The organism is Rhodovulum sp. FJ3, from assembly GCF_032918305.1.
Lineage (GTDB): Bacteria > Pseudomonadota > Alphaproteobacteria > Rhodobacterales > Rhodobacteraceae > SAT37.
In genome coordinates this window covers 115137-171303 of record NZ_JAWJUU010000005.1, presented here as the reverse complement: position 1 = coordinate 171303, position 56167 = coordinate 115137, and the positions used below count along the sequence as shown (strand labels likewise).

Sequence of the window (56167 nt, the reverse complement as noted above, 5' to 3'; positions counted from 1 at the left end):
CTCGTTCACCGCCATGGCATAGACGCTCATCCAGTCATTCGCGACGTGGGGTGCGGGTTGGTTCAGGCCGCGCTCGCGCATCAGCTGTTCGTGGATCGACTTGGCGCGGCGTTTGACGCGCAGGCCGCCGGGCAGGATGCCTTCTTGGGTAAGGCCGCGATCGATGCATTCGTCCATCACCGCGCGGATATTGTCGAGCTTGCGGTCAAGGTCATGACCGTGAATCGTGGCTTCATTCGCGCGCTTCATCTCGGCGATGGATTTGCCCGACTTGCGACCCATTTCCAGCATCTCGAATGCGGTGCCGAACGGGTAGGGGAAGTGCAGCGATTGCTTTTCGTCATGCAGCGAGGTCGCGTTTTGCGCGGCCTCATGTTCCTCGGCGGTGACGATGAACCCGCCGCCAACCGAATAGTAGGTCTGGGCGTAATAGGTGTTCCCGTCCATGTCCAAACCGCGCAGGACCATGCCGTTCGCGTGACCCTCCAGCGGGGGGCCATAGTCGAAAATCAGATCGGTCGCTGGATCGAACAGCAGGGGTTCAAAACCGGGAACCTCAATCTGTTTGACCTCTTCGATCTTGGCGACCAGATCATCCACACTGTCGGGGTCAAGCGTATCAGGACGCAGACCGCAGAGGCCAAGGATCACGGCGCGATCAGTCGCATGGCCCTTGCCCGTAAAGGCAAGCGAGCCGTGCAGCGTGGCCTGTAGCCGCGCCAACGGACCACAGCCCGGATATTTGCCAAAGCCGCGCGACAGTTCGTCAACGAACCGCGCACCGGCCAGCATCGGCCCCATCGTGTGCGACGAGGACGGGCCGATACCGACCTTAAAAATGTCAAAGACCGATAGGAACATCCGTTCTCTCGCCGTTCAGGGTGGGGCGCAGGCCGATTAGCCTGCGCGTGCCATATCCGCCGCCAACTCGCGGCAACCGGTTTCCAGCGTTTGCGCGACAAAGCCTGCAAAGCTGTTCCAGACGTCCATGCGGAAGGCATCCGCGCCGTCACGCCACAGAACCACGGTTGCGGTGTCGAACATGGTCCGACGCACCGCGCCTTCGCCCATCGACGCCATGTCACGGGGACAGCCGATGGTCATCAAGGTCTCGGCCATGGGGCCGGTGATCTCGAACGTGACCTCGCGGGCGGAGATATTGGTGACGCTATGGGGCAGGGCGTCATAGGCCCCTGCCAAAGCGGCCTCAACACCGGCAACGTCGCCCTCGGGCATGGTCAGAACCCATTCGTCCGGACCAAGGCAGGCCGCGGTCAGATCGCCCGCCGTGGCGCGCGTGCCGATCTTGGTTGGCAGGGTCAGACCCAGCGCGCCATTCAGCGCCGCCAGATCCCCGCGTGCCCGCAGGGACAGGCGACCAACAGGGGCCATTTGCGCCACACGCACGGCGGCGGTGTCCCCGATCACGGTCGGGTTCAGAGGAGAAATCGAGATGCTCATGCGTCACCCTCTTTGATCTTGAGGCGGCTGTTTTCGGGATCAAGGAAAACGGTCCCGGTGATCTTGGCGGAAATGGTGCGGTCGGGCATGGGGATATAGACGGTGTCGCCCATTTTCTCCAAACCACCTTTGACCAGTGCCAGTGCAATCGGACGGCCCATCGTGCCCGTGTCATAGGACGAGGTCACGTGGCCCACCATCGTCATCGGCAGGGGCTGGTTCGGGTCGAACACGATCTGTGCGCCTTCTTCCAGCTTGCTGTTGTCGTCGGTCAGAAGGCCAACCAGATGCTTGCGGTTGCTGTGATCCATCAGGTCCGGACGGGCCAGACCGCGCTTGCCGACAAAGTCCGGCTTGGCCTTGCCAATCGCCCAACCCATGTCACAGTCATAGGGCGTAACCGTGCCGTCAGTGTCCTGACCGACGATGATATAGCCCTTTTCCGCGCGCAGAACGTGCATGGTTTCGGTGCCGTATGCGGTGATGCCGTATTGCTGACCGGCCTCCCACAGTTTTTCCCACAGAGCGCGGCCATGCGGGGCGGGCACGTTGACCTCAAACCCGATCTCGCCGGTAAAGCTGACACGGAACAGACGCGCGGGGAAGCCCGCGACGGTGCATTCCACACAGGACATATGCGGGAAGGCGGCCTCGGTCAGCTCAACCCCCTCAACAAACGGGGCCAGCAGTTTTGCCGCGTTCGGACCGTTCAGGGCGATGGTCGACCATTGCTCGGTCGTCGAGGTCAGCCAGACGTTCAGGTCGGGCCATTCGGTCTGCAGGTAGTCTTCCATCATGTTCAGAACCCGCGCCGCGCCACCGGTGGTGGTGGTGACGTGGAACCGGTCCTGCGACAGGCGACCGATCACACCATCGTCGCGGATGAACCCGTCATCGCCCAAGAGCAGGCCATAACGGCACCGACCGGGGGCCAGTTTCGTCCACGGGTTGGTGTACATGCGGTTCATGAATTCCACCGCATCGGGGCCGACGACCTCAATCTTGCCAAGGGTCGAGGCATCAAAAATCCCGACCGAATTGCGCGTTGCGGCGCATTCGCGGCTGACGGCCTGATCCATGGTTTCCCCGCCTTTGGGGAAATACCACGCGCGGCGCCATTGGCCAACGGGTTCGAACACCGCGCCGTTGGCCTCGGCCCACGGGTCGATTTGGGTCTTGCGCGTGACCTCAAAATGATCGCCACGGTGATAGCCCGCAAAGGCCCCGAAAGTGGTCGGGGTATAGGGCGGACGGAAGGTGGTCAGGCCCACCTCGGGCTGACGTTTGCCAAGGGCGTCCGAGGCAATGTTCAGACCGTTGATGTTGGACATCTTGCCCTGATCGGTGGCCATCCCGTTGGTGGTGTAGCGCTTGACGTGCTCGATCGAACGCATGCCTTCGCGCACGGCCAGACGCAGGTCCTTGGCGGTCACGTCGTTTTGGTAATCGACGAACGCCTTGGCCTTGCCCGGGCTGCGGTCGGTGGGCAGTTCGCGCATGGTGATGCCACTGCCGGTGCGATCCTCACCCACGGTAAACGTCGGCGCATCGGTGGCGGCGCTCAGCGCGCTTAGAACCTCACTTGCGCGGGTCGCGCCGTCGTTCAGGACGGCCTCAATCCCCCACAGACCACGACCGGCACCTGCGATCACGCAATCCTCGGGCGTCTCGTCGGGCAGGAACGTGGTCATATCCTCGTCCCAAGTCAGTTTGCCTTTGGTGTGCGAGAACAGGTGCAGGGACGGTGTCCAGCCGCCCGACATCAGAACGCAGTCGCACCCGATCCATTCACCGGCACCGACCGTGCCGCTGTTGACGGGGTTCACGCGCAGTTTCGACACGCGTAGACGACCGGCGGTGGCGGTGGCGGTGTGGCCGGTCTTGACCGTGATGCCACGCTCTCGCGCCATGGCCAGAAGATCGTCGCGGACGGTGTGGCGGGTGTCGACAATCGCCTGCACCTTGGCACCTGCGTCTTGCATATCAAAGGCCGAGAACCATGCGCTATCGTGGCTGGTGATGACCGCGGGACGCTTGCCCACCAGAACGCCATAGCGGTTCAGATAGGTCTGTGCGGACCCCGACAGCATCACGCCCGGACGGTCGTTGCCGTGGAAGACCAGCGGTTTTTCCAGCGCACCTTGGGCCAGAACGACCTGTTTCGCACGCACACGCCACATCCGTTCGCGCGGGGTGTCTTTGGGCAGATCGGTCAGGTGATCGGTCAGTTTTTCGACCATGCCGATCATGTTCTCGTGGTAATAGCCGATCGCGGTCGTGCGCGTCATCAGCTTGACCCCAGCGGCCTTGAGGTCCGCCAGTTCGCTCTGTAGCCAATCCCATGCGGGTGTGCCGTTGATGGTCGCCTGCGGTTCGCTCAGGATGCTGCCGCCCATTTCGGCGTTTTCGTCCACGATCACAACCGACAGGCCCTTGCCCGCAGCGGTGCGCGCGGCGGCCAGACCGGCGGGGCCCGCGCCCACGATCAGGATATCGCAATGAAGATAGCGCGACGCATAGGTGTCGGGATCGTTTTCCGTCGGCGACACGCCCAGACCGGCGGCGGCGCGGATGAACGGCTCATACACCTTATCCCAGAAGGATTTGGGCCACATGAACGTCTTGTAATAGAACCCCGCCGAGAACAGCATATAGGCCGCGTCGTTTACGGCACCCACGTCCCACTTCAGGCTGGGGAATTTGTTCTGCGAGACGGTTTCCAGACCCGGCCAGATTTCCTGAACGGTGGCGCGGGTGTTGGGTTCGAAACGACCTGCGCCGCGACGGGTGCCGATCAGGGCGTTAGGCTCTTCCGAACCGGCGGCGATGGCACCACGGGGACGGTGGTATTTGAACGAACGCCCCATCAGGTGAACGCCGTTGGCCAGCAGGGCCGAGGCGACCGTGTCGCCCGCCGCACCGGTGTAGGTCTTGCCATCAAAGGTAAAGTTCACGGCGCGCGAGGTATCGACGCGGCCTTTGCCGGTGACGCGATAGGTGCTCATGCGTCATCTCCCAAGAAGTCGGACAGGTCCGGACGCGGTTCGCCGGCCTTGTAGGTGGTGTAGAAACGGTCGCTAACCGTGTCGCGCAGGGCGTTGAAGAACCGGCCGCATCCGTGGATGTGGCGCCAGCGTTCGTAATGCGGGCCCTTGGGGTTTTCGCGGATGAACAGGAACTCTTCCCATTGTTCATCGGTTTCGCCGCTGGGGTTCTCGGGGCGGATAACATGGGCCTGACCGGCATAGGCGAATTCCGCCTCGGGCAGGGTTTCCTCGCAATAGGGGCAGTGGATCAAAAGCATCTGGGCGTCCTCAATCCGTATTAGTGGGCCACGGCGGCGGCGGCGGCTTCGTCGATCAGACGGCCGGTGCGGAACCGTTCCATGGTAAAGGGGGCGTTGATCGGGTGCGGCTCGTCTTTGGCCACGGTATGGGCAAAGGTATGCGCGGCGCCCGGCGTGGCTTTGAACCCGCCGGTGCCCCAACCACAGTTGACGTACAGACCCTGAACAGGCGTCTTCGAGATGATCGCCGAACGGTCGGGCGTCACGTCCACAATGCCGCCCCATTTGCGCAGCATGCGCATCCGGTTGAACATCGGGAAGACCTCGGTGATCGCGGCCACGGTGTGCTCGATCAACGGAAGGCCGCCGCGTTGGCTATAGCTGGTGTATTGGTCGGTGCCTGAGCCGATGACCAACTCGCCCTTGTCGGACTGGCTGATGTAGGCGTGAACGGCGTTCGACATGACCACGCAGGGGAAGATCGGTTTGACCGGTTCCGAGACCAGCGCCTGCAACGGATAGCTCTCCAGCGGCAGGCGCACACCGGCGGTCTGCATCACGACCGAGGTGTGACCGGCGGCTGAAACGGCAACCTTTTTCGCCTTGATGAAGCCCTTGGCGGTCTCAACGCCGGCGACCGAGCCATCGGGGTGACGGCGGATCGCGTTGACGGCGCAGTTCTGGATGATGTCGACCCCACGCGCGGCGGCGGCACGGGCATAGCCCCATGCAACGGCGTCGTGGCGAGCGGTGCCTGCACGTTCCTGCAGCGCGCCGCCCATCACGGGATAGCGGGCGTTCTTGTCGATGTTCAACGGCGGGCAGTACTCTTTGCACTCTTCGGGCGTCAGCCACCGGTTATCGACCCCGTTCAACCGGTTGGCGTGGATGTGGCGGGTAAAGCTTTGGACGTCGTGCACGTTGTGCGCCAGCATCAGAACGCCGCGGTTCGAATACATGACGTTATAGTTCAGCTCTTGGCTGAGGTCCTGCCACAGATCGACCGCGTGATCGTACAGTCGCGCGCTCTCGTCATAGAGATAGTTCGAGCGGATGATCGTGGTGTTGCGACCGGTGTTCCCACCGCCCAGCCAGCCCTTGTCGATCACGGCGACATTGGTGATGCCGTGCTCTTTGGCAAGGTAATAGGCCGCACCCAAACCATGGCCGCCCGCGCCCACGATGACGACGTCATATTCGTCCTTGGGTTGGCTATCGGGCCATTGCTCGGTCCAGTTTTTGTGCCCGCTAAGGGCGTTTTTCAACAGGCTGAAGGCGTTGAAATTCGTCATTGGGTCACCGCAGAATCAAATGAGGTCTAAATTATATTGACCTGTTCGCGCCTGCGGCATTGGTATAATAACGACACAATAGAGGTACTTTCACGTCATTTCATCATGCTAGATCGCCCTGCAAAACACCTGAATGTCGCCTTTGTCCTTGCGGACAATTTCACGATGTCGGCTTTTGCCAATTTCGTGGATGTTTTGCGTCTGGCCGCCGATGACGCGGATAAATCGCGGCGCATCCATTGTGACTGGACCGTATTGTCGGGCGATATGGCGTCGATCCGGTCCAGCAGCGGCATCCATCTGCAACCCGAAACGCGGCTGCGCAATGCGGGACGGTATGACTATATCGTGGTGGTGGGCGGCCTTATCGGGGACCAGAGCGTGATCAGCGCCGAAATGACCGATTACCTGTGTCGCGCGGGGGCGGCGGGGGTGCCGTTGATCGGTCTATGTACCGGTGTTTTCATCCTGCAAGAGGCGGGGTTGCTGGCCGGATATCGCTGTTGTGTCAGTTGGTTCCACCATCAGGATTTTGTCGACCGGTTCGACACGGAACGCCCCGTTTCGGATCAGCTGTTCGTGGTGGATCGGGATCGTCTGACCTGTTCGGGCGGGCAGGGCGCGGCGCATTTGGCGGCGTTTCTGGTGGCGCGTCACATCGGGCAGGCGGCCGCGACCAAAAGCCTGAATATCATGATGATTGATGAGGCGATGGGGGGCGAACGTCCGCAACCCGCCCAAGTTCCGTCGCGCCGTGCCCGTGACCCGTTGGTCAAACGCGCGGTGCACGCAATGGTGCAGAACATCGAGGTGCCCAAAACCCTGAACGATCTGGCGGCGGGATTGGGTGTCGGGCGGCGCACGCTAGAGCGGCGGTTCGTTGAGGATCTGGGCCAAACGCCGCAAAAGGTCTATGTCGATCTGCGTCTGGAAAAGGCCTGCACGCGGTTGCGCCAAGGCACGGATTCAATTGCCGAAATCGCGCTGTCCTGCGGGTTTTGCGATGCCTCGCACCTGTCGCGGGTGATGAAGGCCAATCGCGGCACGTCGCCCGCCGAATACCGCAAAGCGACCCGTTAAATCCGCCCCCACACGAAAGAGAATGTGGAGCCCGCAGCGCGCGGGGGCGGAGGGAGGATCGGCCCCTAGATGTCGATTTCGACTTGGCCGATCGGTTTTGAACAACAGGCCAGAATATAGCCTGCTTCGATGTCGTCCTCAGAGATGCCGCCGTTGTGCACCATGTGGACATTCCCGTTCAGTTTCTTGACCTTACAGGTGCCGCAAACGCCAAAGGTACAGCCCGACGCGATGTTCAGACCCGACGATTTCGCAACCGCCAGAACCGTGTCGGTCTCGGTGCAATCGGCGGTCAGATCGGACTTGGCAAAGGTGATGCTGGCCGATGCGGTTTCGTCCAGAATGACGTCATCGGGGGCTTCGACCTGTTCCTCGGCCTTGACCGGCGCGACAAAGCTCTCTTGGTTGTAGTTGTCCATGTTGTAGCCAAGTGCGATCAGCATTTCGCGCACGGCGTCCATGAACGGCTCGGGACCACAGCAGAACACATCGCGTTCCAGATAGTCGCTGGCGATCAGGCCGATCATGATCTGGTTCAACTGTCCGCGATAGCCGGTCCAGACCTGAAACGGATCGTCCTCTTCGACGATGAACGTCAGCTTGATCGACGGCACCCGCGCAGCCATTGCGGCAAGGGACCGGCGGCCAATGATGTCCATCGGGCGTTTGGCGCAGTTGATGACGGACACGTCCGTATCCGTGCCACGGTCATAGAGATAGGTCAGCATCGACAGGGTGGGCGTGACGCCCGAGCCTGCCGAGATCATCAGGTACTTTTTGTTGCGCGCCTTGGTGTCCAGTGTGAACAGACCTGCGGGACCCGTCGCCTTGATCCGCATGCCGGGTTTCAGGTGATCCAGCATCCAGCGCGTGCCGACACTGTCGGGCTGGGCCTTGACCGTCACCGAAATCGACAGGGGGCGCGAGGGGGAGGACGAGATCGTATAGGTCCGCCACACCGTGCCCCCCGGCACCGGCAGTTCCAGCGTCAGGAACTGACCGGGCAGGTATTTGAACAGGGCACCACTAGGCGCGACAAAGCTGAACGTCGCGGTGTTTGGTGCCTCAGGCACCACCGCACAGCATTCCAGTTCCTCGATGTCGGTCCAGATTTCGCTATCGGCCGATGCGGTAAAAGGGGTGGTCTGGGTCGCCATGATTATTCCGCCGCGATGGTGGTGACGCCGGTGATCCCACGGACCAGCGTGTCGGCATACCAGTCCGAGAACTGGATCAAGCCGCCCTCGTGGGTTTCCGAATAGGGTCCGGGTTCATAGGCAGGGGACAGGATGCCGCGTTGGTTGTTTTCCACGACCTCTTTGTCCTCGTCGTTGGTGTCGATCCAGACCTCGGTCAGGCGCGTCAGGTCGTAATCACGGCCCTCTTCGGCGTCCTTGTGCACGATCCATTTCGTGCAAACCTCGGTTTCGGTCGGGCTGATCGGGGTGATGCGGAACAACAGGATGTGGTCCGACAGGAAGTGGTTCCACGTCGCCGGATAGCGGAATTTCAACAGGGAACCCGCATCGCGGAACGGCAGGTTCGAGTTCGGGATCGTCACCGCGACCTTACCGTCCAGCGTGTAGCTCTCGCCGCTGCCAAGCAGGGGCGTGCGCACAAACCGCCAATCGCCCAGTTCCGAGATCAGGTAGGCCGAGGGCGCACCAGCGGCTTCGCATTTGTCAAAGTGCTTTTTCGACAGTTCGGCCATCTCGCCGCTCTCGTCGTTGCCGATGGCGCGGGGATCTTCGGGGAAGGTACGGCACAGCGACGGGTGGTTGCCCGCACAGTGATAGCACTCGCGGTTGTTTTCCCAGACCAGCTTCCAGTTGCCGTTCTCGACGATGGTGCTCTCATAGGCGATCTTGGAGTTTTCCAGATCATGCGGCGCCAGATAGCGCGCGGTCTGGGCGGCGAATTCTTCGATCGGCGGGGCCTGATCGGCGACACAGATATAGACCATGCCCGACAGGTTTTCACAGTGCACCGGTTTCAGACCATGTTTCGACGCATCGAAATCGGGGCCCATATCGCGCGCCCAAAGCAGGCTACCGTCCAGTTCATAGGTCCACTGGTGATAGGGGCAGACCAGTTTCGGGTTGCTGCCCTTTTTGCTTTTGCACAGGACCGACCCACGGTGGCGGCACGAGTTGTGGAAAGCACGGATTTTGCCATCGCTGCCGCGCACGATCACGACCGAATAGACGCCCAGATCATAGACCACGAAATCGCCGGTTTTCGGGATTTCACAGGACGGAATCGCAAAGACCCAGTCGCGGTACCAGATCTGGTCCATATCGACCTGAAAGACACCGGGGTCGCAGTAGAAATCTTGGGCCAAGCTATAGCCGGGGGTGCGGCGCATCAACAGGGACAGGACTTCGGGTTCGCGCAACATGGAAGGCTCCTATAAGGCGATCCGGCAGGCGGGAGGAGAGCCAGATCAAAACGGTTGGTGTGAATCGCAGACACCGAGCTGGCGGACCAAAACGGGCTGACTTGCGGACCAGTTGGCCCAGTTGCGCCGAACCCGTCTGAACGGATTGCGACATTACTGGGGGGCAAGGCGACCTGTTGCGACTTTTACGCGTGTTTTAGGGCCGCTGTGCCCGTCCCGATCTGGGCGCAAAACCGCGCCATTTCCCCGTCTGTGGGGCGGTTGTCGGTATAGATTTCGACATAGCTGGGCACGCGGGAAATACGCAGGCTGATGTCCTCGTCGCTTTGCATGGAAATATAGCCGATCTGCACCAGATAGATCGTCCGCGCCCGCACATCCGCGTCATCCGGTGTGTGCCCCCACCGCTCCAACAATGCGCGCAGCGCCCCCAGTCGCGCGGCATCTGCGGCCTGCACTCGCGCCATGGTGTTCGCGTCCTGTTGCGCCCAGTTGCGCACCGCGTATTCCAGACGCGCGTCCAACCCGTCCGGTCCGATAAACGTCGCCAGAACGTTCAGCATCGCCTCGGACTTGGTGGCGGCATAGGCATCTGTCGCGGCGATCAGGGGGGCGGTCGTCGTGGCCTCCCACCGGTCCAAAAGGGCCGACAGCAATTGCTTTCGGTCCTTGAAGAACCAATAAAAACTGGTCCGCGACAGGTTCAGCGCCGTGGCCAGAGGCATGATTTTCACGCCGTCCACGCCCTTGTCGATCAGCATCTCATAGGCCGCGTTCAGCCACAGGTCCGGCGATCCGCGCCACCCTCGATCCTGATCCGTGTCCTCAGTCATCGCCAATCCGTGAAATGTTCATGTGTGATCTAATAATTGACACAACTGTACATTTTGCAAATCCTACTGGCAACAGATTTGATTCTCTAAAGGTGCGCCATGTCCAACGATCCCCTGTTGCAGCCCTATCAGTTGAAACACCTGACCCTGAAAAACCGCGTGATGATCACCAGTCACGAACCCGCCTATCCCGAGGACGGCATGCCCAAGGACCGCTATCGCGCCTATCACGTCGAACGCGCGCGGGCCGGTGTGGCGATGACGATGACCGCCGGGTCTGCGTCTGTGGCCCGCGATAGCCCGCCGGTGTTCAACAACATTCTCGCATGGAAGGATGAGGTGGTCGGCTGGATGAAACAGCTGACCGATGAATGCCACGACCATGACTGCGCGGTGATGATCCAGTTGACCCATCTTGGGCGCCGGACGCGCTGGGACAAGGCGGATTGGTTGCCGGTCGTCTCGCCCAGTCACGCACGCGAACCCGCCCACCGTGCCTTTCCGAAAAGGGCCGAGGATTGGGATATCGCCCGCATCATCACCGACTATGCCGATGCCGCCGAACGGATGCAGGCCGCCGGTCTGGATGGTGTGGAAATTCAGGCCTATGGCCACCTGATGGACCAGTTCTGGTCGCCCCTGACCAACGATCTGGACGCTCCCTATGGCGGCAATCTGGACAACCGGTTGCGGTTCACATTTGACGTGCTGTCGGCCATCCGCGAACGGGTTGGCGATCAGTTCATCGTTGGGGTGCGATATACGGCGGATGAGGATCTGGTGGGCGGTCTGACGGCGGCGGATGGCATGGAAATCTCGCGCCGTTTGCGGGACTGCGGGATGGTCGATTTCCTGAACGTGATCCGTGGCCATATCGACACTGACGCGGGCCTGACCGACGTGATCCCGATCCAAGGCATGCGCAACGCGCCCCATCTGGATTTCGCGGGGCAAATCCGCGCCGAAACGCAGATCCCGACTTTTCACGCGGCGAAAATCCCCGATGTGGCGACCGCGCGTCACGCCATCGCCTCGGGCAAGCTGGACATGGTCGGCATGACCCGCGCGCATATGGCCGATCCCCATCTGATGCGCAAAGTTCTTGAGGGGCGTGAGGACGACATTCGTCCCTGTGTCGGCGCAAACTATTGTCTGGACAGGATTTATCAGGGGGGCATGGCCCTGTGCCTGCACAACCCGTCCACAGGGCGCGAAATCGAACAGCCCCACGATATTGCCCCCGCCGAGACCCCGAAACGGGTGACGGTTGTGGGCGCTGGGCCCGGGGGGCTTGAGGCCGCGCGCGTCGCCGCGACCCGTGGGCATAGCGTTACGGTGCTTGAGGCTGCGAACCAACCGGGCGGGCAAATCCGTCTGACCGCGCTTCAGGAACGTCGGCGTGAGATGATGTCGATCATTCAATGGCGCTATGATCAATGTCAGAAGCTGGGCGTGCAGTTCCGGTTCGACACTTTTGCCGAGGCCGAGGACGTTCTGGCCACTACTCCCGATGAGGTGATCATCGCCACTGGTGGTTTCCCGCATACGGATGTTTTGGCCTCGGGCAATGATCTGGTCGTGTCGGCGTGGGATATCCTGTCGGGGGATGTCGCGGCGGGGCAGAACGTTTTGATCTTTGACGATGCGGGCGATCACGCCGCGTTGCAGGCCGCCGATGTGGTGTCCGCCACGGGTGCGCATGTCGAAATCGTCACCCCCGACCGGTCCTTTGCGCCCGAGGTCATGGCGATGAACCTTGTGCCCTATATGCGCACGCTGCAGGCCCGCGACGTGACCTTTACCGTGACGTGGCGGTTGATTTCGGTCGAGCGGGAGGGGAACCAACTGCGCGCGACGCTTGGCTCGGATTACGGCGGAATGACACAGGACCGGCTGGTCGATCAGGTGGTGGTCAACAACGGCACGCGGCCGTTGGATGATCTGTACTTCGACCTGAAACCGCGCTCACGCAACCTTGGTGCTGTGGACTATGAGGCCTTTGCCAATGGCGCCCCCCAAGAGGTCGCCCCGAACCCCGATGGCGCGTTCCGCCTGTTCCGGATCGGGGATGCGGTCGCGGCGCGCAATACGCACGCCGCGATCTATGATGGTCTGCGACTGGCGCGGGTTCTGTAATCAGGACCCGCTAAGGCAGGTGGCTAGCGATCCGGCCATGTCGCGCATCATCTGGCCATAGTGATCGGGCCCCGGCGTCACATGCGCGCCCAAGGGGTCAATCACGCCGGTGTTTGCAGGGCTGCCCTGCATCACGGCATCTACAATGCCGGGGTCGAATTGCGGTTCGGACAGGACGCAGGCCACGTTGTTTTCGGCAACGCGGGTCTGGATGTCGCGGATGCGCGCGGGGCTGGGATCTGTGCTATCGGATACGGTGATCGACCCCGTGGCGGGAATGTCGAAGGCCGTCTCAAAGTACTGATAGGCATCGTGGAAGACGACGAAGCCTTTGCCCTGCACGGGAGCGAGGGTCGCGGTGATGTCTGCGTTCAGGGCATCCAGACCCGATTTTGCCTTGGCCGCATTGGCACGATAGGAGACCGCGTTATCAGGGTCTGCGGCGATCAATTCGGCCGCGATGACATCAATCCATGCAGCCGCATTCGCGGGCGACAGCCACGCATGCGGGTCTACGCCGTCATGATCATGGCCATGATGGTCATGTGCGTCGTGATGGTCCTCATCATGGTGCGCCTCATGGTCCTCATGATCATCGTGATGCTCGTCGTGGTGTTCTTCGTGCTCATCATGGTGCTCGTCGTGATGCTCATGGTCGTCGTGACCCTCATGATGTTCATCGTGGTCATCATCATGGTCATGCGCCTCAAACAAGGCACCCTCACGGAAGGGCAGGGTCGCGGTGCCGTCGGCCTCAATCAACTCGATGACCTTGGCATTCGTGGCCAGATTGTCGACCGCATCCACCAGCCACGGGGTCAAATCAGGCGACACAAAGAACACAAGCCCCGCGTTTTGCAGGTCGCCTGCCTGTGATGGGCGCAGGGCGTATTCATGCGGCGAAGCACCGTTTGACACGATCAGATTGGGTTCCCCCAGATCGCCCATGACCTGCGCGACAAGGCTGTGCACGGGGGCGATGTCGACGCTGACCTCGGGCGGGGCGGCCATTGCGGAACCGGCAAAAAGGGCGGTCAGGGCCGTGCTGAAATAGAGCTTGGTGGACATCCGTTCTCTCATGTGATTTTATAACATAATGAGCACCTATATGATATAATATAACATGACAAGCCCCACCTCTCCCGATCCCGTCGGATTTCAGCATCATGACCACGCCGCCTGTGTGCACAGCGCGCTGGAAGAGGCCGACCGCCAATGCGCCCAAGAAGGTCTGCGCCTGACGGCGGTGCGCCGTAAGGTATTGGAAATATTGCTGCAAGGGCATCGCGCGATGGGCGCCTATGAGGTGCTGGATATTCTGCGCGAGGACGGGTTCGGCTCACAGCCGCCGGTGGCCTACCGCGCGTTGGATTTCCTTGTGGCCCATGGGTTTGCGCATAAGATCGAGCGTCTGAATGCCTTTGTCGCCTGCGCCCATCCCGGCGCGCGCCATTCGCCCGCGTTCATGATCTGCCGCCTGTGCCAAAGCGTCGCCGAAGCGCAATCCTCGCAAGAGGCCGGTCCCCTTGGGGACGCTGCCCGCGCTGCCGGTTTCCATGTTGAACAAACCGTGGTCGAGGCCGAGGGCGTCTGCCCCGCCTGCGCGCTAAAGGATGCGAAATGAGCCTGCTGAGCGTTGAGAACCTGACCATCGGCTACGGGGCACAGACGGTTTTGCGATCGGTGAACCTGTCGATTGAACCGGGTGAGATTGTCACGATCGTCGGCCCGAACGGGTCGGGCAAGACCAGCCTGTTGCGCGCGATTATCGGGGCGGTGCAGCCGACCTCGGGACGGGTGACGCATCAGGACGGGGTGCGGATCGGCTATGTGCCGCAAAAGCTGCACGTTGATCCGACCTTGCCGATGACGGTCGAACGGTTCCTGCGCCTGCCCGGCGGGCACAGCCGCGCCGATTGCGCCGCCGCCCTGAACAAGGCCGGTGTGCCGGATTTGCGCACCCGTCAGATGTCGGGCCTGTCAGGCGGACAGTTTCAGCGCGTGATGCTGGCCCGCGCCCTGATGAACATGCCGCAGATCCTGTTGCTGGATGAGGCGACACAGGGCTTGGATCAACCGGGATCGGCAGCATTTTATCGCCAGATTGAGGACGTGCGCCGCGACACCGGATGCGCGGTCCTGATGATTAGCCATGAGTTGCACGTGGTGATGAGCGCGTCGGATCGCGTGATCTGTCTGAACGGGCATGTGTGTTGCGAGGGGACGCCGGAAATCGTGTCCTCGGCACCGGAATACCGCGCCTTGTTCGGGACGGGGACGGGCGGGGCATTGGCCCTTTATCGCCATGATCACAACCACACGCATGACGATGGATGTGACCACGATCACGACCATGGGCATGACCACCACCATTACGACCATAAACCGACTGAGGCCGCAGAATGATTTTGGACGATTTCATGGTCCGCGCCACGCTGGCCGGTGTGGGCGTGGCCTGTGCCGCCGCCCCATTGGGCAGCTTTGTTGTCTGGCGGCGCATGGCCTATTTCGGGGACGCCACATCGCATGCGGCGATCCTTGGGGTGGCCTTGGCGTTGGCGCTGAACCTGTCGGTGTTCGCGGGGGCCTTGGCGATTGCGTTGATCATGGCCCTGACCGTGACAGCCCTATCGGGTCGGGGATATGCGATGGACACGGTTCTGGGCGTATTGGCGCATTCGGCGTTGGCGTTCGGGTTGGTGGCGGTGTCGTTCCTGTCGGGGGTGCGCATCGATCTGATGGCCTATCTGTTTGGCGATATTTTGGCCGTGTCGAAGACCGATCTGGCGGTGATCTGGGGCGGGGCGGCCTTGGTCGTGGCCTGTATCGGGATGCGCTGGTCGGCGTTGCTGATGTCCACGTTGAACGAGGATTTGGCGTATAGCGCGGGGATCGACCCTAAGCGCGAACAGATGTTCCTGACCGTAGCATTGGCCGTGACCGTGGCCGTCGCGATCAAGGTCGTGGGGGTTTTGTTGATCGCGGCGATGCTGATCGTTCCGGCGGCGGCGGCGCGCCCCTTGGCCCGCACGCCCGAAGGCATGGCGATCATTGCAGCGGCTTTGGGCGCATTGGCGGCGGTGGTCGGTCTGCGCGCGGCCTATGTGTTTGACACGCCTGCGGGGCCGTCAATCGTCTGTGTCGCGGCGGTGATTTTCATCGGGACCAGCCTGTTCGGACGTCGTTTGGCCATCCGCTAGGGACGCAGGATGCGCGCGGCCTCGGCGCGCAGGACGTTGATCAAAATATCGCTGCCCGTGCGTGGATCGGGCAGCGCCGGTTGGATCAGGGACAGGGTGCGCGACGTGCCCGCTCCGGCCAGCGGACGCAGGCACAGATCGGTGCCGCGCTTGGCCTCGCTCAGGGCATAGACCTCGGGCAGGATGGCCAGACCGGTGCCCGACGCGGCCATCAACCGCACTGCGTCCAAACTGGTGCCCTCATACTCCTGAGACACTTGCGCGCCCGATTGGGCCGCCAGACCCGCAACCACATGGGACAACCGGTGCCCCGCCCCGATGGTCAAAAGCGTCTCGCCGCGCAACTGGTCCAACGGCACCGGCGCGCCCTGACTGGCCAGCCGATGATCCAGCGGGGTCGCCAGCCAGAGCTGTTCGGTAAACAGCGTCGTGCTCCGCGTGCCTGGATGATCTTCGGGGGTTGAGATGATCATATCGAACCGCCCCGCCCGCAGCCCCTGATCCAGATCGCGCGTGCTTTCCTCACGCACCAACAGGCGCAGGCTGGGGTGTTCGGCGTGCAGACGCCGCACGACGCCCGGCAACAGATAGGGGCCGATGGAGGGTAACACCCCAAGACGCAGGCGTCCGCCAAAAATCCCCGCCCCCTTGGCCACGGCGCACAGGTCCTGATGTTCCTGCAGGATCAGACGGGCGCGGCGCACGACCTCTTCGCCTGTGGCGGTCAGGGTTGCGCCCGTCCGTCCGCGCAGAAACAGGGTCGCGCCAAGGGTCGCCTCAACCTCGGCGATTTGGGCGGACAGGCTGGGCTGGCTGACGTTTAACTGTGCCGCAGCCATGCCGATGCGGCCCGTATCGGCCACGGCTATCAGGTATTCCAGCTGTCGAAGGGTCGGGCGCATTGCATAGTCCAAAGCTATGGAAATCACGATTAACATATATTTGAAGCAATGCCCCAATCAACCGATAAGCGCGCAAATCGAAATCGGCACATGGCCTAGGTGCGCGGGCGGCTGGCCCGCCCCCATCGCAGGTCCGGTGCCACCAAAGGGAAATACACGATGGACCTGTCTCTGGCCGCTTTGGCGGGCAATCTTCTTGCGCCTACGATCCTGTTCTTTGTCCTTGGTCTGGTGGCCGCCTTTGCGCGCAGCGACCTGTCCATTCCAGAGGGCGCGGCCAAAATCATGTCGATTTACCTGTTGATGGCCATCGGGTTCAAAGGCGGCGCTGGTGTCGCCGAAACAGGGATCAGCGCGCGGCTCCTCCTTGCGTTGGTGGCGGGGGGCGTTTTGTCCTTTGTTCTGCCGTTTGTCGCCTATGGCTTGGTACGGGCGATGACCCGTCTGGACCCGCTGAACGCGGCGGCGGTGGCGGGGCATTACGGGTCGATCTCAATCGTGACCTTTGTCACCGCATCCAGTTTGCTTGAGGCCCGTGGCGTCCCCGCCGAGGGGTATATGGTCGCCGTTGCCGCCGTGATGGAGGTGCCCGCGATCATGTCTGCGCTGTGGTTGGCGGCGCGCAAGGGTGGGCAGACCGAAATGGGCTGTTCCCTGATGCGCCATATCATCGGCAACGGGTCCATTGTGTTGCTGGTCGGGGCGTTCGTCATCGGGGCGGTGACGGGGCAACCCGGGCTTGAGCAGATGAAACCGTTCATCGTGGTGCCCTTTACCGGTGTGCTGGCGCTGTTCCTGCTGGATATGGGCCTGTCGGCGGGCAAGAGCGTGATGAAAAACCGTCGTGACCTGTCGGGGGGCGTTTTCCTGTTTGGCTGTGTGATGCCATTGATCGGATCGCTGTTCGGCCTTGGGGCGGGTCATCTGGTCGGGCTTAGCGATGGCGGCGTGTTCCTGATGATGGTTCTGTCGGCCTCGGCCTCCTATATCGCGGTGCCGGCCGCGATGCGCCTTGCCCTGCCGCAGGCGAAATCGGGGATTTACCTGTCGTTGGCGCTGGGCGTGACGTTTCCGTTCAACCTGACGCTGGGCCTGCCGTTGTATTTCTGGCTGGCGACGCTGTAGGCGCGGACGCCGGACGGGTACCCCGTCCGGCACCCGTTGTCAGATCAATGCGATCCGGTCGCCATCCGCTGTGCCGATGCTGGCCATGCGATAGCGGCAGTGACCGGCTTGACGTTGGAACACCGACACCCCAAGCAGCCAGACACGCACCACCTGTGTTGCCTCGCCCCCGATAATGTCGCGGTAATCCTGCGATACGTTGCGGGTTTCGCCTAACCATTTGCCCAGATCGTCAAAGCCGCTGCGCTGAACCACATGGGTTTCAACCGCGTTCCAACCGGGCAGGGGACAGCGGAACACCTTGCCCACGGGAAGGGTGCTGCTCCAGAGGTAGGTGATGTCCTGCCCGTCATCGAATTCGACCCCGATAGACAGGTAATCATGGGTGGGCACCGTGTCTTCGGCCACGCGGGAGGGCAGCTCATCCACCAGCCACTCCCAATTCAACACCTGATCCTGATCCAGCGGCAGGTTCACATCGCGGCGCAGGATCGCGACGTTCTTATGCGTGGCACAGGCCATTTCATTGCCCGTCTGGCGGAACACGCCGGATTCGCCGAAACTGTGGTGGTTGGTCCAACCCTCGGGCGTGATGTGGGGCGACAGTTCGCGCTCAATCGCCGCGCTGATCAGGCCGGCGGGATCGCCTGCCGCGCGCAGCCGCTGCAGACCGGACAGGGCGTCCCCCTCCCACGCGATTGCGACGCCCTCAATCCGGCCATCGGCGGCGGTATAGACGTCGAGGGGCGGCCACAGATCGCCCTCGGCATTGGCCCATTCCCCGGCGGATCGTGCGATGGTTAGCGGGCCGTCCCCATCCGCGATCATGGTCCCTGCGTTATCTGTCGGGCTGAACATGGGGCCGGTGCCGACGCGGGCAAAGGTGACCATCCCCGGTTCAATCCACAGATCAAGCGGACGCGCCAGATACCACCGGCCACTGACCAACAGCGTCACCTGTTGCCCCTTTTTGACCGGCATCAGGACCGTATCCCACGGCAGGGTCGCACCGGTGATCGTGAACGCCTGCGCCTGACCAAGCGCCGCACCCCCCGCGTCATCGAACGCGGCCAGAACCGCCTCGGCAAACCCGCCCTCGGGGAACAGGCGCGCGGCGGCAAGTGTCGGGGCGGACGCCGCCAGACCGGCCGCCCCCATCCCGCGCAGAACCGCGCGGCGTGACATATGATAACCATGCAATGAACAAGGCATGTGGTTCCTCCCATCTGTTTGATGCGTGCAAATCTGGGCGCCTTTGGCCGCAAATGGGTCAGGCAAATGTAAGAAAAATGTAAGTTCTTGCGCGCAGGGGCGGGACCATAGTCGTCTATGGGACGCCACCGGCGCGTGCGATATTTCGGGGATGACAACGGGTTGGTTTAACACGGCGGCGGGGCGGGGCCCTTGGATCATCGCGGCGGGCGCGGTGGTTCTGCCCTTGTTGATCGCGCTGGCCCTGCTCAGCCTGTGGTTTCTGGACGCAAAACAGGTCGAAACCCTGAGCACCCAGCGCCGCGCGGCCCTTGAGGCCGTCAACGAGGTGGCGGCGGAGTTGACCACGCGAACCGAGGCCGCGGCCAGTGCCCTGATCGCGCAGGGGGCAGAGGTGTTTGCCGACGACGGGGCCCTTTCGGCGCGGGGGTTCTATCTGGGGCGATCAGACGTAGCGACCATGGCGATTTTCGACGCCGAGGGCGCGCAGGTCTTTCCCGATCCTCAAACGCTCTCGACCTTTTCCGAACTGACCTATCTGGATCAGGGCCGCGCGCGTCTGGAACAGGCGCAGGCCGAGGCCACGGACGCGCGCATCACTTGGGCGGGGTCGCTGCGCGATCCGGCCCTGCCGGTGATCGGATGCCAAAGGATCGAGGCGCGCGCGGTCTGTGTCTATTTCCTGCCCGAGTTCTTCATGGATCAGGCGGGTGATCTGCGTCTCTATGATCTGGGGGCACAGGCCTTGCGGGCCGAGGTCACGCGCGTCCATGCGGTTTTGCCCGCGCCCTATGCGGGGTTTGCGGTGGCGTTGGAGTACGATCTGCAACCGGCCTATGGTGGCTGGGCTTTGGTTTTGCTGATCGGACCGGCGGTTCTGGCGACGCTTGGGGCGCTGGGCCTGTTTGCGGCGGCCTATCGCGCGCATTTGCAAACGGCACAGGCGCGGGTTGCGAGTTTGGCAATGGTCAGCCACGAGTTGCGCACGCCACTGGCCAACCTGCGTCTCTATGCGGATATGTTGCCGGATGCGGCGGGGGATGCGCCGCGTGTTGCGCGCTATGGTCAGGTCATCGCCGAAGAGGCCACGCGCCTTGGCCGGATCGTGGACAACGCTTTGGCGACCGAAACATCCGCGCCCGCGCTGCAAACCCTGTCTGTGGATGCGCGCCTGCGCGATCTGTTGACGCGGTTCGGGCCAAGCGTTGTGGATCACCTGAACCTGACGCTGGATCTGAACACACCGGATGTTGTGCGGATGGATGGGACTTGCGTGGATCAGGTGGTTCTGAACCTGCTCGACAACGCACGCAAATACGCGCCGAGCGCGGCGGTGCGTCTGTGTTCGGCGCGGCGTGCGGACCGGATTGTGATCCGTGTGTCGGACGATGGCGCACAGGTGCCGGTCGCGGGGGCGGGGGGCTTTGGTCTTGGGCTGCGGACCTGCGACGGGCTGGCCCGTGCGGCGGGGGGGCGGTTCACCTATGACATCACCGCGCAGGGCAGTTGGTTCGAACTGTCCCTGCCCTATGAAAGGGCCGACTGATGCGGGTTCTAATTGCCGAAGATGACCTGTCCCTTGGCACGGGGCTGGTGGACCTGCTGGGGCGCGACGGGTTTGAATGTGTGCTGGTGGGCGATGGTCGCGCGGCCGAGGCTGCGTTTCGCGACGATCCCTTTCCGATTGTCGTTCTGGACATCGTGATGCCGGGTCAGGACGGTTTGACCCTGTGCCGGACCTTGCGCGCGATTGCGCCCCAGACGCAGATCATGTTGCTCAGCGCGCGGGGGGAAACGTTTGACAAGGCGCGGGGGCTGCAACTGGGCGCGGACGATTATGTGGCCAAACCGTTCGACCCGTCCGAATTGCGCGCGCGCCTCTCGGCCATGGCGCGGCGGGCGCGGGCGGTGCCGTCGGCCGATGCGCGGTTCAAGATGGGCGATGTCTGGATCGATCCCGCCGCCCTGATCGCGATCCGTGATGGAGAAGAGATCAGCCTGACCCAGCGCGAGCTTTGCCTGCTTCGGCTGCTCTATACCCATGCGGGGCAGGCCGTCAGCCGCAACCAGTTGTTCGATCACTGTTGGGGACGGGACTATTTTCCCAACAGTCGCGCGCTGGACCAATATATCTCGACCCTGCGGGGCAAAATCGAATGGGACCCGAAACAGCCGTGCTTGATTGAAACCGTGCACGGGGTCGGCTATCGCCATCCGGTGTCGCCCGCGCGGTAACGCACTGTTTCCGTTTGGGGGCGGAACGGCCCCGGTTTGGCCCGAATTCGACACATCCGCGCCCCATCGGGCCACCACAACCTTGGGTGTACCGCAACAAGCCCCAAGGACCCCACGCAATGAAAAAGCTGCTGAACCGGCTGCGCAAATCGGACAAGACCGCCGTCGTGGCCGCCGAAAAGCCCCGCGCATCGGACCCGTTTGAGCGCCGTTTGCAACGTCTGGCCAAAACCGAAGCGGCGCCCGCGAAACCCGCACGCCCCGCAGCAGCCGTTTTTAGAAATTTGTCTGAACGTCAGGCAGGTTAAGTGCCGTCATCAGGTCGCGCAGTTCCTGACGGGCGGCGACGTTACTGATGTTCATGCCTTTGACCCCGATGTCCTTGAGATCCAGCAGGGTCAGGCCATTGGGGTAGAGTTCGCGAAAGATCACCCGCTCGCTAAAGCCGGGGGCGACGCGGAACCCGATGCGACGGGCAAGGTTTTCCAACGCGTCACCCATCTTTTTCTTGTTGTGCATCTGCTGGGCCCCCAGACGGTTGCGCAACACGACCCAGTCGATCGCGGGCAGGCCCGCTTGGGCGCGCAACTGACGCGCGCTCCACACCATTTCGGAATAGATCGACGGGCCAAGGATCTTGTTGGTTTGCGGATCGATTTGCGCCAACAGATCAAAGTCCACAAAGCTATCGTTCAGCGGCGTGATCAACGTATCAGCCAGCGAATGCGCGACCTGACTGAGGCGTGTATGCGAGCCGGGACAGTCGATCAGGATGAAATCCTTTTCCTGCTCCATTCCCGAAACGGCGACAGACAGGCGGCGGTCAAAGATGTTTTCACCGGGGGCCAGTTCGTCTTTGTCGATTTCGGGCAGTTCGCGGTAGTCGGGCGTCGGCAGGTCCAGACCTTCACGTTCGCAAAAGGCGCGGCGGTTCTGGGCATAATGGCCAAAGCTGCGTTGGCGCAGGTCCAAATCCAGAACGCCGACCTGTTTTCCGGCCCGCGACAAGGCGGTCGCCACATGCATCGAGACGGTCGATTTGCCCGCGCCGCCCTTTTCATTTCCGACAACAATAATATGCGCCATAACCCTGATCCCCGTGCGGATTTTGTTCCGCTACTTGTTGGTCTGCACCTTATGTGCGCTTTCCGCGTAAAGAAAGCGGTGCCGATGGACAAGACCGATAATCAATGCGTGAGTGTGGTTTTCCGGTGTGCCCGTGGCGCGGGTTTATTCGGGGGGCGGAAACGAAAAACGCCGCCCCGAAGGACGGCGTTTTAAACAACTGCGCGTGGCGGGTCTTAGAAGCCCAGGCCAGCGTATTTGTTTTTGAACTTGGATACACGACCGCCGGCATCCATCAGACGCGACGAACCGCCGGTCCATGCGGGGTGCGACGAGGGGTCGATGTCCAGCGACAGGGTGTCGCCTTCTTTGCCGTAGGTCGACTTCATCTGAACGACGGTGCCATCGGTCATTTTGACGTCGATGATGTGGTAGTCGGGATGCAGATCTTTTTTCATATCGACGGATCCTTACTTGTCGGCTTTGGGCTTGTAGTTGGTCACTTCGGCGATACGTGCCGATTTACCGCGACGCGAACGCAGGTAGTACAGTTTCGCGCGACGGACTTTACCGCGGCGGACAACTTCGATGCTGTCGATGTTGGTCGAGTGCAGCGGGAACACACGTTCTACGCCCTCGCCAAACGAGATTTTACGCACGGTGAACGAGCCAGCGATGCCGCTGCCGTTCTTGCGCGAGATGCAGACACCTTCATAGTTCTGAACACGCGAACGCGTGCCTTCGGTCACTTTAAAACCGACGCGGATGGTGTCACCGGCCTTGAAATCCGGGATGTCTTTGCCAAGCGCTGCGACTTGCTCGGCTTCCAGCTGTGCGATCAGGTCCATCGCATTTCTCCTATATGCTCACGGTTTTTCCCGCGAAGTTTTCGATCGCCCCAGAGCTCGTGGTCTCTTGCCGGGTCCGCCGTGCGCCCGCCCGAGATCAGGTCGAATTTTCCGTATCCTTTGATCCATGCGGTCCCTTGGGTTTCCCCGGCAGAGCAACCGGTTCAACGTCAAGCGCATCTCTCATCGGTAAATGCGACAATGCCGACGAATGGAATCTTCGCCAGCACGGACACATGGCGCGGGTTTTAGGCCCGCCACCGCAGGCAATCAAGCGGTTTGCACGCGAAAATCGCCCGAAAACCCTAGTCTTTGTCGTTTTTTTCGCAAAATTTGGCCCAGAGGTCGGGTCGACGGGCGCGGGTCAGGGCGTGGGACTGCTCTTGGCGCCATTCTGCGACCTTGCCGTGGTTCCCGGACAACAGGACATCGGGAATCGTCCGGCCCCGCCAATTCGTGGGGCGGGTGTATTGCGGATGTTCCAAAAGGCCGTTGCAATGGCTCTCTTCTTCGGTCGAGGCCTGATTGCCCAGAACGTTCGGCAACAGGCGCACGGTCGCGTCGATCATCGCCTGCGCGGCCAGTTCGCCGCCGGTCATGACGAAATCGCCAAGGCTGATTTCCTCGACCTGATATTCGTCGAGAACGCGCTGATCCACGCCCTCAAACCGGCCACACAGGAACGTGGCACCTTGGGCCTGCGACAGGCGCTGGGCGGTGGCCTGATCAAAGGGGCGACCGCGCGGGGACAGGTAGATCACCGGCCAATCGCCACGTTCATGCGGCGTGCCCTTTGCGGCGTGATCCATGGCGGCGCCGACCACATCGGGGCGCAACACCATGCCAGCACCACCACCGGCGGGGGTGTCGTCGACGTTTCGATGCTTGCCCTCACCGAACCGGCGCAGGTCGATGGTCTCTAGCGCCCACAACCCTTGATCCAGTGCCTTGCCGGTCAGGGACTGTCCCAGCACGCCCGGAAAGGCGTCGGGGAACAGGGTGATGATCTTGGCCGTCCATGCGCCCCGCAGGCGCGGGGTGGGCGACATCAGGTCACGCGGGGTCATCGAGGCGCTGATCGACAGGCGACCGTGGGATTTGGTGGGTGCTTTCATGGCGCTCTCTTAGCCGGTTTCTTTGCCGCCCAAAAGCCCCGAGCCATGCGCGGCGCGCTCGGCCCGCAGCTGTTTCTTGCGGGCCTCGACGGTGGCATCGTCCAGATCGGACCGGTTCAGGTCCAGATAGGCGCGTAAAAGGGCGTCATCGCCACGGGCGTTGCGCAGGTCAACGGGTTTCAATGCGGCGCGCCGTTCGGGCGGCATGCGCATCAGGTTCAGGATGGGCGTCGCGGGGCCAAAGGGCAGATCGCGACAGTCATCAAGGTCGTTGGACAGGACCCTGTGGTCCGGAACGGCATCGCGAATATCCGAAAGTACGGTGGCAAAATCGGCGGCGTTCGGACAGCGTTCGACAAAGGCGTCAAAGCTCTCGGTCATGCGCGAGGCCTTGATATGTTGCCAATAGGCGCTGCGATACCACGAGGATGCGGCGCGCGTTCCGAGCACAAAAGTCAGTTCCAACCGCCTGCCGAACAGGGCCTGCAATTCTTCGGCGTACCCCTGCAACAAATCCGGCGCTGCCGAATAATCCGTCGTGCCAAGACGACCGGCAATGCATCCCGACAGGTCCTCGGCCGAGACCAACAGCTGTCGCTTGGGCGAAAGGTTCAGGTCGTCGACGTATTTGCCAAACAGATAGGCCGCCTTGTGCAGGTTGAACGTATCGCGCTTTTCCGCATAGGTCCGCGCCGCGCGCAGCGTACTTTCGAACTTGTCGCGTAGGCCGATCGCCATGACCGGCCATAATTCGCGCCGATTACGCTTGAGCACCGCCTGTACGCTGGTCGTGCCCGTCTTGTGAAAGCCTGCGTGTATGACGATACGCTGCGGCGGCATATCAGTCGGGGAAGACGCCTTCGGGGGGATCGGCGATGATGCGCCCCGCGTCCAGATCAACCGTGGGCACCGCCGCATTGGTGAACGGCAATAGGGCCGTGGTCTTCAGGCCCGGTCCGAACACCTCAAGCAGATCGCCCGCGCCATGGTCATGCACGGCGCGCACAACGCCCAGATGCTTGCCGCCCGTGTCATAGACCTCCAGCCCGATCAGATCGGCGTGGTAATATTCGTCATCGGGCAGGCTGGGTAGTTTGTCGCGCGGTGCAAACAGTTGCACGCCGCGCATATCATCGGCCTGTTCCTTGGTGCTGATACCGGTCAGGCGCGCGGCATAGCCGCCTTTGATCTGGCGGGAAATCTTGACCTTGAACTCGCGCCCGCCCTCTTGGTCAAACAGCGGACCATAGGTCGCGATGTCCTCGGGAATAGCGCAAAAGCTTTTTAGACGAACCTCGCCGCGCACACCGAAAGATCCGGCAATCGCACCAACGCACACAAGATCGGGTTTGTCGCTCATCTCTCGGGGATCGCCTTGTTCTGGGCTTGAATTGTCAATGTGATAGCGCACCAGACACGGCGGGGCAATCGCCGCTAGCGCGTCTCGAACGGCAGGTGGCCGCGGCGCTCTTCCCAGCCGACTTTTTGCAATTCGGGGGTGTCACTTGTGGTTTCGGGATAGCCCACACAGAGATAGGCGATCAGACGCCAGTTCTCGGGCACATCCAGATCACGGCACAGGGCCTCGGGGTCCAAGATCGACACCCAGCCCACGCCGATCCCACGCGCCCGCGCAGAAAGCCAGAACAGGTTGATCGCCGAGACCACAGAATAGCGGCGCATCTCGGGCATGGATTGCGCGCCAAGACCGCTGCCTTTGGGGGTTTCTTCGTCGCAAAAGACCGCCAGTTGCACGGGGGCCTCTTGCATGCCGGACAGTTTCAGACCGGCGTACATCTGGGCCTTGTCGCCCGAATACCCATCCAGCGCGCGTTCATTCGCCGCCTGATAGTTGGTCAGGGCCGCCTGACGGGCGGCCCCGCTGTTCACCTGAACAACGCGCCACGGTTCGGACAATCCGACCGACGGCGCCAACAGGAACGCATCAAGGCATTCCTGCAGCAAAGGCGCGGGAACGGGATCGGTGCGAAAGCGGCGCACATCGCGCCGCCATTGCATCAGGCTGTCCAGCTGTTGCCGGAATGCGCCGTCAAATTCCCCGTTCCCTGCGGCCATCGCCTTATTCTTCGGCGGCTGCTTCGGGTGCTTCTGCAGCAGCTTCTGCTGCTTCAGCTGCCTTGGCGGCTTTCTCTTCAGCACGGTCCTGAGCTTTCTTGCCCGGAACAGCTTTCTTGGGGTTGTTGCGCTCTTTCTTGGTCAGAACGCCAGCAGCTTCCAGCATACGTGCGATACGGTCGGTCGGCTGAGCGCCCTGGTCCAGCCAGTACTTGACGCGCTCCATGTCCATTTTCACGCGCTCTTCGCTGTCTTTGGCCAGCAGCGGGTTGTAGGTGCCCAGTTTCTCGATGAAACGGCCATCGCGGGGCATACGGGAGTCCGTTGCAACGATGCGATAGAAGGGACGTTTTTTCGAGCCACCGCGGGCCAGACGAATTTTAAGTGCCATGGGTTTTCTCCTTGAATTGGCGATAACGGGCGGACCCGTTTATTCCTGATGTTTCTCGTGGTGTTTGATGACTTCCTGAATGATGAAATTCAGAAAGGCCTTGGCGAATTCCGGATCAAGGTCGGCGCGTTTTGCCAAGTCCTCTAGCCGGGAAATCTGTTTTGCTTCGCGCGCCGGATCGCTGGGCGGCAAGGCGTGTTGTGCCTTGAGACGACCAACGGCCTGCGTGTGCTTGAACCGCTCGCCCAAGGTATAGACGAGGATCGCATCCAGACGGTCGATGCTTTCGCGATGCTCTTTCAAAAGCTCGGCGGCGCGTGCGGCGGTATCAGTCAATGGCAAAGCCTTTCGGTTTGAACAAAGGGTCGCAATAGTGGCTGATCTCAAGCGCGATGCCGTCGGCAATCTGGCTGTTCTTCAACTGCTCGGGCGTCGGGTGGCGATAGACCGCATCGTTGCCGTCAATCGTGGCCGCGCCGTGATCCTTGGTCGCGCCCAGACGCTCGGCCAGACGGATGGAATCAAGGTTCTTGGGGTCGATATAGCTGACCGCGCTGTCCCAACCGCCCTCGGTATAAAAGAACCGCCGCGCCTCATGCGTCGCCTCAAGGGCATAGCCCTTACCGGCCTTGTCAGGCCAGATGATCCACGCGATTTCGCGTTCGGGCCAGCCTGCGGGCTGCCATCCACCGGCCATGCCATAAGTCTCGTCGGTCGCCTTGTCGTGGATCATCCACATGCCAAAGCCACGGATCTCCCAATGGCCGATCTCTGCGGCATAAAGCATCCACGCCTCGTATTTGTTCAACGGCCCACCCATGAACCGCGAACGATACGAACTGAACGTCGCCTTGAAATCGGGATAATCCTCGGGCTCGGGGCCACGCAGGACCAAGCGCTCGGTCTCCAGAACGGGAATGTCACGATGGCCCATTACACAGCCCTCCGTGCAACCAAACCCGCACCCTTTTCATCTTGGCACAAATACTCTCGGGGAGCGCGAGGGGCAGACAGCCCCTCGCTCCCGCACGCGACCACAGCCGCCGAGGTATATGTGCCAAAAACGATCACTTCTTCTTCCCGAAGCCCGACAGACCCGGCGGCAGGGCACCACCGCCCAGACCGGGCAACCCACCAGGCAGCTTGCCGCCCATCGCCTTGGCTGCCGCCTCAAGCGCTTTGGGGTCCATCTGCGAGGGGTCCATTTGCGACGGGTCCATTCCGGCAGGCAGGCCGCCGCCTTTGCCGAACATGCCCTTCATGGCTTGTTTCAGCATGCCGCCTTTGCCCATCTTACCCATCTTCTTCATCATGTCGGCCATCTGGCGCTGCATCTTCAGCAGCTTGTTCAGGTCCGACACCTCTAGACCCGCACCTTTGGCGATCCGCTTTTTGCGGCTGGCCTGCAGCAGTTGCGGGTTGGCGCGTTCGCGCTTGGTCATGGACTGGATCAGGGCGATCTGCTGTTTCAGGATGCGGTCGTCGAACCCTGCGTCCTGCACCTGTTTGGCCATTTTGCCCATGCCGGGCATCATGCCCATAACGCCTTCCATGCCGCCCATCTTGATCATTTGTTCAAGCTGCATTTTCAGGTCGTTCATGTTGAACTGACCCTTTTGAAAGCGCTTCATCATGCGCTCGGCCTGTTCGGCCTCGATCGTCGCCTGTGCCTTTTCGACCAGCGAGACAATGTCGCCCATCCCAAGGATACGACCCGCGATCCGTTCCGGATGGAACTCTTCGATCGCATCCATCTTTTCGCCCAGACCGACAAAGCGGATCGGCTTGCCCGTTACGGCGCGCATCGACAGGGCTGCACCACCGCGCCCGTCACCGTCCATACGGGTCAGGACTACGCCCGAAATCCCGATCTGGCCGTCGAACTGTTCGGCGACGTTCACCGCGTCCTGACCGGTCAGGCCGTCCACCACCAGCAGGGTCTCGCGCGGGGTGACGACGTTGCGCACGTCCTCGACCTCTTGCATCAGCACATCGTCGATGTGCAGACGACCCGCGGTGTCCAGCATATAGACGTCATAGCCGCCCATGGTCGCCTGTTGCTTGGCGCGTTTGGCGATATCGACCGGCGACTGGCCTGGAACGATGGGCAGGGTGTCGACCCCGATCTGGGTGCCCAGCACGGCCAACTGATCCTGCGCCGCCGGACGGTAAACGTCGAGCGAGGCCATCAGAACGCGCTTGCCGTTCACGTCCTTCAGACGTTTGGCCAGTTTCGCGGTGGTCGTGGTTTTACCGGACCCCTGCAGACCCACCATCAGGATCGGCGCGGGCGGGTTGTCGACCTTTAGCGTGCCGGGCTCACCTTCGCCCGACAGGACGCCGATCAGCTCGTCATGAACGATTTTGACGACCTGCTGGCCGGGTGTAACCGATTTGGTGACGGCTTGGCCGGTCGCCTTGGTCTGGACCGCTTTGACGAAATCGCGCGCGACGGGCAGCGAGACATCGGCCTCAAGCAGCGCGACGCGCACTTCGCGCAGGGCGGTTTTTACATCATCTTCGGACAGGGCGCCCTGTTTGGTCAGACGATCAAAGACGCCAGATAGGCGTTCGGATAGATTTTCAAACATGCCTTGGCCCTCCAACGACCGGTTATGCCTTGCCCGATCCAGATAAGACCGAACGCCCAAAACACCAACGGCACCAGTGGGCGCAACGCGCTGACTGGTGGCGATCCCTGCATCATGCAAAGGGACCGGAAGGTTTCACGCTTCCGGGGTTTGGGGCGCGTTTAGGCGCGATGATCGGCAGAGTCAAGGAAAACAGCGCATCCGCGCTTATCCGCGGCCCTGCTCATGTTCCAGACGTAGACGGGCGACGGTTTCGTTGCGCTCGGACGTCAGTTGGTCGCGCAGGCTGTTGGCCACATAATCCATATGCGCCTCGACCGCCGCGCGGGCGGCTGCGGGATCGCGCGCCTGAAGGGCGGTGTTGATCGCGCGGTGCTGATCCAGCAGTGCGCCGCGCGTCGTGCGCTGTTTGAACATGATCTGACGGTTGTAAAATACGCCCTCGCGCAGCAGTTCGAACATCGACCGCATCATGTGCAGCATCACGACGTTATGGGACGCCTCGATGATCGCCATATGGAAATCCGCGTCCAACCGCGCCTCATCCGTCGGGTTGCGCTTGGGGTGGGCGGCCTCCATTTTCGCGAACACGGTGTCGATCACCTGTAGGTCGATGTCAGAGGCCAAACGCGCCGCACGTTCGGCGGCCAGACCCTCCATATCGCGGCGAAAGGCGATATAGTCGAACACGGCCTCATCGTGGTTCCCGAACAGTTTGATCAACGCGGGCGAAAAGGCGGATCCCAACACCTCGGCTACAAAGATACCGGCGCCAGCGCGGCTAACCAAAAGGCCGCGTTCCTGCATCTCGCCGACCGCTTCGCGCAAGGACGGGCGCGACACGCCAAGACGTTCGGACAGTTCGCGTTCGGATGGCAGACGTTCACCGGGGCGCAGAATACCCTTTAGGATCAACAGTTCGATTTGTTTCTGAACCGACTGGGACAGGCGTTCAGGGTTGACCTTTTGAAAGGGCATGGCTCACTCCGTAATTGGTCGGATCATATGACCAAAGCGCCGTGCCGCCAATCAAAAAAGGCCAGCGCAAGGCTGGCCTTTTGGTCTTGGGTGTCGGGATCGCTTAGGCGTTCGGGCGGATGATGATTTCCACGCGACGGTTCTGGGCGCGACCGGCCTCATCAAGGTTGGAGGCAACGGGTTCGGCTTCGCCGCGACCAATGGCGCGCAGACGCGAGGACGACACACCCGAGTTGATCAGGATGCTGGTCACGGACTGGGCGCGCTGGGCCGACAGTTGTTGGTTATAACTGGCCGAGCCGGTGTTGTCGGTGTGGCCAATCACATCCACGGTCGTGTCGGGGTATTCGTTCAGGCTGTTGGCGAGAACGCGCAGGTCGCTGGTCAGGCTGCTACTGACCACGGCGCTATCGACGGCGAACAGGATGTCTTGGGGCATGGTCACGATCAGTTCGCTGCCGGTGTTGACCACCTTGATCTGGCCGTTGTCAAAGTCGTTCTTCAGGTCCTGCGCCTGTTGATCAAGCTGCGATCCGATCAAACCGCCAATCGCGGCACCGGCAACCGCGCCGATCAGGGCGCCGTTCTTGGTGTCTTTGTCATTGTCACCCAGCAACGCGCCGGTCGCAGCGCCCAGAGCCGTGCCAAGTGCGGCACCCTCAATCGTGCGCTGGCGCGGGTTGTCGGTTGCGGTGTTGACGTCGGTACAGGCCGACAGGGCGACCAGACCGGCAAGGGCCGTGGCGGCGGTGGTTTTCATAATAGGCATGTTGTCCTCTGTTCTGCTCGCGGCCCCGTCGGGGCGTGTTTTGCGGCAATATATATGGTGAGGAAACACGCGCCGGAATGGTTTGGTTCCGGTATTTTACGTATCGGGCGATGAACCGCGCATCATGGGCGTCTTTATGCCGATACGCTGTCACAATCGACGCGTGCGCCTTCCCATGCCAGCATCGCGCGTTTCACCGGCAACCCCCAGTGATAGCCGCCCAGCCCGCCGGATTTGCGCAGCGCGCGGTGACACGGGATGATCCAACTGATCGGGTTGCGCCCCACGGCGGTGCCCACGGCGCGCACGGCCTTGGGGTTTCCGACGGCCTGTGCGATGTCGGAATAGGTGGTCACATGGCCCGACGGGATGTTCAGCAAGGCCTGCCAGACCTGCAGATGGAACGGCGCCCCGATCAGATGCAGGGGCATATCGCCCGACTGACCGCTCTCGGCCCCAAAGGACGCGGCGACCCAACCGGCAATGCGCGACGGATCCTCGACATAGTCGGCGGCGGGCCAGCGGCGTTTCAGATCGTCCAGTGTCGCGTCGCGCCCCGTCTCGGACGCAAACCCCATGGCGCATAGGCCCTTGTCCGTACCCATGGCCAAGGTGTCGCCAAATGGCCCGTCGAACCAGCCCCAATAGATCGTCAATCCCTCACCCCCACGGGCATATTGGCCGGGCGTCATGGCCTGCCATGTGACGAACAGATCATGCAGCCGCCCCGATCCCGACAGGCCCATCGCCTGTGCGGTTTCCAGCGTGGTGTGATTGAGGCGCAAGAGGTCCTTGGCATGGTCCAGCGTCAGGTATTGCTGATACCGTTTGGGGGATACACCCGCCCATTGGGTAAAGACGCGTTGGAAATGGGCGGGGCTCATCCCCATGTCGCTGGCCAGTTGGTCCAGCGTTAGGGGCATCCCGCTCGCCGCATCGATCTGTTCGATGGCGCGGCGGATCACGCCGAAATGGTAGTGCTGTTCGGGGGTGTCCATGGCGGGGCTCCTTTCCATCCTAGGCTAGGGGGCGGCGTGCGTATTTGCGACCCGAAACTTGCGCAATGTGATGGGACGAGGGCGAATAGGGCCTTGCCGGATGTGGCCCCCTTGGGCATACCCCGTGATATGGCAAAACAGCTTGATTATCACACGATCCACGAGATCTTTACGCGGTTTGAGGCCCAAGAGGCCGAGCCCAAGGGCGAACTTGACCACGTCAACGCCTATACCTTGGTGGTGGCGGTGGCCCTGTCGGCGCAGGCCACGGATGCGGGCGTGAACAAGGCGACCAAAGCGTTGTTCAAAATCGCCGACACGCCGCAAAAGATGCTGGATCTGGGCGAAGAAGGTCTGATCGAACACATCAAGACCATCGGCCTGTTCCGCAACAAGGCCAAGAACGTGATCAAGCTGAGCCGCATTCTGGTCGATGACTATGACGGTCAGGTGCCGTCGTCGCGCGCCGCGCTGCAATCCCTGCCGGGGGTGGGGCGCAAGACCGCGAACGTCGTACTGAACATGTGGTTCCACTATCCGGCGCAGGCGGTCGATACGCATATCTTTCGCCTTGGCAACCGCAGCGGCCTCGCGCCGGGCAAGGATGTAGACGCCGTTGAGCGCGCGATTGAGGACCACATTCCCGTGGAATTCCAACAGCACGCGCATCATTGGATGATTTTACACGGGCGCTATACCTGCAAGGCCCGTAAACCCCTATGCGGCACCTGTATCATTCGCGATCTGTGCCAGTTCGAGGAGAAGAACCTGTGAGCAAAACCTACCAAGTTGTCGGCATCGGGAATGCCGTGGTCGATGTCCTGACCCAGAGCGACGATGCGTTTCTGGACAAGATGGGCATCCAGAAGGGGGTGATGCAACTGGTCGAGCAGAGCCGTGGTGCGCTGCTCTATGATGCGATGGGAGAGCGCACGCTGGCCGCGGGTGGTTCGGTTGCGAACACGGTTGCGGGGATCGGGAATCTGGGCCTGAAAACAGGGTTCATCGGTCGTGTGCATGACGATGAGTTGGGCCAGTTCTATGCCCGCGAGACCGAGGATGATGGCACCGCCTTTATCAACCCGCCGGTTGCGGGGGGCGAGTTGCCGACGTCGCGGTCGATGATCTTCGTGTCGCCCGATGGCGAGAGGTCGATGAACACCTATCTCGGGATTTCGGCCGAGGTTGGTCCCGAGGACGTCGATGATGCGGTGGTTGGTGACACCGAATTCCTGTTCCTTGAGGGGTATCTCTACGATAAGCCCAAGGGCAAAGAAGCGTTCGAGAAGGCCGCGAAGACCTGTCAGGCGGCGGGCGGTCAGGCGGGCATCGCCCTAAGCGATCCGTTCTGTGTCGACCGTCACCGCGCGGATTTCCGGCGGCTGGTTAATACACTGGATTTCGTGATCGGGAATGAGCACGAATGGTCGTCCCTGTATGAAACCGACCTGTCGGCAGCGTTGGAGCAGGCGGCGGCGGAATGTGGCACGATTGTCTGCACGCGCTCGGGCGGGGATGTCGTGATCGTGCGCGGTGACGAAGAGGTCATCGTGCCGGTGACCCCTGTAACGCCCGTTGATGCGACCGGAGCGGGCGATCAGTTCGCGGCCGGTTTCCTGTACGGTCTGGCAACCGGAGCGTCCTTGGATGTGGCGGGCAAGATGGGCGTGATCGCGGCGCGCGAGGTCATCGGCCATTTCGGCGCGCGCCCCGAAACGGATCTGGGCGCCTTGTTCCGCGAAGGCGGCGTTCTGTAAGGACGGTTGGCGGGGGGGGCTCCCGCCAAAACCCACCGCGCCAAGGCGCGTCGGTTTTGTTGGGCGTGGCCGCCGCATACGCGGCGGCGGGCCCGCAGGGTGGGGAGGTCAGTCGCCGAGTTTGGCGTGCACCTCATCCAGATCGATTTCACCGATCGGATATTTGTTCCCCGGATTTTCAAAGTCGTATTTGAACAGGTTGAAATCGCGTTTGTAGATTTCATAGACCAGATGCATCGACAGATCGTCGAAGTAATCTTCGACCGGATGGGCGCGTTTGGGGCCGTGGCCCTCGGATTCATTGAAACGCGGGATGGAGGCGAGGTCGACGTCGTGGCGCGTGTCGATGGCGTCCAGAACCTCTTGCATCCCGTCGTTGAACGTTTCGGTGTAAAAGATTTTGTCGTAGCGCCCGCCGTTCACGATAAAGGTCGAGATATGGCCCGACATGGCCGACCAGTGGATGTCGGGCTCCATCGGGCGGCGCCAGCGGATGGTATCCCGCGCGAATAGCAGGAACCGGCGAAAGCTCTGGATCTGGTCGAAATCGTCCTTGCCCTCATCGCCGCCGACTTCAATCCCGTATTTCTGGATCAACAACGGCACAAGGTTCCCGCGATAGCGACGACCGTTGCGTTGGATCCCGCAGATCTTGTCAAAGAACGAACTCAGGATGCGCGTATACGGGTTTCGCACACAGGTGAAGGCGTAGGAGCTATGGTTCAGGACGTTGTCGGTGATCGGTTGCTGGCTGTGTTCCAGCGACCATTTATGCAGGCCCGAGGTCGCATCGTGGATGTCCCCGTCGAAGAATTCCCCGTGGTCCGAATAAAACATGATCTGACCGATGGTCGAGCACGCACATTTCGGCACCACGCGGTACACGACGCTCTCACTCTCGGTCATCCAGGTGCCGGGAAACCCCATCTGCCTTTGCCTCCGTTACGCAACACTTTGATTAGGCGTATTACTTTGTTTAAACAAAGCAAATAAAGTGCGTTTATTCAATGGAGCATAGACGTTAGTAAAGACGTATCGTCGACAAACTTGGGACCACCCCTGCGAAATGGCTAAAATCGCCTATATCCTGCTGTGCCACAAAGACCCTGAGGCCATCATCCGTCAGGCGGAACGCCTGTCGGCGGCGGGCGATTATCTGTCGATCCATTTCGATGCACGTGCCGACAAGGCCCAGTTCGAGATGATCCGCGAATCCCTGAAGGACAACCCGCACGTCGTTTTCGCGAAAAAGCGGATCAAATGCGGTTGGGGGGCGTGGTCTTTGGTTGAGGCGACGTTGCATGCCGTGCGCGCCGCCGAACAGGCGTTTCCGCGCGCCACGCATTTTTACATGCTGTCGGGGGATTGCATGCCGATCAAATCGGCGGAATATGTCCACGATTTCCTTGATGGCACCGACATCGACTATGTCGAGAGCTTTGACTTTTTCAACTCGGACTGGATCAAGACCGGGATGAAGGAGGACCGGCTGTACTATCGCCACTATTTCAATGAGCGGACGCACAAGTGGCTGTTTTACACGTCCTATGAGTTGCAGAAAAAGCTGGGCCTGAACCGCAAGGTGCCGTCGGACATTCAGGTCATGATCGGCAGCCAGTGGTGGTGCCTGCGCCGTCGCACGATTGAGGCGATCCTCGAATTCTGTGAGCAGCGTCCCGATGTGCTGCGGTTCTTTAGCACCACGTGGATTCCGGATGAGACGTTCTTTCAGACGCTTGTGCGCCATCTGGTGCCCGAGTCCGAGATCAATACGCGGACCCTGACGTTCCTGATTTTCTCGGACTACGGGATGCCGGTGAATTTCTACAACGATCAGTACGATCTGTTGCTGTCACAGGATTTCCTGTTCGCGCGCAAAATCTCGCCCGACGCGAAGGAGCTGAAACGCCGTTTGGGCGCGCTCTATACCAGCAAGGGGGTCGAGTTCAAAATCTCGAACGAGGGGCGCAGCCTGTTCAAGTTCCTGACGGGACGCGGGCGGATCGGACGTCGCTATGCCCCGCGATTCTGGGAGGCTGAGGCCAGTCTAGGGCGCGAGCGTGAATTGATGATCGTGACCTGCAAGAAATGGCACGTGGCCAAGCGTTTGGTCGACAAGACGCGGCAGGTGACGAACCTGCCCGCGATCGAATATCTGTTCAATGAGGACGCGACCGAACTGCCGGATCTGGGCGGGATTCAGACGACGCTGGAGAAACGCACGCGGCACCGGCGGGCGTTGATGCGGATGCTGTTTGATTACTATGAAACTGATCGGTTGCTGATCTGTCTGGACCCCAGCAGTCTGGACCTGATGCAGGATTTTTACGCCGACCGCTGCACGACCAAACTGCTGGAGATCAAGACCGAGTTCACGGATGATTATCTGCTGGGCCATGCGCGGCGTGTGGGTCTGGCGGGCGAGCGTACCCCGCCAGAGGTGATTGAGCGTCTGTTGCCCACGATCCGCTATGACGTGGTGTTTGAAAGCGACCGCATTCGTGACGCCGATTTCCCGCATTTCCACCGCATCCGCGAAAGCGCCAGCGCCGAGGAAAACGCCGTGCCATTGGCGCAGTTTCTGGACGTGACACCCGAGCAGGCGCTAGAGGTCGCGGCGACCGATTATCTGTACGTAGATTGAGGACCAAAATGGCCTATTCCTATGATCCGCAAAACATCTTTGCCAAGATTCTGCGCGGCGAAATCCCCTGTAAATCCGTTCTGGAGACTGAGCATTGTCTGGCGTTCGAGGATATCGCGCCGCAGGCCCCGAACCATGTGCTGGTGATCCCCAGAGGGCCCTATGTTTGCTATGACCATTTCGCGGCTGAGGCCAGCGATGCCGAGGTTGTCGATTTCACGCGTACCATCGGCAAGATCTGCGCGATGCTGGGGGTTGAGCCCGGTAATGGCGGCGGCGGATATCGTTTGATTGCCAATTCGGGCGAGGCGGCGGTCCAAGAGGTTCCGCACCTGCATGTGCATGTGTTAGCGGGGCGTCCGTTGGGCCGGATGTTGGAGCGCGCCTAAGCGTCGGAATTGAGTATTTTTGCCAAGATGAAGACACCCCGTTTCCGGATCAGGAGGCGGGGTGTTTTGCGGTCAGGGCGAGGAAGGCGTCCTCAAGATCGGGTTCTTGGGTGCGGATGTCGCGGATGTTCATGCCAGCGGCGCGGATCGCCTCAATCAGGTGGCCGGTGGTGATGGTCGATTGGCTGTAGGTAAACGCATGGGTGCCATCGTGACCGATGGTGTGCGTGATGCCATCGGGCAGGGGGACGGCGGTGGGCGCGTCGCCCTCTGGGGTGATGACGAGGGTTTTCTGGTCCATCCGTCCGATCAGGTTCGCGGTGGTGTCGCGTGCGATCAGTTGGCCGTTGTCGATGATGCCGATTTCATCGCACATCTCTTGGGCCTCTTCGAGGTAGTGGGTCGTCAGGATGATCGTCATGCCCTGTTCGTTCAGGCGGCGCACATTGGCCCAGAGCATGTTGCGCAGTTGGATATCGACGCCAGCGGTCGGTTCATCAAGGACAAGTATTTGCGGGCTGTGGACCAGCGCCTTGCCCAGCAAGAGCCGGCGGCGCATCCCGCCCGAGAGGGAGCGGGCATAGGCCTCGGCCTTGTCCGTGAGGCCGATCAGTTCGAGGATGTCTTCGGTTTTGCGTTGGGACTTTGGCACGCCGTAGAGGCCCGCCTGTACGTCCAATGCGCCGCGCGGGGTGAAGAACGGATCGAGGTTCAGTTCCTGTGGCATGACGCCGATGGCCGCGCGGGATTGGCGTGGGTTTACGTCCTGATCGAACCCCCAGATTTTCACCGACCCTTGGGTTTTGACGACCAGACCGGCGAGAATGTTGATCAAGGTCGATTTGCCCGCGCCGTTCGGCCCCAAGAGGCCAAAGATCGAACCGGACGGGATGTCGAGGTCGATGCCGCGCAGGGCCTCTTTGGGCGGTTGATTCCCTGCGGCGCGGTAGGTTTTGCGCAGGTTGCGGATTTCGATCGCGTTTTGGGTCATGTTGTGCCCTTCTGGCCTTGTCCGTGCGGCGGGACTTGGTATCATGCGCCCTGATCTATCGCGCGCCGCGTCTTGCGGCAAGATATGGAGCCACGGAATGACGATTGCAGCCCCTGAAACCGAAGTTGTAAGCGCTTGGCGCGTTGCCTGTGATGGTGGCGAGGGTGCCCTTGGGCATCCGCGCGTGTGGCTGCAGATCGACCACGACAAGGGCTTTGTCGAATGTGGCTATTGCGACAAGAAATTCGTGCATGAGAGCGCGGTCGACGCGGCCAAGTAATCCCCCGAGCGGTGGATGCTGTTGCGGGGCGCGGCGGATCTCTGAACGTCACCGGCCCCGCCAAAGGAGCCATCCATGAGCTTTGGCAAGGGCTGTCACCTGCATCTGATTGACGGGTCGGCGTTCATTTTCCGCGCCTTTCACGCCCTGCCGCCGCTGACGCGGAAGTCCGACGGGCTGCCTATTGGGGCGGTTGCGGGGTTCTGCAACATGATCTTCAAGATGGTTGAGGACAATCGCGGTCCCGACGCTCCGACCCATGTGGCGGTGGTGTTTGACAAGGGATCGCATACGTTTCGCAACGACCTCTATGATCTGTACAAGGCGAACCGCGACGCCATGCCCGAGGATCTGCGCCCGCAGATGCCCCTGACGCGGGAGGCGACGCGCGCCTTTAACATCGCTTGTCTGGAACTTGAGGGCTATGAGGCCGACGACATCATCGCGACCCTGTCGGTGCAGGCGCGTGATGCTGGTGGTCGCGTGACGATCATCAGTTCGGATAAGGACCTGATGCAACTGGTCGGTGGCGGCGTCGAGATGATGGACGCCATGAAGAACAAACGCATCGGCGTCGAAGAAGTCGAGGAAAAGTTCGGCGTTGGCCCCGACCGTGTGATCGACATTCAGGCCCTTGCCGGGGATAGCGTCGATAACGTACCGGGTGCGCCGGGGATCGGGGTGAAAACTGCGGCATTGCTGATCAACGAATACGGCGATCTGGAAAGCCTGTTGGACCGCGCCGAAGAGATCAAACAGCCCAAGCGCCGTCAGACCCTGATCGAACACCGCGCGCAGATTGAGCTGTCCAAACAGCTGGTCACGCTGGATTGCAACACGCCGATTGACGTGGCGCTGGAAGATCTTGAGTTGCGCGCGCCCGAGGCCGAGACGCTGTTGCCGTTTCTGGCCGAGATGGAATTCCGTACCCTGACCAAACGTGTCGCCGATAGTTTGGGGGCCGAGGCGCCCGCGATTGATGACACGCCTGCGGCGACGGGTGGGAACGCGGCGACGCCCGCCGATGCGCCGGAATTCCCGCCGATTGACCCAGAGGCGTATGAATGCGTGCGCGACGCCGAGGCGTTGCAGGTCTGGATCGACGCGATCCGGCACACGGGCGTTGTCGCGGTGGACACGGAAACCACCGGTCTAGACGACATGCGCGCGGACCTTGTCGGGGTCTGTCTGGCAGTCGAACCCGGTCGGGCCTGTTACATCCCGTTGGCGCATAAATCCGGCGCGGATGATCTGTTCGGGTCTGGTTCACTGGCCGAGGGGCAGATGGACATGGACCGCGCCTTGTCGATGTTGAAACCCGTGCTTGAGGATCCGGCGATCCTGAAGATCGGGCAGAACATGAAATACGACGCCAAGATCCTGTTCCGCTATGGGATCAATGTGACGACGTTCGATGACACGATGCTGATGTCTTATGCGTTGCATGCGGGTCTGCACGGGCATGGCATGGACGCTCTGTCCGAACGGTATCTGAACCACGAACCGATCCCGATCAAATCCCTGCTGGGGACGGGGAAATCGGCGATCACCTTTGATCTGGTGCCGATTGATCAGGCCGTCGCCTATGCCGCCGAGGACGCGGATATCACCCTGCGCCTGTGGACGTTGTTCAAGCCGCAGTTGCACCAGAAACAGGTGACAACGGTTTACGAGACGTTGGAGCGTCCGCTGTCGCCCGTTTTGGCCTCGATGGAGCGTACGGGCATCTTGGTCGACCGCGATACCCTGTCGCGGATGTCGAACGCCTTTGCCCAGAAAATGGCGGGGCTAGAGGCCGAGATTCACGAACTAGCTGGTCAGTCGTTCAATGTCGGATCGCCCAAACAGTTGGGCGAAATACTGTTTGACAAGATGGAGCTGCCCGGCGGGAAAAAGGGCAAAACCGGTGCCTATGCGACCGGTGCGGATATCCTTGAAGACCTCGCCGCCGAGGGGCATGACCTGCCTGCGCGGGTTCTGGATTGGCGACAGCTATCCAAGCTAAAATCGACCTATACCGATGCGCTTCAGGATCACATCAACCCCGAAACGGGGCGCGTGCACACGTCCTATGTGCAGACCGGCGCGAACACGGGGCGCTTGGCCTCCACCGATCCGAACCTGCAAAACATCCCCGTGCGCAGCGAAGAGGGCCGCCGAATCCGCGAGGCGTTCGTCGCCGCACCAGGACGCAAAATCCTCAGCCTCGACTATAGCCAGATTGAGCTGCGCATCTTGGCCCATGTTGCGGGGATCGACACGTTGAAACAGGCGTTTCGCGATGGGCAAGACATCCACGCCATGACGGCCAGCGAGATGTTCGACGTGCCGCTGGACGAAATGACCTCGGACATCCGGCGTCAGGCCAAGGCGATCAACTTTGGCGTCATCTATGGCATCTCGGGCTTTGGCCTTGCGCGCAATCTACGTATCCCGCGCGCCGAGGCGCAGGGGTTCATCGAACGCTATTTCGAACGCTTTCCGGGTATTCGCGAATACATGGATGACACCGTGAAATTCGCCAAGGATCACGGATACGTCCAAACCCTGTTCGGGCGCAAGATCAACACGCCCGAGATCAACGCCAAGGGGCCGGGCGCGGGCTTTGCCAAGCGCGCGGCGATCAACGCCCCGATCCAAGGCACTGCCGCCGACATCATCCGGCGCGCAATGATCCGTATGCCCGACGTGATCGCGGACCTGCCTGCCGAGATGCTGTTGCAGGTGCATGACGAATTGCTGTTCGAGGTGGATGAGGACGCCATTGACGCCACCATCGACGCAGTGCGCACCGTGATGGAGGGCGCCAGTGCGCCTGCCGTGCATCTGGACGTGCCGTTGGTCGTGGATGCAGGCACCGGCGCGAACTGGGCCGAGGCGCACTGACCCTCACGCGGGGGTGGCGATGATCCGTCCCCGCGGGCTGAACCCCTGAACGGGCGCGGTGTCGCGTGCATGGGTCAGGGTGGTGTCCTGCGGGGTGACCGTGCCGACGTCATGGCCCATCGCCATCTGCACCCCAAGGGCCGCGAAATTCACCCCCGCGTGCATCGCCGCATCCACCGTCGCCCAAAAACGCGGGTTACATTCGATAAACCGCAGCACCCCGTCGCGCGCATCGCGGCGCATGTCGAAATGGGCGACCCCGCTGAACCCCGTCTGCGCGACCAGATGGCGGGCCATGTCATAGGCGTCGGGATCGTCAAAGAACCGTAGGCGGTGTTGACCGTCCCATGCCTGAACCGCGTGGGCAATGATGCGGCCACGGTCGGCAAGGATGCTGATGTCGATGTCTTTGCCGGGCAGGTATTCTTGGATCAGGAACGGCACCTGAACGGCGGGCCATTGGGCAAGGGCGGCGGCCATCTCTTCGCGGTTGGACACGCAATGGATGCCGATCCCGCCCCCGATCGCCAAGGGTTTCATCACCGCCGGAAAGGGCACGGCGTTCAGGGCAGGATCGTCCAGCGATTGGATCAACATGCCCCCCGGACTGGGCAGGTCCAGATCGCCCAGCAACCGATGAAACGACCATTTGTTGTCCAGCGTGTCGATCAGATCGGGCGTGGCCGTGGCGAACCCCGCGCACATCGAATGCAGCGCGCCGCCCGCATTGGACAACATCCGCGTTGCCCGCATATCCGTCGGCACCAGAACCGCCCCGCCAAGGTTTGCCGCGTGTTCCTGAACGGCGTTCATTGCCTCGTGTTCAGACTGGGCAAAGACGTTACGGGGCAGGGCACGCGCATGTGGTGGGCAGAGGTCCGCGTCCATCCGGTTCAGGGTCTGGGGTGTCGACACAATGGAATACGGCACATCGGCCGCGCGCAGGCATTTCGCCACCGACATCAGGATATTGCCCTGAACCCCAAATAAAACCGCAGCCATCGAATGCCCCTAACTAAAGTCTAGGGGATACTATCAGAAGTCTTTCGCCCAAAAATGAGAAAGAGGCGACAGTTTTCACCGCATTCGTTGTGTCCGCCCGCGCCAAGGCTATAGTGGCGGTAAATCAAGGGTGACCATCATGCCCCACGACCACCACCACCATCATCACATTGATGCCTCGACCGGCGACCGGCGGGTTGTTTGGGCCATTGCCGTGAACATGCTGTTGACCGTGGCCCAGATTGTGGGCGGGGTTTTGTCGGGCTCACTGGCGCTGATCGCGGATGCGATCCACAATTTTTCCGACGCTGTGTCCCTGATCATCGCGTTCTTTGCCCGCCGGATTGCGCGTCGCCCGATGGATGACCGGATGACGTTCGGCTATGGCCGCGCCGAGATCGTGGCGGCGATGATCAACTATACGACCCTGTTTGTGGTGGCGTTTTACCTGATTGCCGAGGCGGTGATGCGTCTGCTTGACCCCCCGCCGGTTCAGGGATGGACGGTGGTGATCCTTGCCGGTGTGGCGTTGATCATCGACGCGGTGACGGCGGCGCTGACCTATGCGATGTCCAAGGACAGCCTGAACATCCGCGCCGCGTTTGTGCATAATCTGGCGGATGCGCTGGGCAGTGTGGCGGTGATTGTGGCAGGGACGCTGATCCTGTTGTTCGACTGGCGCTGGGTCGATCCGGTGATCACGCTGATGATTGCGGGGTACATCCTGTGGCACGCGTGGTCGGATGTGGGGCCGGTGGTGCGGATTTTGATGCTGGGCAGCCCGCCCGACCTGTGCCGCACCCGTATTGGGGATGCGGTGCGCGACATTGACGGTGTGGTCGACATCCATCACGCGCATCTGTGGCAGATGGATGAACGCAAGAACGCCTATCAGGCCCATGTGGTCATCCAAGAGGGCGCAGAGGGCGGCGCGATCACGGCAGAGATCAAAACACGGCTGGCGACGGATTTCGACCTGACCCACGTGACATTGGAAATCGAAACCGCGCAAACCGGATGCGCCGACCGTGCGGCCTGTGCGCCCTAGGGCAAATCGGCCTCGGGCGTGATTGGGAAAAACACCCCGTCCGACCACAGGCCCAACCACGGCGCGCCGTCATGCTCGGCCATCACGGCGAGATCGATCAGGCGATAGAAACTCTTGCGGTCGATCCGTGCCTCTAGGTTCGCGCGGATGGTGACATAGGGGGCCGGTTCGTCGGTCGTCTGGTCAATCTCAACGCGAATCGGATGATCGGCTCCGGCGGTCGCCGCATCGGCCACATTGGTGAAAAAGGTGATCTTTTGGGCATCGCCCTCGCCCGTCACCTCAAAGTCTTGGGCGATAAACGGCGCATCTTCGACGGTGATGCCCACTTTTTCGACCGGCGTGACCAGAAAAAAACTGTCATCATCCTTGCGTAGGATGGAGGCGAACAACCGCACCAAACCCTGTCGTCCTATGGGTGTACCGAGGTAAAACCATGTCCCGTCGCGCGCAATCCGGATGTCTAAATCCCCGCAAAACGGCGGGTTCCACAGATGCACCGGTGGCGGGCCTTTTTTGCCAGCGGCGCGCGCGGCCTCGGCTAGATTGTCGACGGTGGGTTTCACGATCATTTGTGCCATAGTTCTTTTTGCCATTTGTGCGCAGAGGCATAGATGTCTTTAATGGCAGCATATAGTTTTGAATTGGAGTTTGTCATGACCGACGATGCCACCTTGGTTGCCGACATTGAAACCCTTGGCGCGCGCCTGACCGAAGCCAAGGCCAGCATCACCAAGCGGTTCATCGGCCAACCCCGCGTTGTGGACCTGACGCTGTCGGCGTTGTTGTGCGGCGGACACGGGTTGCTGATCGGTCTGCCGGGGCTGGGCAAAACGCGGCTGGTCAGCACGGTCTCGACGGTGATGGGCCTGAATTCCTCGCGTATCCAGTTCACGCCGGATTTGATGCCCGCCGATATTCTGGGCTCGGAAATTCTTGAAACCGCAACGGACGGGTCGCGCAACTTCCGGTTCGTCAAAGGTCCGATCTTTTGTCAGCTGCTGATGGCGGATGAGATCAACCGCGCAAGTCCGCGAACGCAATCGGCCCTGTTACAGGCGATGCAGGAAAAGTCGGTGACCATCGCGGGCCATGCGCATGAACTGTCCCCGCCGTTCCACGTTCTGGCCACGCAAAACCCGCTGGAACAAGAGGGCACCTATCCCTTGCCCGAGGCTCAGTTGGACCGTTTTCTGGTGCAGATCGACGTGCCTTATCCCGACCGCAAGACCGAACATGACATCCTGATCGCGACCACCGGCATTGCCGAGGATGAGGCGCATGAGGTGTTCTCTGCCGCCGAGTTGATCAAGGCGCAGGAAACCATCCGCCGTATGCCCGTTGGTGAAACCGTTGTGGCCGCTATCTTGGATCTGGTGCGCGCCTGTCGTCCCGGTGACGCGGATGCGCCCGCCGTGGTGCGCGAGAACGTCGCTTGGGGTCCGGGGCCGCGTGCGGCGCAGGCGCTGATGCTGACCGTGCGGGCCGAGGCGTTGCTGCAGGGCCGTTTGGTGCCCAGCATCGATGATGTGGCCGCGATGGCCGGTCCGGTTCTGAAACACCGTATGGCGCTGGGCTTTGCCGCGCGGGCGCGGGGCGAGAACTTGGATGACATCATCGCAGCCGTGACCGAACAAACCTGTCGCGGGGTTTCGGCGGCGTGAGTTCGCCCGCCCATCTCCGCGCGCAGGCCCAGACGCTTGCCGGACCGCTACCGCCGCTTTTGGCCGAGGCCGAGCATTTGGCGGCGACGATCCTGTTGGGCGAACACGGGCGGCGGCGCGCGGGCACGGGCGACGAGTTCTGGCAATACCGCCCCGCCACCATCGGGGATGAGGCCCGCAATATCGATTGGCGCAGGTCCGCGCGGACGGACACGCCATTCGTGCGGGAAAAGGAATGGCAATCGGCCCAAAGCGTGATCCTGTGGGTCGATGATGCCCAGTCCATGGAGTTTTCGGGCGACGGATCGCACGGCACGAAATCCGAACGCGCGCGTCTGTTGGCGCTGGCCGTTGCGGTGTTGCTGATGCGCGGGGGCGAACGGGTCGGTCTCAGTGGGTTTGACCTGCCACCGCGTCACGGCAACATGCAACTGCTGCGTCTTGCCGAGGCGTTCAGTACCCCCGCTGCCGACACCGATTTCGGTGCGCCCGAGGCACGCGGCATGCTGCCCCAATCGCGCGCCTTATTCGTGTCCGATTTCATGGGTGACCTTGCCCCGGTCGAGGCCGCATTGGCCAAGGCCGCAGATCGCGGTGTGCGCGGCGCGCTGCTTCAGGTGCTGGACCCACAGGAAGAGGCGTTTCCCTTTGACGGGCGCACGATTTTCCAGAGCATGGCCGGCGCGATCAAGTTCGAGACCAATCAGGCCGCCGATCTGCGCAGCCGCTATATCGACCGTCTGAACGACCGCCGCGCGCGTCTGCGCGATCTGGCCCGCCACGCGGGGTGGCATTACACCTGTCACCACACGGGTGAGAGCGCACAGTCGGCCCTGATGTGGCTGTTTGGCGCGCTGGAAAGGGGGCGGTGATGCTGACGCTGGGCGCGATCGGGTTTACATCGCCGTTGCTGTTGCTGGGCCTGTTGGGGTTGCCGGTTCTGTGGCTGATCCTGCGGGCAACGCCGCCCGCGCCGGTGCGTCGCCGGTTTCCGGGCGTGGTTTTGTTGCTGGGCCTGACGGATGACACGACGCAGACGGATAAAACGCCGTGGTGGTTGCTGCTCCTGCGAATGCTGGCGCTGGCCGCTGCGATCATCGGGTTTGCCGGTCCGGTTCTGAACCCCGCCGCGCGGGTGGACGGGGCGGGACCGTTGTTGATCCTTGCCGATGGCACATGGGCCGAGGCCCGCGATTGGACGCGCCGTACAGACCGCATCGCGGCCGAGGTAGAGGCCGCATCGCGCAGCGGTCGCCCCGTGGCCGTGGTTCTGGCGACCGATCTGCCCGCCGATGGGGTGCAATTCCAGACGGGTGATGCGGTGTTGCCACGTGTGTCAGGCCTGCGCCCGCGTCCCTATGTGGGCGGGGATCAGGTGGTGGACTGGGCCGCCGGATTGGAGGGCGATTTCGATACGCTGTGGCTGTCGTCCGGTGTCGATACGCCCTATCGCGCGGATCTGTTGGACATCCTGTCGGCCCGTGGTCAGGTCACCGTGTTTGAAGGCGGCAGCGCGGTTTACGCCCTGCGCCCCGCGCGGTTTGAGGGCGGTCAGGTCCGGCTGTCCGCCGTGCGCAACCAGACGGGTGTGCGCGACGAAATCACCGTTGGCGCCGTGGGCCCGGACCCGAACGGGGTGGAACGCGTTTTGCTGTCCGTTCCCGCCGTGTTTGAGGCCGCTCAAGATGTGGTCGAGATCGAATTGGACGTTCCGCCCGAGCTGCGCAATCGTATCACGCGGTTCGAAATCGACGGTCAGCGCACCGCCGGGGCCGTCACCCTGACCGATGATCGCCTGAAACGGCGCAAGGTCGCCCTGATCGCGGGGCGCGGCGCGGATGAGGGGTTGGAACTGCTCTCGCCCCTACACTATTTGAACCGCGCGTTGGAGTTGACGGCGGATCTGGTGCCCGGTGCGCTTTTGGATGTGCTGCAGGCCAATCCCGATGTGATCATTCTGGCCGATGTGGCGACCTTTGCGGCGGCGGAACGGGACGCGCTGGAGGCGTGGGTCGATGGCGGCGGGATGCTGGTGCGGTTCGCGGGGCCACGGATGGCGGCGGCGGAATTGCTGGACGGCGATCCGTTGCTGCCCGTGCGGTTGCGCTCTGGCGGGCGGTCGGTCGGTGGCGCGATGAGCTGGGGTGAGCCCAAGACCCTGCGCCCGTTTGAGGCCGAGACGCCCTTTGCCGGTCTGCCCGTCCCCGAAGAGGTCGAAATCACGTCCCAAGTCCTTGCCGAACCCGGTCCCGATCTGGCCGAGCGGACCATCGCCGCCCTAAGCGACGGCACGCCATTGGTCACCCGCGCGGAACTGGGCGCGGGGCAGGTGTTGCTGTTCCATGTGACGGCCAACACGGAATGGTCGTCCCTGCCTTTGTCGGGTCTGTTCGTGCAAATGCTGGACCGGCTGGCGATTTCCGCCAATGCCACGCGGCCCGAGCGCGCCGATCTGGCGGGCACAACATGGGTTGCGCAGGATATTCTGGACGGGTTCGGCGATCTGCAACCCGCCGGCACCATGGGCGGGATCGAGGGTGAGGTTCTGGCGACCGCCCGCGCCTCCGCCGAGGTGCCGCCGGGATTGTACGCGGGCGATGACCGGCGTTTGGCGGTGAACGTGGTTGAAGAGGGCGATCTGTTGGTTCCGACCGCATGGCCCGCCTCGGTGCCCGTCACGGGCCTGAGCGTTCAGCCCGAGCGCGGCTTGTTGGGCCTGTTCCTGAGCATCGCGGTGATCGCCTTGGCGTTGGACGCGCTGGCTTCGCTCTGGGTAGGGGGGCGTCTGCGTGGGGCGCGGGTGATGCCGGTGATTGTGGCGGGTTTGATCGCATTGACCCCGATGGCGGATCGCGCGGTGGCCCAGACGTTGGACGATAAGGTTCTGTTGGCCACGTCCGAGGTGGTTCTGGCCCATGTCCTGACCGGTGATAGGACCGTAGATAATGTGGCCAACGCGGGTCTGTCCGGCCTGTCGCGGCGCTTGACCCAACGCACGTCGATTGAACCGGTCGATCCTGTTGGCGTGGACCTCGAAACCGACGAAATCTCGGTCTATCCGTTCCTCTATTGGCCGATCACGCTGGACCAACCGACGCCCTCGGCCAATGCCTATGCGAAACTGAACCGGTATCTGCGCAGTGGCGGCATGATCCTTTTTGACACCCGTGATGGCGCGGTCGCCGGTGCGGGCGGCACCACGCGTGAGGGGCGCCGGTTGCAAGAGCTCGCGCGGCCGCTGGACATTCCACCGCTGGAGCCGATCCCGACCGATCACGTGCTGACGCGGACGTTTTACTTGTTGCAGGACTTTCCGGGTCGTCACGCGGGCCGCGCCCCATGGGTTGAGGCCGCGCCGGAGGACGCCGAACAGGTCGATGGCCTGCCGTTCCGAAACCTCAACGACGGCGTGACGCCGGTGGTCATCGGCGGCAACGATTGGGCGTCTGCTTGGGCGGTGGATCGCGATGGCGTGCCCCTGTTTCCGGTCGGTCGCGGCTATGCCGGTGAGCGTCAGCGCGAAACCGCGATCCGGTTCGGCATCAACCTGATCATGCATGTGCTGACGGGCAATTATAAATCGGATCAGGTGCATGTGCCTGCTCTGCTGGACAGGTTGGGACAATGACGGGCGGTATTCTGTTTGATCCCTATGTGCCCCTTGGCGTGCTGATCGCGCTGGCCGTGGTGATGGCTGTGGTTCTGGGCGTGTCGGTGTGGCGGCGGCTGTTGGGCTGGCCCCTGCGCGCGGTGGCGGCGGTGTGTTTGCTGGCCGCGCTGGCCAACCCGTCGTTTCAGCGGGAACAGCGCGATGGCCTGACCGATATCGTCATCGCGGTTGTGGATGAGAGCTCTAGCCAGACCCTATCGGATCGCGCCGCACAGACTGATGCCGCCCTGACCCGCGTGCGCGCAGAAATCGCCGCCATGGACCGGACCGAACTGCGCGTCGTTCGCGTTCCCGATGGCGCGGATAACAGCGGCACCGCCCTGTTGGCCGCCATGGCGGAGGCGGTCGCGCAGGAACCCGCCGCACGTCTGGCCGGTGCGATCCTGATCACCGACGGACAGGTGCACGACATCGACCGCGCCCCCGTGATCGACGCGCCGACACATGTGTTGCTGACCGGTCGGGACACGGATTGGGACCGCCGGTTGTTCATTCAGGACACGCCCGCGTTCGCCATTCTGGACGAGGAAACCACCATCACCCTGCGGGTTGAGGATCAAGGCGCCTTGCCCGCCGATTTGTCCCCGAACGCGCGCCTGTCCATCGCGATTGATGGCGCGGCGGCACAGACGTTCAACGTGCCCGTGGGGCGTGAGATCGAGATCCCGCTGACCGTGACGCACGCGGGCATCAATGTGGTGCAGATCGCGATTGACGCCCAAGAGGGGGAACTGACCGACCGCAACAACGCCGCCGCCCTGCGCATCAATGGCGTGCGGGATCGTCTGCGCGTGTTGTTGGTGTCGGGCGAACCGCACCCGGGCGAACGGACGTGGCGCAACCTGCTCAAATCCGACAGCGCGGTTGATCTTGTCCATTTCACCATTCTACGCCCGCCGGAAAAGCAGGACGGCGTGCCGGTCAGCGAACTGTCCCTAATCGCCTTTCCGACGCGTGAGCTGTTCCTTGAAAAGATCGAGGAATTCGATCTGATCATCTTTGACCGCTACAAACGGCGGGGGATTTTACCCTCGGTCTATCTGGATAACGTGCGCCAGTATGTTGAAAACGGTGGTGCCGTTCTGATTGCGGCCGGTCCCGATTTCGCCAGTGCCGATAGCCTGTTCCGTTCCCCGCTGTCGGAAATCCTGCCCGCCGCGCCGACGTCGCGGGTGATTGAGGACCCGTATCTGCCCGCCATTACCGACACCGGCGCGCGCCACCCTGTGACCGCGGGGATGCAGGACGATTGGCTGCGCCAAAACGGGGATGAACCGTGGGGCCGTTGGGTGCGTCAGGTGGAACTGGACGCCGGTGCCGGTGACGTGGTGATGAGCGGCCACAGCGACAGCCCCCTGTTGGTTCTGAACCGCGAGGGGGAGGGGCGCGTCGCCCTGCTGGGGTCCGATCACGCGTGGCTGTGGAGCCGCGGGTTTGAGGGCGGTGGTCCGCAACTGGACCTGCTGCGGCGGTTGGCCCATTGGATGATGAAGGAACCCGAACTGGAAGAAGAGGCGCTGACCGCCATTTCAGACGGGCGCGACATCGAAATCACGCGCCGCACCTTGGCCCAAGGGGCGCGCGACGTGACCCTGACGACGCCCTCGGGTGAGGTGGTGATCGTGCCCTTGACCGAGGAGGCGGCGGGACGGTTCACCGCCCAGATCGAGGACGCCGAAATCGGTCTTTACCGCATCCGCGACGCCGATCTGGAAACGGTTGTTGCGGTTGGTCCGGCGGCCCCGAAAGAGTTCGAAAACACCATCGCCAGCACCGAGATTCTGGAACCTGTTATGGCACAGGCGCGGGGCGGCTCCCTGCGTCTAGAGGACGGGATGCCCGACATCCGACAGGTGCGAGAGGGGCGCGTGGCATCTGGACGCGGATGGATCGGGATCACGCCGCGACAGGCGTTTGTGACCACCGATGTGATGCTGTTCCCGTTGGCACCGGCGTGGCTGATGCTGATGCTGGTGGCGGCGATGACCCTGTGGGGATGGCTGCGCGAGGGACGCCGTTAACGCGGCACGTCGACCGGATAGGTCACATCGGACCAACCATCCACATTGTCGCGCGGACGGATTTGAATGCGGGTCACGCCCTCGGGGATGGTGATGGTCGTGCTGCGGGTAAAGGGCTGTTCGTTGACGTGCGGATGGACCAGTTCGCGAAACCCGATTTCTGTCCCGTCCATGTCCAGAACGGCCCAGCCATCCGCGTAATGATCCCAACCCGTATCGGGGTGGGACAGGGTGACGTTGATCCGCCAGCTATCGCCGCTGGACGACAGGGTGACGTGTTCAACAACCGGCGCATCGGCAAATGCGGGCAGGGCGGCGAAACAGGCGATCAGGGCAACAGGTCTAAACATGCGCCCATCATACCGCGCTTTTCAGCCGGATGAGATCACGGTTTCGTTTGGCCCATCAAGGCGCGACGGGATTCGGATGCGAATTCACGCCGCCACAGGACCAGAACGGTGGCCAGCGTCGCAACGATCAACGGCACCGCCCCAAGCAGCCACGGCAAGCCGCCAAGGGCAAAGTACAGCGACCGCATCCCGCGATTGAAACTGCGCGCGGCGGTGATGTTCAGACCGGCGGCTTGATCTGCCCGTTCGATCGCGCGTGGGTCGCTGGTGTCATTGGGAACGGCGGCCATCAGAACCGCGCAGTAACCAAACAACCGGTGCGACCAGACGAATTTCAGAAACGCGTTGGTGACCAGCAGCAGGACCGCCAAAATCTTGACCTCCCACACGACGGCGGGCGCGGTGTTCAGGGTCAGATCCTTGGCAATCCCCAGCAGACGCTCGGTATTCCCGATCAAGGCCAATCCGCCCCCGATGGCCAGCATCGAGGCCGAGGCGAAAAACGTCGTCCCCTGACGCAGCGTGGACAGGATTGAGGCGTCGAAAATCCTTGGCTGACGCGTGATCAGCTCGCGCATCCATTCGTGGCGGAACTGTTTCATCAGGGTCGACACGGATGGGCGCGACGGCGGGGCCTTTTCAATCGCGACCCCGATCAACAGCCACGACAGCCCCCAAAGCAGGACAGCGCCCAAATCCATCGGGCCAAAATGCGAAAGACGATCCAGAATTTCCATGGGCGCACACTATGCCGCGTGCAGGAAACTTGCCATACGGAAAAATTGGTTATAATAGGTTACCAATTAAACGCAGGAGCCCGCCATGCAGATGCCAGCCCCCGATCAGATGGTCATAGGCCGCAAGGACCGGATCGTCGCCCGCTTGCAAGAGGTCTTGCCGCGCGATGCGGTGATCCACGATGTCATGGAAACGCGGGCCTATGAATGCGATGCGCTGACCGCGTATAAATGCCCGCCGCTGTGTGCGGTTCTGCCCGAAACGACGGAGCAGGTCGCGGCGGTGTTACGGATCTGTCATCAGGAAAACGTGCCGGTCGTGCCGCGCGGGGCGGGGACGTCTCTGGCCGGTGGGGCCTTGCCGACGGCGGATAGCGTGATCTTGGGCGTGGCGCGGATGAACGATGTTCTGGAAACCGATTACGACAACCGGTTTGTGCGCGTTCAAACAGGCCGCACGAACCTGAGTGTCACCGGCGCGGTCGAGACGGACGGGTTTTTCTATGCGCCCGATCCGTCGTCGCAGTTGGCCTGTGCGATCGCGGGCAATATCGCGATGAACTCGGGCGGGGCGCATTGCCTGAAATACGGGGTGACGACGAACAACCTGCTTGGCGTGCGGATGGTTCTGATGGATGGCACGATTGTCGATCTGGGCGGCGCGCATATGGATGCGGGCGGGATCGACCTCTTGGGGGTGGTCTGCGGGTCCGAAGGACAGTTGGGCGTCGTGACCGAGGCGACGTTGCGCATCCTGCCCAAACCTGAGGGCGCGCTGCCGGTTCTGATCGGATACGATAGCAATGAGGTCGCCGGCCAATGCGTCAGCGACATCATTCAGGCCGGTGTCCTGCCCGTCGCGATCGAATTCATGGACCGCCCCTGTATCGAGGCGACCGAGACATTCGCCAAGGCGGGCTATCCCATGTGCGAGGCCTTGTTGATCGTCGAGGTCGAGGGGTCGCCTGATGAGATCGCGCATCAACTGGACCTGATTTCCGAGATCGCCAACCGTCACAACCCCGTCGAGATCCGTCAGGCCGCCGATGCCGATCAGGCCGCGCGCATCTGGTTGGGGCGGAAATCGGCGTTCGGCGCGATGGGGCAGATCAACGATTACATGTGTCTGGACGGCACGATCCCCGTGTCGCAACTGCCCTATGTGTTGCGCCGGATCGGAGAGATGAGCGCCGAGTACGGCCTTGGCGTCGGCAACGTGTTTCACGCGGGGGATGGCAACATGCATCCCCTGATCCTGTTCAATGCGAACAAGCCCGGCGATCTGGAGAAATGCGAGGCCTTTGGCGCCGACATCCTGCGCCTCTGTGTCGAGGTTGGCGGATGCCTGACCGGCGAACACGGCGTGGGCGTGGAAAAGCGCGACCTGATGACCGCGCAATTCGACCCCGAGGACATCGAGGCGCAGTTGCGGGTCAAGGACGTCTTCGACCCCAAATGGCTGTTGAACCCTGCCAAGGTGTTCCCGCTGCATTCGACCGAAACCCGCCGTACCGCGGGTTGAGCCGCCCCAGAACTGGACAAGATGATGAGCACGATAAAGACCGAGGCCGAACTGGCCCAATATGTGGCGGCGGCCACCGATCCGATCCGCGTGATTGGCGGGGGAACGCGTGGGATTGTTGGTATGGACGGCGCGCTGTCCGTCGCGGGGATAGCCGGCGTTGAACTCTATGAACCCGGCGCGCTGACCATCGTGGTCAAGGCGGGCACGCCTGTGGCCGAGGTCGAGGCGTTGTTGGCCAAGTCCGGCCAACGTCTACCGTTTGAGCCGATGGATCACCGCGTTCTGACGGGGCAGGGCGGCACGCCCACGGTTGGCGGTATGGTGGCGGCGAATGTCTCCGGTCCGCGCCGGTTTCAGGCCGGTGCCTGTCGCGACAGTTTGATCGGCGTGCGCTTTGTCGATGGTCGGGGTCAGGTGATCCGCAACGGCGGGCGCGTGATGAAAAACGTCACCGGCTATGATCTGGTCAAGCTGATGGCGGGCAGTTTCGGCACGCTGGGCATTCTGACCGAGGTCGCGTTCAAGGTCCTGCCGATGCCCGAAACCGGTGTGACCCTGATCCTGCGGGGATTGGACGATGTCACGGCGGTTGCGGCCTTGTCCCGCGCGCTGGGCTCTCCGTTTGAGGTGAACGGCGCGGCAAATGCGCCGGTGGGCATGGGCGGCGCGCCCGAGACCCTGTTGCGGCTAGAGGGGTTCGCCGGTTCGGTTGCTTATCGCACGGATAAGCTGTGCGCGCTGTTGGCCGACTTTGGCACGGTCGAGGTGGTCGACGATACTGCGGCCCACGACCGCATTTGGGCGTGGGTGCGTGATGTGCGCGGGCTGTCTGAGGGCGGCGATGATATCTGGCGCGTGTCGGTCAAACCCTCGGACGGTCCGGCGGTTGCGGCGGCGGCGCGCCCGAACGGGGCGCTATATGATTGGGGTGGCGGTCTGGTCTGGCTGCGCGTGGCACCGGGCACGGATGTGCGCGCCCGTATAAGCGGGATCGCGGGGCACGCGACCATCGTGCGGGCATCTGCCGAGACGCGCACGCAACTGGGCATGTTCAATCCCGAACCCGCGCCCGTGGCCGCCCTGACCCGTGGCGTGCGACAGCAATTTGACCCCAAGGGTCTCTTTAACCCCGGTTTGATGGGATAAGGCATGAAGACGGAATTCACCGAACAGCAACTCCAAGACCCCGGTATCGCGCGGGCAAACGAAATCCTGCGCGCCTGTGTCCATTGCGGGTTCTGTACCGCGACCTGCCCGACCTATCAGGTGTTGGGCGATGAACTGGACAGTCCGCGGGGCCGCATCTATCTGATCAAGGATATGCTGGAGAGCGGTCGGCCTGCGGACGAAAAGACCGTCAAACATGTGGACCGGTGCCTGTCCTGTCTGGCCTGCATGAGCACCTGTCCCTCGGGCGTGCATTACATGCATCTGGTTGATCATGCGCGCGCCCATATCGAGGCCACTTATCGCCGCCCGTTCAGTGACCGCGCGCTGCGCTGGGTTCTGGCCAAGGTTCTGCCCTATCCCACGCGGTTCCGTCTGGCCCTGTTGGGCGCGAAAATCGCGCGTCCCTTCCGCGCCCTTATGCCCGATGCGCGGTTGCGGGCGATGCTGGACATGGCACCCAAACAGATCCCGCCGGTCAGCCGTAATGACGATGCCCAAGTGTTCCCCGCGATTGGTGAACGCAAAATGCGTGTCGCCCTGATGACCGGTTGCGCGCAAAAGGCGCTGAATACTGATATCAACGACGCCACGATCCGGTTGTTGCGGCGGCTGGGCTGTGACGTGGTGATCGCCAAGGACATGGGGTGCTGTGGTGCCCTGACCCATCACATGGGCAAGGTGGACGACAGCCATTCCGCCGCCGCGCGCAACATCAAGGCGTGGATGGCCGAGGCACAAAACGGTGGTCTGGACGCCATTGTGATCAACACCTCGGGCTGCGGCACGACGGTCAAGGATTACGGCCATATGTTCCGCAATGATCCCTTGGCGGATGAGGCGGCGCAGGTGTCCGCGCTGGCCATGGATGTGTCCGAGGTTCTGGCGAAACTGGACATCCCCGCCGATGTCGCGCCCAAGATGCGGGTGGCCTATCATGCGGCCTGTTCCCTGCAACACGGGCAACAGATCAAGACGACGCCCAAGGACCTGTTGCGCAAGGCAGGGTATGAGGTGGTCGAGCCCGCCGACAGCCACCTGTGTTGCGGCAGTGCGGGGACCTATAACCTGATGCAGCCGGAAATCTCGGGTCAGCTCAAGGCGCGCAAGGTGCGCACGTTGGAGGCCAAGTCGCCGGACGTGATCGCGGCGGGCAATATCGGGTGTATGATGCAGATCGGCTCTGGCACAGAGGTGCCGATCGTGCATACGGTAGAGCTGTTGGATTGGGCGACGGGCGGGCCGAAACCGCGCGCGATCACCGAAGTTCAGCCATAATCCTGCCCCATAGGCGCGCTATGACGGGGGCAACAAGGGGACCCCGAATGCATCTGCGACGCCTGATCATGACTGTTGTTTGCGCCACGCTGTTGTCCGGCGTGGCGGCCAGTGCGCAGGGATTGCGCGATCTGGCGACGGGCGATGACAGCAAGGGCTGGAACGCCGTCGGGCGTCTCAATCTGGGCGATTGGGGGTTTTGTACAGGGGCGCTGATCGCCGAGGATCTGGTCCTGACGGCGGCGCATTGTCTTTATGACGAACGCACTGGCGGCTTGGTTCAGGCGTCTGATCTGGAATTTCGCGCGGGCTGGCGCAATGGTCGCGCCGAGGCGTTTCGCGGTGTGAAGCAGGCCGTGATCCACCCGCGCTATAGCTATGGCAATAACGACGATACGATTTCGAGGGTGGCCAATGACATCGCCATTCTGCGCCTTGATCGCCCGATCCGTTTGCCCAGCATCACGCCCTATCCCATCGGCGACCGCCCGCGCAAAGGCGATCAGGTCGGTGTCGTGTCCTATGCCCAAGAGCGATCTGAGAGCCCCGCGTTGGAAGAGGCCTGTGATGTGCTGGCCGGTCGTCCGGGGGTGTACATGTTGTCGTGCGATGTGAATTTCGGGTCCTCTGGCGCGCCGATTTTCATGCATGACGACGGCGAATGGCGCATCGTTTCGGTGGTGTCGTCCAAAGCGACGGTCGATGATCGTCAGGTCGCGCTGGGCAGTGCGACCAAAGGATCGCTGCCGCTGTTGCTGGACCGGTTA

General features: G+C 62.0%; 55 protein-coding genes (2 of these 55 only partly in view). 24 read left to right on the top strand and 31 right to left on the bottom strand.

All coding sequences use genetic code 11. The features are described from left to right. The 5 genes in view from R1W00_RS14775 to R1W00_RS14755 are tightly spaced (at most 36 nt apart) and all read right to left on the bottom strand, a layout consistent with a single transcriptional unit that may run on beyond the window. Positions 1–861: the 5' portion of an L-serine ammonia-lyase gene (locus R1W00_RS14775; RefSeq protein WP_317263533.1), read on the bottom strand. The gene continues 546 nt to the left of window position 1, outside the view; the window shows 861 of its 1407 coding nt (coding positions 1–861); its start codon is at positions 859–861; the stop codon falls past the left edge of the window. A gap of 36 nt (positions 862–897) precedes the next feature. Next, positions 898–1461 (bottom strand): sarcosine oxidase subunit gamma, encoded by a 564-nt coding sequence (locus R1W00_RS14770; RefSeq protein WP_317263532.1) that lies wholly within the window; start codon positions 1459–1461, stop codon positions 898–900. Further along, positions 1458–4466, bottom strand: a complete 3009-nt coding sequence (locus R1W00_RS14765; protein WP_317263531.1) for a sarcosine oxidase subunit alpha — start codon at positions 4464–4466, stop codon at positions 1458–1460. Before R1W00_RS14765 ends, R1W00_RS14770 begins: the two co-directional genes overlap by 4 nt. Next, positions 4463–4765, bottom strand: a complete 303-nt coding sequence (locus R1W00_RS14760; RefSeq protein ID WP_317263530.1) for a sarcosine oxidase subunit delta — start codon at positions 4763–4765, stop codon at positions 4463–4465. Before R1W00_RS14760 ends, R1W00_RS14765 begins: the two co-directional genes overlap by 4 nt. Before the next feature lie 20 nt (positions 4766–4785). Then, positions 4786–6039 (bottom strand): sarcosine oxidase subunit beta family protein, encoded by a 1254-nt coding sequence (locus R1W00_RS14755; RefSeq protein ID WP_317263529.1) that lies wholly within the window; start codon positions 6037–6039, stop codon positions 4786–4788. A gap of 105 nt (positions 6040–6144) precedes the next feature. Here R1W00_RS14755 and R1W00_RS14750 point away from each other — a divergent pair, with 105 nt between their 5' ends. Further along, positions 6145–7119 (top strand): GlxA family transcriptional regulator, encoded by a 975-nt coding sequence (locus R1W00_RS14750; RefSeq protein ID WP_317263528.1) that lies wholly within the window; start codon positions 6145–6147, stop codon positions 7117–7119. A gap of 65 nt (positions 7120–7184) precedes the next feature. On the opposite strand, the gene R1W00_RS14745 is transcribed toward R1W00_RS14750, so the two are convergent. From R1W00_RS14745 to R1W00_RS14735, 3 genes are all read right to left on the bottom strand, one after another. After that, positions 7185–8276, bottom strand: coding sequence for a hybrid-cluster NAD(P)-dependent oxidoreductase (locus R1W00_RS14745; protein ID WP_317263527.1), 1092 nt, complete (start codon positions 8274–8276; stop codon positions 7185–7187). A 2-nt stretch (positions 8277–8278) separates the two neighbouring features. Continuing rightward, complete coding sequence (locus R1W00_RS14740) at positions 8279–9517, bottom strand: aromatic ring-hydroxylating dioxygenase subunit alpha (RefSeq protein WP_317263526.1); 1239 nt, start codon at positions 9515–9517, stop codon at positions 8279–8281. Between the two features lie 185 nt (positions 9518–9702). Further along, entirely contained in the window at positions 9703–10350 is a 648-nt protein-coding gene (locus R1W00_RS14735; protein ID WP_317263525.1) for a TetR/AcrR family transcriptional regulator, read from the bottom strand. 99 nt (positions 10351–10449) lie between these two features. Here R1W00_RS14735 and hpbA point away from each other — a divergent pair, with 99 nt between their 5' ends. After that, on the top strand, positions 10450–12486 hold the full coding sequence (hpbA, locus tag R1W00_RS14730; protein ID WP_317263524.1) for an N-methyl-L-proline N-demethylase HpbA: 2037 nt from the start codon (positions 10450–10452) through the stop codon (positions 12484–12486). Here the strand turns inward: hpbA and R1W00_RS14725 are convergent, their stop codons facing one another. Then, on the bottom strand, positions 12487–13554 hold the full coding sequence (locus R1W00_RS14725; protein WP_317263523.1) for a zinc ABC transporter substrate-binding protein: 1068 nt from the start codon (positions 13552–13554) through the stop codon (positions 12487–12489). Between the two features lie 55 nt (positions 13555–13609). Here R1W00_RS14725 and R1W00_RS14720 point away from each other — a divergent pair, with 55 nt between their 5' ends. The 3 genes from R1W00_RS14720 to R1W00_RS14710 are packed head-to-tail and all read left to right on the top strand — an operon-like array spanning position 13610 to position 15686. Further along, positions 13610–14110, top strand: a complete 501-nt coding sequence (locus R1W00_RS14720) for a transcriptional repressor (RefSeq protein ID WP_317263522.1) — start codon at positions 13610–13612, stop codon at positions 14108–14110. After that, the gene (locus R1W00_RS14715; protein ID WP_317263521.1) at positions 14107–14892 is read left to right on the top strand and encodes a metal ABC transporter ATP-binding protein; all 786 of its coding nucleotides are present in this window, start codon (positions 14107–14109) and stop codon (positions 14890–14892) included. The genes R1W00_RS14720 and R1W00_RS14715 overlap by 4 nt, the downstream gene beginning before the upstream one ends. Continuing rightward, entirely contained in the window at positions 14892–15686 is a 795-nt protein-coding gene (locus tag R1W00_RS14710; protein ID WP_317263572.1) for a metal ABC transporter permease, read from the top strand. The genes R1W00_RS14715 and R1W00_RS14710 overlap by 1 nt, the downstream gene beginning before the upstream one ends. Here R1W00_RS14710 and R1W00_RS14705 read toward each other — a convergent pair. After that, positions 15683–16588, bottom strand: coding sequence for a hydrogen peroxide-inducible genes activator (locus R1W00_RS14705; RefSeq protein WP_317263520.1), 906 nt, complete (start codon positions 16586–16588; stop codon positions 15683–15685). The two genes, R1W00_RS14710 and R1W00_RS14705, sit on opposite strands and share 4 nt — an antisense overlap. 159 nt (positions 16589–16747) lie before the next feature. Between R1W00_RS14705 and R1W00_RS14700 the strand changes: the two genes are divergently transcribed. Then, positions 16748–17713, top strand: a complete 966-nt coding sequence (locus tag R1W00_RS14700) for a sodium-dependent bicarbonate transport family permease (protein WP_317263519.1) — start codon at positions 16748–16750, stop codon at positions 17711–17713. Positions 17714–17752: 39 nt separating this feature from the next. Here R1W00_RS14700 and R1W00_RS14695 read toward each other — a convergent pair whose 3' ends face one another. Continuing rightward, positions 17753–18925 (bottom strand): DUF3047 domain-containing protein, encoded by a 1173-nt coding sequence (locus tag R1W00_RS14695; protein WP_317263518.1) that lies wholly within the window; start codon positions 18923–18925, stop codon positions 17753–17755. A gap of 151 nt (positions 18926–19076) precedes the next feature. On the opposite strand from R1W00_RS14695, the gene R1W00_RS14690 reads away from it, so the two are divergent. From R1W00_RS14690 to R1W00_RS14680, 3 genes are all read left to right on the top strand, one after another. Then, positions 19077–20471: a histidine kinase dimerization/phospho-acceptor domain-containing protein gene (locus tag R1W00_RS14690; RefSeq protein WP_317263517.1), complete on the top strand. Its 1395-nt coding sequence runs from the start codon at positions 19077–19079 to the stop codon at positions 20469–20471. Further along, positions 20471–21160: a response regulator transcription factor gene (locus tag R1W00_RS14685; RefSeq protein WP_317263516.1), complete on the top strand. Its 690-nt coding sequence runs from the start codon at positions 20471–20473 to the stop codon at positions 21158–21160. The genes R1W00_RS14690 and R1W00_RS14685 overlap by 1 nt, the downstream gene beginning before the upstream one ends. 119 nt (positions 21161–21279) lie before the next feature. After that, entirely contained in the window at positions 21280–21468 is a 189-nt protein-coding gene (locus R1W00_RS14680; RefSeq protein ID WP_317263515.1) for a hypothetical protein, read from the top strand. Here the strand turns inward: R1W00_RS14680 and R1W00_RS14675 are convergent. From R1W00_RS14675 to R1W00_RS14610, 14 genes are all read right to left on the bottom strand, one after another. Continuing rightward, positions 21437–22246, bottom strand: coding sequence for a division plane positioning ATPase MipZ (locus R1W00_RS14675; RefSeq protein ID WP_317263514.1), 810 nt, complete (start codon positions 22244–22246; stop codon positions 21437–21439). The two genes, R1W00_RS14680 and R1W00_RS14675, sit on opposite strands and share 32 nt — an antisense overlap. A gap of 215 nt (positions 22247–22461) precedes the next feature. After that, complete coding sequence (gene rpmE / locus R1W00_RS14670) at positions 22462–22683, bottom strand: 50S ribosomal protein L31 (RefSeq protein ID WP_317263513.1); 222 nt, start codon at positions 22681–22683, stop codon at positions 22462–22464. Between the two features lie 12 nt (positions 22684–22695). Next, positions 22696–23073 (bottom strand): 50S ribosomal protein L19, encoded by a 378-nt coding sequence (gene rplS / locus R1W00_RS14665; protein ID WP_317263512.1) that lies wholly within the window; start codon positions 23071–23073, stop codon positions 22696–22698. 305 nt (positions 23074–23378) lie between these two features. After that, positions 23379–24188 carry a tRNA (guanosine(37)-N1)-methyltransferase TrmD gene (gene trmD, locus R1W00_RS14660; RefSeq protein WP_317263511.1) on the bottom strand — a complete coding sequence of 270 codons (810 nt, stop codon included), beginning with the start codon at positions 24186–24188 and terminating at the stop codon, positions 23379–23381. 9 nt (positions 24189–24197) lie between these two features. After that, positions 24198–24926, bottom strand: a complete 729-nt coding sequence (locus tag R1W00_RS14655; RefSeq protein WP_317263510.1) for a hypothetical protein — start codon at positions 24924–24926, stop codon at positions 24198–24200. A gap of 103 nt (positions 24927–25029) precedes the next feature. Next, positions 25030–25548 (bottom strand): ribosome maturation factor RimM, encoded by a 519-nt coding sequence (gene rimM, locus R1W00_RS14650; RefSeq protein WP_317263509.1) that lies wholly within the window; start codon positions 25546–25548, stop codon positions 25030–25032. 74 nt (positions 25549–25622) lie between these two features. Then, positions 25623–26264, bottom strand: a complete 642-nt coding sequence (gene bluB / locus R1W00_RS14645) for a 5,6-dimethylbenzimidazole synthase (RefSeq protein WP_317263508.1) — start codon at positions 26262–26264, stop codon at positions 25623–25625. A 4-nt stretch (positions 26265–26268) separates the two neighbouring features. After that, positions 26269–26655, bottom strand: coding sequence for a 30S ribosomal protein S16 (gene rpsP / locus R1W00_RS14640; RefSeq protein ID WP_317263507.1), 387 nt, complete (start codon positions 26653–26655; stop codon positions 26269–26271). A gap of 39 nt (positions 26656–26694) precedes the next feature. Continuing rightward, a complete protein-coding gene (locus R1W00_RS14635; RefSeq protein WP_317263506.1) occupies positions 26695–26991 on the bottom strand; it encodes a chorismate mutase in 297 nt (98 codons plus the stop codon). Then, the gene (locus tag R1W00_RS14630; RefSeq protein ID WP_317263505.1) at positions 26984–27589 is read right to left on the bottom strand and encodes a GNAT family N-acetyltransferase; all 606 of its coding nucleotides are present in this window, start codon (positions 27587–27589) and stop codon (positions 26984–26986) included. Before R1W00_RS14630 ends, R1W00_RS14635 begins: the two co-directional genes overlap by 8 nt. A 133-nt stretch (positions 27590–27722) precedes the next feature. Further along, on the bottom strand, positions 27723–29246 hold the full coding sequence (gene ffh / locus R1W00_RS14625) for a signal recognition particle protein (protein WP_317263504.1): 1524 nt from the start codon (positions 29244–29246) through the stop codon (positions 27723–27725). Between the two features lie 207 nt (positions 29247–29453). Beyond that, entirely contained in the window at positions 29454–30224 is a 771-nt protein-coding gene (locus R1W00_RS14620) for a FadR/GntR family transcriptional regulator (RefSeq protein WP_317263503.1), read from the bottom strand. Positions 30225–30327: 103 nt separating this feature from the next. Next, the gene (locus R1W00_RS14615; RefSeq protein ID WP_317263502.1) at positions 30328–30993 is read right to left on the bottom strand and encodes an OmpA family protein; all 666 of its coding nucleotides are present in this window, start codon (positions 30991–30993) and stop codon (positions 30328–30330) included. A gap of 134 nt (positions 30994–31127) precedes the next feature. Next, on the bottom strand, positions 31128–31991 hold the full coding sequence (locus R1W00_RS14610) for a bifunctional helix-turn-helix domain-containing protein/methylated-DNA--[protein]-cysteine S-methyltransferase (protein WP_317263501.1): 864 nt from the start codon (positions 31989–31991) through the stop codon (positions 31128–31130). Between the two features lie 129 nt (positions 31992–32120). On the opposite strand from R1W00_RS14610, the gene nth reads away from it, so the two are divergent. Further along, complete coding sequence (nth, locus tag R1W00_RS14605) at positions 32121–32765, top strand: endonuclease III (RefSeq protein WP_317263500.1); 645 nt, start codon at positions 32121–32123, stop codon at positions 32763–32765. Continuing rightward, positions 32762–33748 carry an adenosine kinase gene (locus R1W00_RS14600; RefSeq protein WP_317263499.1) on the top strand — a complete coding sequence of 329 codons (987 nt, stop codon included), beginning with the start codon at positions 32762–32764 and terminating at the stop codon, positions 33746–33748. Before nth ends, R1W00_RS14600 begins: the two co-directional genes overlap by 4 nt. Positions 33749–33856: 108 nt before the next feature. Here the strand turns inward: R1W00_RS14600 and R1W00_RS14595 are convergent, their stop codons facing one another. Continuing rightward, on the bottom strand, positions 33857–34675 hold the full coding sequence (locus tag R1W00_RS14595) for a sulfotransferase family protein (RefSeq protein WP_317263498.1): 819 nt from the start codon (positions 34673–34675) through the stop codon (positions 33857–33859). A gap of 139 nt (positions 34676–34814) precedes the next feature. Here R1W00_RS14595 and R1W00_RS14590 point away from each other — a divergent pair, with 139 nt between their 5' ends. Both R1W00_RS14590 and R1W00_RS14585 read left to right on the top strand, forming a co-directional pair. Further along, positions 34815–36392 (top strand): DUF5928 domain-containing protein, encoded by a 1578-nt coding sequence (locus tag R1W00_RS14590; RefSeq protein WP_317263497.1) that lies wholly within the window; start codon positions 34815–34817, stop codon positions 36390–36392. 8 nt (positions 36393–36400) lie between these two features. Next, entirely contained in the window at positions 36401–36781 is a 381-nt protein-coding gene (locus tag R1W00_RS14585) for an HIT domain-containing protein (protein WP_317263496.1), read from the top strand. A gap of 49 nt (positions 36782–36830) precedes the next feature. On the opposite strand, the gene R1W00_RS14580 is transcribed toward R1W00_RS14585, so the two are convergent. After that, positions 36831–37772, bottom strand: a complete 942-nt coding sequence (locus R1W00_RS14580; RefSeq protein ID WP_317263495.1) for an ABC transporter ATP-binding protein — start codon at positions 37770–37772, stop codon at positions 36831–36833. Positions 37773–37869: 97 nt separating this feature from the next. On the opposite strand from R1W00_RS14580, the gene R1W00_RS14575 reads away from it, so the two are divergent. Both R1W00_RS14575 and polA read left to right on the top strand, forming a co-directional pair. Beyond that, positions 37870–38052, top strand: a complete 183-nt coding sequence (locus R1W00_RS14575) for a zinc-finger domain-containing protein (protein ID WP_317263494.1) — start codon at positions 37870–37872, stop codon at positions 38050–38052. Positions 38053–38127: 75 nt separating this feature from the next. Further along, positions 38128–40938 carry a DNA polymerase I gene (polA, locus tag R1W00_RS14570; protein ID WP_317263493.1) on the top strand — a complete coding sequence of 937 codons (2811 nt, stop codon included), beginning with the start codon at positions 38128–38130 and terminating at the stop codon, positions 40936–40938. Positions 40939–40941: 3 nt separating this feature from the next. On the opposite strand, the gene R1W00_RS14565 is transcribed toward polA, so the two are convergent. Then, on the bottom strand, positions 40942–41940 hold the full coding sequence (locus R1W00_RS14565; protein ID WP_317263492.1) for an ATP-grasp domain-containing protein: 999 nt from the start codon (positions 41938–41940) through the stop codon (positions 40942–40944). Between the two features lie 139 nt (positions 41941–42079). On the opposite strand from R1W00_RS14565, the gene R1W00_RS14560 reads away from it, so the two are divergent. Beyond that, on the top strand, positions 42080–42988 hold the full coding sequence (locus tag R1W00_RS14560) for a cation diffusion facilitator family transporter (RefSeq protein ID WP_317263491.1): 909 nt from the start codon (positions 42080–42082) through the stop codon (positions 42986–42988). Here the strand turns inward: R1W00_RS14560 and R1W00_RS14555 are convergent. Next, positions 42985–43569, bottom strand: coding sequence for a DUF1285 domain-containing protein (locus R1W00_RS14555; protein ID WP_410901562.1), 585 nt, complete (start codon positions 43567–43569; stop codon positions 42985–42987). The two genes, R1W00_RS14560 and R1W00_RS14555, sit on opposite strands and share 4 nt — an antisense overlap. A 75-nt stretch (positions 43570–43644) precedes the next feature. Between R1W00_RS14555 and R1W00_RS14550 the strand changes: the two genes are divergently transcribed. The 4 genes from R1W00_RS14550 to R1W00_RS14535 are packed head-to-tail and all read left to right on the top strand — an operon-like array spanning position 43645 to position 50343. Next, complete coding sequence (locus R1W00_RS14550; protein ID WP_317263490.1) at positions 43645–44652, top strand: MoxR family ATPase; 1008 nt, start codon at positions 43645–43647, stop codon at positions 44650–44652. Next, positions 44649–45524: a DUF58 domain-containing protein gene (locus tag R1W00_RS14545; RefSeq protein ID WP_317263489.1), complete on the top strand. Its 876-nt coding sequence runs from the start codon at positions 44649–44651 to the stop codon at positions 45522–45524. Before R1W00_RS14550 ends, R1W00_RS14545 begins: the two co-directional genes overlap by 4 nt. Further along, the gene (locus tag R1W00_RS14540) at positions 45524–48280 is read left to right on the top strand and encodes a DUF4159 domain-containing protein (protein WP_317263488.1); all 2757 of its coding nucleotides are present in this window, start codon (positions 45524–45526) and stop codon (positions 48278–48280) included. Before R1W00_RS14545 ends, R1W00_RS14540 begins: the two co-directional genes overlap by 1 nt. Continuing rightward, complete coding sequence (locus R1W00_RS14535; RefSeq protein ID WP_317263487.1) at positions 48277–50343, top strand: hypothetical protein; 2067 nt, start codon at positions 48277–48279, stop codon at positions 50341–50343. The genes R1W00_RS14540 and R1W00_RS14535 overlap by 4 nt, the downstream gene beginning before the upstream one ends. Here R1W00_RS14535 and R1W00_RS14530 read toward each other — a convergent pair. Then, positions 50340–50693, bottom strand: a complete 354-nt coding sequence (locus tag R1W00_RS14530) for a hypothetical protein (protein WP_317263486.1) — start codon at positions 50691–50693, stop codon at positions 50340–50342. The two genes, R1W00_RS14535 and R1W00_RS14530, sit on opposite strands and share 4 nt — an antisense overlap. 35 nt (positions 50694–50728) lie before the next feature. After that, a complete protein-coding gene (locus tag R1W00_RS14525) occupies positions 50729–51430 on the bottom strand; it encodes a DUF599 domain-containing protein (RefSeq protein ID WP_317263485.1) in 702 nt (233 codons plus the stop codon). Between the two features lie 85 nt (positions 51431–51515). Here R1W00_RS14525 and R1W00_RS14520 point away from each other — a divergent pair, with 85 nt between their 5' ends. The 4 genes in view from R1W00_RS14520 to R1W00_RS14505 are tightly spaced (at most 47 nt apart) and all read left to right on the top strand, a layout consistent with a single transcriptional unit that may run on beyond the window. Beyond that, on the top strand, positions 51516–52952 hold the full coding sequence (locus R1W00_RS14520; protein ID WP_317263484.1) for an FAD-linked oxidase C-terminal domain-containing protein: 1437 nt from the start codon (positions 51516–51518) through the stop codon (positions 52950–52952). 24 nt (positions 52953–52976) lie between these two features. Then, entirely contained in the window at positions 52977–54101 is a 1125-nt protein-coding gene (locus R1W00_RS14515) for an FAD-binding protein (protein ID WP_317263483.1), read from the top strand. A 3-nt stretch (positions 54102–54104) separates the two neighbouring features. Then, positions 54105–55400, top strand: a complete 1296-nt coding sequence (gene glcF, locus R1W00_RS14510) for a glycolate oxidase subunit GlcF (RefSeq protein ID WP_317263482.1) — start codon at positions 54105–54107, stop codon at positions 55398–55400. A 47-nt stretch (positions 55401–55447) separates the two neighbouring features. Further along, on the top strand, positions 55448–56167 hold the 5' portion of the coding sequence (locus tag R1W00_RS14505) for a trypsin-like serine peptidase (protein WP_317263481.1). The gene runs 105 nt beyond the window's last position; the window shows 720 of its 825 coding nt (coding positions 1–720); it begins with the start codon at positions 55448–55450; the stop codon falls past the right edge of the window.

What these genes read in the sequence shown, in the direction of transcription:
- R1W00_RS14770 (WP_317263532.1), bottom strand. Translation starts at nt 1,461, where the DNA reads ATGAGCATCTCGATTTCTCCTCTGAACCCGACCGTGATCGGGGACACC.
- R1W00_RS14765 (WP_317263531.1), bottom strand. Translation starts at nt 4,466, where the DNA reads ATGAGCACCTATCGCGTCACCGGCAAAGGCCGCGTCGATACCTCGCGC.
- R1W00_RS14760 (WP_317263530.1), bottom strand. Translation starts at nt 4,765, where the DNA reads ATGCTTTTGATCCACTGCCCCTATTGCGAGGAAACCCTGCCCGAGGCG.
- R1W00_RS14755 (WP_317263529.1), bottom strand. Translation starts at nt 6,039, where the DNA reads ATGACGAATTTCAACGCCTTCAGCCTGTTGAAAAACGCCCTTAGCGGG.
- R1W00_RS14750 (WP_317263528.1), top strand. Translation starts at nt 6,145, where the DNA reads ATGCTAGATCGCCCTGCAAAACACCTGAATGTCGCCTTTGTCCTTGCG.
- R1W00_RS14745 (WP_317263527.1), bottom strand. Translation starts at nt 8,276, where the DNA reads ATGGCGACCCAGACCACCCCTTTTACCGCATCGGCCGATAGCGAAATC.
- R1W00_RS14740 (WP_317263526.1), bottom strand. Translation starts at nt 9,517, where the DNA reads ATGTTGCGCGAACCCGAAGTCCTGTCCCTGTTGATGCGCCGCACCCCC.
- R1W00_RS14735 (WP_317263525.1), bottom strand. Translation starts at nt 10,350, where the DNA reads ATGACTGAGGACACGGATCAGGATCGAGGGTGGCGCGGATCGCCGGAC.
- hpbA (WP_317263524.1), top strand. Translation starts at nt 10,450, where the DNA reads ATGTCCAACGATCCCCTGTTGCAGCCCTATCAGTTGAAACACCTGACC.
- R1W00_RS14725 (WP_317263523.1), bottom strand. Translation starts at nt 13,554, where the DNA reads ATGTCCACCAAGCTCTATTTCAGCACGGCCCTGACCGCCCTTTTTGCC.
- R1W00_RS14720 (WP_317263522.1), top strand. Translation starts at nt 13,610, where the DNA reads ATGACAAGCCCCACCTCTCCCGATCCCGTCGGATTTCAGCATCATGAC.
- R1W00_RS14715 (WP_317263521.1), top strand. Translation starts at nt 14,107, where the DNA reads ATGAGCCTGCTGAGCGTTGAGAACCTGACCATCGGCTACGGGGCACAG.
- R1W00_RS14705 (WP_317263520.1), bottom strand. Translation starts at nt 16,588, where the DNA reads ATGCGCCCGACCCTTCGACAGCTGGAATACCTGATAGCCGTGGCCGAT.
- R1W00_RS14700 (WP_317263519.1), top strand. Translation starts at nt 16,748, where the DNA reads ATGGACCTGTCTCTGGCCGCTTTGGCGGGCAATCTTCTTGCGCCTACG.
- R1W00_RS14695 (WP_317263518.1), bottom strand. Translation starts at nt 18,925, where the DNA reads ATGCCTTGTTCATTGCATGGTTATCATATGTCACGCCGCGCGGTTCTG.
- R1W00_RS14690 (WP_317263517.1), top strand. Translation starts at nt 19,077, where the DNA reads ATGACAACGGGTTGGTTTAACACGGCGGCGGGGCGGGGCCCTTGGATC.
- R1W00_RS14685 (WP_317263516.1), top strand. Translation starts at nt 20,471, where the DNA reads ATGCGGGTTCTAATTGCCGAAGATGACCTGTCCCTTGGCACGGGGCTG.
- R1W00_RS14680 (WP_317263515.1), top strand. Translation starts at nt 21,280, where the DNA reads ATGAAAAAGCTGCTGAACCGGCTGCGCAAATCGGACAAGACCGCCGTC.
- R1W00_RS14675 (WP_317263514.1), bottom strand. Translation starts at nt 22,246, where the DNA reads ATGGCGCATATTATTGTTGTCGGAAATGAAAAGGGCGGCGCGGGCAAA.
- rpmE (WP_317263513.1), bottom strand. Translation starts at nt 22,683, where the DNA reads ATGAAAAAAGATCTGCATCCCGACTACCACATCATCGACGTCAAAATG.
- rplS (WP_317263512.1), bottom strand. Translation starts at nt 23,073, where the DNA reads ATGGACCTGATCGCACAGCTGGAAGCCGAGCAAGTCGCAGCGCTTGGC.
- trmD (WP_317263511.1), bottom strand. Translation starts at nt 24,188, where the DNA reads ATGAAAGCACCCACCAAATCCCACGGTCGCCTGTCGATCAGCGCCTCG.
- R1W00_RS14655 (WP_317263510.1), bottom strand. Translation starts at nt 24,926, where the DNA reads ATGGCGATCGGCCTACGCGACAAGTTCGAAAGTACGCTGCGCGCGGCG.
- rimM (WP_317263509.1), bottom strand. Translation starts at nt 25,548, where the DNA reads ATGAGCGACAAACCCGATCTTGTGTGCGTTGGTGCGATTGCCGGATCT.
- bluB (WP_317263508.1), bottom strand. Translation starts at nt 26,264, where the DNA reads ATGGCCGCAGGGAACGGGGAATTTGACGGCGCATTCCGGCAACAGCTG.
- rpsP (WP_317263507.1), bottom strand. Translation starts at nt 26,655, where the DNA reads ATGGCACTTAAAATTCGTCTGGCCCGCGGTGGCTCGAAAAAACGTCCC.
- R1W00_RS14630 (WP_317263505.1), bottom strand. Translation starts at nt 27,589, where the DNA reads ATGGGCCATCGTGACATTCCCGTTCTGGAGACCGAGCGCTTGGTCCTG.
- ffh (WP_317263504.1), bottom strand. Translation starts at nt 29,246, where the DNA reads ATGTTTGAAAATCTATCCGAACGCCTATCTGGCGTCTTTGATCGTCTG.
- R1W00_RS14620 (WP_317263503.1), bottom strand. Translation starts at nt 30,224, where the DNA reads ATGCCCTTTCAAAAGGTCAACCCTGAACGCCTGTCCCAGTCGGTTCAG.
- R1W00_RS14615 (WP_317263502.1), bottom strand. Translation starts at nt 30,993, where the DNA reads ATGCCTATTATGAAAACCACCGCCGCCACGGCCCTTGCCGGTCTGGTC.
- R1W00_RS14610 (WP_317263501.1), bottom strand. Translation starts at nt 31,991, where the DNA reads ATGGACACCCCCGAACAGCACTACCATTTCGGCGTGATCCGCCGCGCC.
- nth (WP_317263500.1), top strand. Translation starts at nt 32,121, where the DNA reads ATGGCAAAACAGCTTGATTATCACACGATCCACGAGATCTTTACGCGG.
- R1W00_RS14595 (WP_317263498.1), bottom strand. Translation starts at nt 34,675, where the DNA reads ATGGGGTTTCCCGGCACCTGGATGACCGAGAGTGAGAGCGTCGTGTAC.
- R1W00_RS14590 (WP_317263497.1), top strand. Translation starts at nt 34,815, where the DNA reads ATGGCTAAAATCGCCTATATCCTGCTGTGCCACAAAGACCCTGAGGCC.
- R1W00_RS14585 (WP_317263496.1), top strand. Translation starts at nt 36,401, where the DNA reads ATGGCCTATTCCTATGATCCGCAAAACATCTTTGCCAAGATTCTGCGC.
- R1W00_RS14580 (WP_317263495.1), bottom strand. Translation starts at nt 37,772, where the DNA reads ATGACCCAAAACGCGATCGAAATCCGCAACCTGCGCAAAACCTACCGC.
- R1W00_RS14575 (WP_317263494.1), top strand. Translation starts at nt 37,870, where the DNA reads ATGACGATTGCAGCCCCTGAAACCGAAGTTGTAAGCGCTTGGCGCGTT.
- polA (WP_317263493.1), top strand. Translation starts at nt 38,128, where the DNA reads ATGAGCTTTGGCAAGGGCTGTCACCTGCATCTGATTGACGGGTCGGCG.
- R1W00_RS14565 (WP_317263492.1), bottom strand. Translation starts at nt 41,940, where the DNA reads ATGGCTGCGGTTTTATTTGGGGTTCAGGGCAATATCCTGATGTCGGTG.
- R1W00_RS14560 (WP_317263491.1), top strand. Translation starts at nt 42,080, where the DNA reads ATGCCCCACGACCACCACCACCATCATCACATTGATGCCTCGACCGGC.
- R1W00_RS14555 (WP_410901562.1), bottom strand. Translation starts at nt 43,569, where the DNA reads ATGGCACAAATGATCGTGAAACCCACCGTCGACAATCTAGCCGAGGCC.
- R1W00_RS14550 (WP_317263490.1), top strand. Translation starts at nt 43,645, where the DNA reads ATGACCGACGATGCCACCTTGGTTGCCGACATTGAAACCCTTGGCGCG.
- R1W00_RS14540 (WP_317263488.1), top strand. Translation starts at nt 45,524, where the DNA reads ATGCTGACGCTGGGCGCGATCGGGTTTACATCGCCGTTGCTGTTGCTG.
- R1W00_RS14535 (WP_317263487.1), top strand. Translation starts at nt 48,277, where the DNA reads ATGACGGGCGGTATTCTGTTTGATCCCTATGTGCCCCTTGGCGTGCTG.
- R1W00_RS14530 (WP_317263486.1), bottom strand. Translation starts at nt 50,693, where the DNA reads ATGTTTAGACCTGTTGCCCTGATCGCCTGTTTCGCCGCCCTGCCCGCA.
- R1W00_RS14525 (WP_317263485.1), bottom strand. Translation starts at nt 51,430, where the DNA reads ATGGAAATTCTGGATCGTCTTTCGCATTTTGGCCCGATGGATTTGGGC.
- R1W00_RS14520 (WP_317263484.1), top strand. Translation starts at nt 51,516, where the DNA reads ATGCAGATGCCAGCCCCCGATCAGATGGTCATAGGCCGCAAGGACCGG.
- R1W00_RS14515 (WP_317263483.1), top strand. Translation starts at nt 52,977, where the DNA reads ATGAGCACGATAAAGACCGAGGCCGAACTGGCCCAATATGTGGCGGCG.
- glcF (WP_317263482.1), top strand. Translation starts at nt 54,105, where the DNA reads ATGAAGACGGAATTCACCGAACAGCAACTCCAAGACCCCGGTATCGCG.